Source organism: Hanstruepera ponticola, from assembly GCF_012931685.1.
In the GTDB taxonomy this organism is placed as follows: domain Bacteria; phylum Bacteroidota; class Bacteroidia; order Flavobacteriales; family Flavobacteriaceae; genus Hanstruepera; species Hanstruepera ponticola.
Genome location: NZ_JABANC010000007.1, coordinates 1 through 57,671, shown reverse-complemented (window position 1 = coordinate 57,671; position 57,671 = coordinate 1). Strand labels below are relative to the sequence as shown.

Annotated in this window: 52 protein-coding genes and 1 pseudogene (1 of these 53 running past the window's edge); 33 read left to right on the top strand and 20 right to left on the bottom strand. The window is 33.2% G+C overall.

Annotated features, from left to right (window positions below):
- Window positions 1–282, top strand: the end of a protein-coding gene (gene ctlX, locus HGK31_RS13530) for a citrulline utilization hydrolase CtlX (protein ID WP_191860749.1). The gene continues 651 nt to the left of window position 1, outside the view; the window shows 282 of its 933 coding nt (coding positions 652–933); its start codon lies off the left edge, out of view; the stop codon is at window positions 280–282.
- Here the strand turns inward: ctlX and HGK31_RS13525 are convergent.
- A complete protein-coding gene (locus tag HGK31_RS13525) occupies window positions 279–2,348 on the bottom strand; it encodes a tetratricopeptide repeat-containing sensor histidine kinase (RefSeq protein ID WP_191860747.1) in 2,070 nt (689 codons plus the stop codon). The genes ctlX and HGK31_RS13525 overlap by 4 nt on opposite strands.
- 386 nt (window positions 2,349–2,734) lie before the next feature.
- Between HGK31_RS13525 and HGK31_RS13520 the strand changes: the two genes are divergently transcribed.
- A complete protein-coding gene (locus tag HGK31_RS13520; protein WP_104736383.1) occupies window positions 2,735–2,938 on the top strand; it encodes a hypothetical protein in 204 nt (67 codons plus the stop codon).
- A 119-nt stretch (window positions 2,939–3,057) separates the two neighbouring features.
- On the top strand, window positions 3,058–4,836 hold the full coding sequence (argS, locus tag HGK31_RS13515) for an arginine--tRNA ligase (protein ID WP_191860745.1): 1,779 nt from the start codon (window positions 3,058–3,060) through the stop codon (window positions 4,834–4,836).
- A gap of 222 nt (window positions 4,837–5,058) precedes the next feature.
- Here argS and HGK31_RS13510 read toward each other — a convergent pair whose 3' ends face one another.
- Window positions 5,059–5,955 carry a TIR domain-containing protein gene (locus tag HGK31_RS13510; protein ID WP_191860743.1) on the bottom strand — a complete coding sequence of 299 codons (897 nt, stop codon included), beginning with the start codon at window positions 5,953–5,955 and terminating at the stop codon, window positions 5,059–5,061.
- 204 nt (window positions 5,956–6,159) lie between these two features.
- Here HGK31_RS13510 and HGK31_RS13505 point away from each other — a divergent pair, with 204 nt between their 5' ends.
- Window positions 6,160–6,636 carry a hypothetical protein gene (locus tag HGK31_RS13505; protein WP_191860741.1) on the top strand — a complete coding sequence of 159 codons (477 nt, stop codon included), beginning with the start codon at window positions 6,160–6,162 and terminating at the stop codon, window positions 6,634–6,636.
- 4 nt (window positions 6,637–6,640) lie between these two features.
- Here the strand turns inward: HGK31_RS13505 and HGK31_RS13500 are convergent, their stop codons facing one another.
- The 3 genes from HGK31_RS13500 to HGK31_RS13490 are packed head-to-tail and all read right to left on the bottom strand — an operon-like array spanning window position 6,641 to window position 10,395.
- Window positions 6,641–8,929 carry a TonB-dependent receptor plug domain-containing protein gene (locus HGK31_RS13500; RefSeq protein ID WP_191860739.1) on the bottom strand — a complete coding sequence of 763 codons (2,289 nt, stop codon included), beginning with the start codon at window positions 8,927–8,929 and terminating at the stop codon, window positions 6,641–6,643.
- Window positions 8,922–9,824: a FecR family protein gene (locus HGK31_RS13495; protein ID WP_191860737.1), complete on the bottom strand. Its 903-nt coding sequence runs from the start codon at window positions 9,822–9,824 to the stop codon at window positions 8,922–8,924. The genes HGK31_RS13500 and HGK31_RS13495 overlap by 8 nt, the downstream gene beginning before the upstream one ends.
- A 55-nt stretch (window positions 9,825–9,879) precedes the next feature.
- The gene (locus HGK31_RS13490; protein ID WP_191860735.1) at window positions 9,880–10,395 is read right to left on the bottom strand and encodes an RNA polymerase sigma factor; all 516 of its coding nucleotides are present in this window, start codon (window positions 10,393–10,395) and stop codon (window positions 9,880–9,882) included.
- A gap of 101 nt (window positions 10,396–10,496) precedes the next feature.
- Between HGK31_RS13490 and HGK31_RS13485 the strand changes: the two genes are divergently transcribed.
- The 3 genes from HGK31_RS13485 to HGK31_RS13475 all read left to right on the top strand — a co-directional run bounded on the left by HGK31_RS13485 (window position 10,497) and on the right by HGK31_RS13475 (window position 15,194).
- On the top strand, window positions 10,497–12,812 hold the full coding sequence (locus HGK31_RS13485; RefSeq protein ID WP_191860733.1) for a LamG domain-containing protein: 2,316 nt from the start codon (window positions 10,497–10,499) through the stop codon (window positions 12,810–12,812).
- 126 nt (window positions 12,813–12,938) lie between these two features.
- Window positions 12,939–14,267: a signal recognition particle protein gene (ffh, locus tag HGK31_RS13480; protein WP_104736390.1), complete on the top strand. Its 1,329-nt coding sequence runs from the start codon at window positions 12,939–12,941 to the stop codon at window positions 14,265–14,267.
- A 45-nt stretch (window positions 14,268–14,312) separates the two neighbouring features.
- Window positions 14,313–15,194 carry a bifunctional 5,10-methylenetetrahydrofolate dehydrogenase/5,10-methenyltetrahydrofolate cyclohydrolase gene (locus tag HGK31_RS13475; RefSeq protein ID WP_191860731.1) on the top strand — a complete coding sequence of 294 codons (882 nt, stop codon included), beginning with the start codon at window positions 14,313–14,315 and terminating at the stop codon, window positions 15,192–15,194.
- A gap of 2 nt (window positions 15,195–15,196) precedes the next feature.
- Here the strand turns inward: HGK31_RS13475 and HGK31_RS13470 are convergent, their stop codons facing one another.
- From HGK31_RS13470 to HGK31_RS13430, 9 genes are all read right to left on the bottom strand, one after another.
- Window positions 15,197–15,619, bottom strand: a complete 423-nt coding sequence (locus tag HGK31_RS13470) for a VOC family protein (protein ID WP_191860729.1) — start codon at window positions 15,617–15,619, stop codon at window positions 15,197–15,199.
- Between the two features lie 13 nt (window positions 15,620–15,632).
- Window positions 15,633–16,202 (bottom strand): hypothetical protein, encoded by a 570-nt coding sequence (locus tag HGK31_RS13465; protein ID WP_191860727.1) that lies wholly within the window; start codon window positions 16,200–16,202, stop codon window positions 15,633–15,635.
- A gap of 80 nt (window positions 16,203–16,282) precedes the next feature.
- Complete coding sequence (rluF, locus tag HGK31_RS13460) at window positions 16,283–17,038, bottom strand: 23S rRNA pseudouridine(2604) synthase RluF (protein WP_191860725.1); 756 nt, start codon at window positions 17,036–17,038, stop codon at window positions 16,283–16,285.
- 121 nt (window positions 17,039–17,159) lie between these two features.
- Window positions 17,160–17,729 carry a hypothetical protein gene (locus tag HGK31_RS13455; protein ID WP_191860723.1) on the bottom strand — a complete coding sequence of 190 codons (570 nt, stop codon included), beginning with the start codon at window positions 17,727–17,729 and terminating at the stop codon, window positions 17,160–17,162.
- Between the two features lie 22 nt (window positions 17,730–17,751).
- Entirely contained in the window at window positions 17,752–18,549 is a 798-nt protein-coding gene (locus tag HGK31_RS13450) for an alpha/beta fold hydrolase (RefSeq protein ID WP_223115350.1), read from the bottom strand.
- A 23-nt stretch (window positions 18,550–18,572) separates the two neighbouring features.
- Window positions 18,573–18,938: a cupin domain-containing protein gene (locus HGK31_RS13445; RefSeq protein ID WP_191860719.1), complete on the bottom strand. Its 366-nt coding sequence runs from the start codon at window positions 18,936–18,938 to the stop codon at window positions 18,573–18,575.
- Between the two features lies 1 nt (window position 18,939).
- The gene (locus HGK31_RS13440; protein WP_104736398.1) at window positions 18,940–19,914 is read right to left on the bottom strand and encodes a YitT family protein; all 975 of its coding nucleotides are present in this window, start codon (window positions 19,912–19,914) and stop codon (window positions 18,940–18,942) included.
- A gap of 22 nt (window positions 19,915–19,936) precedes the next feature.
- Window positions 19,937–20,488 (bottom strand): hypothetical protein, encoded by a 552-nt coding sequence (locus HGK31_RS13435; RefSeq protein ID WP_191860717.1) that lies wholly within the window; start codon window positions 20,486–20,488, stop codon window positions 19,937–19,939.
- A 31-nt stretch (window positions 20,489–20,519) separates the two neighbouring features.
- Window positions 20,520–22,055 (bottom strand): helicase HerA-like domain-containing protein, encoded by a 1,536-nt coding sequence (locus HGK31_RS13430; protein WP_191860715.1) that lies wholly within the window; start codon window positions 22,053–22,055, stop codon window positions 20,520–20,522.
- A 115-nt stretch (window positions 22,056–22,170) separates the two neighbouring features.
- On the opposite strand from HGK31_RS13430, the gene HGK31_RS13425 reads away from it, so the two are divergent.
- From HGK31_RS13425 to HGK31_RS13410, 4 genes are all read left to right on the top strand, one after another.
- Window positions 22,171–22,803 carry a 7-carboxy-7-deazaguanine synthase QueE gene (locus tag HGK31_RS13425; RefSeq protein WP_191860713.1) on the top strand — a complete coding sequence of 211 codons (633 nt, stop codon included), beginning with the start codon at window positions 22,171–22,173 and terminating at the stop codon, window positions 22,801–22,803.
- A 53-nt stretch (window positions 22,804–22,856) separates the two neighbouring features.
- Window positions 22,857–25,730: a sensor histidine kinase gene (locus tag HGK31_RS13420; RefSeq protein ID WP_191860711.1), complete on the top strand. Its 2,874-nt coding sequence runs from the start codon at window positions 22,857–22,859 to the stop codon at window positions 25,728–25,730.
- Window position 25,731: 1 nt separating this feature from the next.
- Window positions 25,732–26,376 (top strand): response regulator, encoded by a 645-nt coding sequence (locus HGK31_RS13415; protein WP_191860709.1) that lies wholly within the window; start codon window positions 25,732–25,734, stop codon window positions 26,374–26,376.
- Between the two features lie 93 nt (window positions 26,377–26,469).
- Window positions 26,470–29,355 (top strand): tail fiber domain-containing protein, encoded by a 2,886-nt coding sequence (locus tag HGK31_RS13410; protein WP_191860707.1) that lies wholly within the window; start codon window positions 26,470–26,472, stop codon window positions 29,353–29,355.
- A 71-nt stretch (window positions 29,356–29,426) separates the two neighbouring features.
- Here the strand turns inward: HGK31_RS13410 and HGK31_RS13405 are convergent, their stop codons facing one another.
- On the bottom strand, window positions 29,427–29,972 hold the full coding sequence (locus HGK31_RS13405) for a DUF2911 domain-containing protein (RefSeq protein ID WP_191860705.1): 546 nt from the start codon (window positions 29,970–29,972) through the stop codon (window positions 29,427–29,429).
- A 259-nt stretch (window positions 29,973–30,231) separates the two neighbouring features.
- Here HGK31_RS13405 and asnB point away from each other — a divergent pair, with 259 nt between their 5' ends.
- The 21 genes from asnB (at window position 30,232) to secDF (ending at window position 51,688) form a co-directional block, all read left to right on the top strand.
- A complete protein-coding gene (gene asnB / locus HGK31_RS13400; protein WP_191860703.1) occupies window positions 30,232–31,893 on the top strand; it encodes an asparagine synthase B in 1,662 nt (553 codons plus the stop codon).
- A gap of 74 nt (window positions 31,894–31,967) precedes the next feature.
- A complete protein-coding gene (locus HGK31_RS13395; protein WP_191860702.1) occupies window positions 31,968–32,729 on the top strand; it encodes a hypothetical protein in 762 nt (253 codons plus the stop codon).
- A 95-nt stretch (window positions 32,730–32,824) separates the two neighbouring features.
- Window positions 32,825–33,568, top strand: a complete 744-nt coding sequence (locus HGK31_RS13390) for a DUF6090 family protein (protein WP_191860700.1) — start codon at window positions 32,825–32,827, stop codon at window positions 33,566–33,568.
- Window positions 33,569–33,623: 55 nt separating this feature from the next.
- The gene (locus HGK31_RS13385) at window positions 33,624–34,352 is read left to right on the top strand and encodes a DUF6090 family protein (protein ID WP_191860698.1); all 729 of its coding nucleotides are present in this window, start codon (window positions 33,624–33,626) and stop codon (window positions 34,350–34,352) included.
- A gap of 4 nt (window positions 34,353–34,356) precedes the next feature.
- Window positions 34,357–35,112 (top strand): DUF6090 family protein, encoded by a 756-nt coding sequence (locus HGK31_RS13380; protein WP_191860696.1) that lies wholly within the window; start codon window positions 34,357–34,359, stop codon window positions 35,110–35,112.
- A 28-nt stretch (window positions 35,113–35,140) separates the two neighbouring features.
- A complete protein-coding gene (locus HGK31_RS13375) occupies window positions 35,141–35,848 on the top strand; it encodes a DUF6090 family protein (RefSeq protein ID WP_162920003.1) in 708 nt (235 codons plus the stop codon).
- The gene (locus HGK31_RS13370) at window positions 35,845–36,624 is read left to right on the top strand and encodes a DUF6090 family protein (protein WP_191860784.1); all 780 of its coding nucleotides are present in this window, start codon (window positions 35,845–35,847) and stop codon (window positions 36,622–36,624) included. The genes HGK31_RS13375 and HGK31_RS13370 overlap by 4 nt, the downstream gene beginning before the upstream one ends.
- A gap of 2 nt (window positions 36,625–36,626) precedes the next feature.
- Window positions 36,627–37,385, top strand: a complete 759-nt coding sequence (locus HGK31_RS13365) for a DUF6090 family protein (RefSeq protein WP_191860694.1) — start codon at window positions 36,627–36,629, stop codon at window positions 37,383–37,385.
- A complete protein-coding gene (locus HGK31_RS13360; RefSeq protein WP_191860782.1) occupies window positions 37,378–38,166 on the top strand; it encodes a DUF6090 family protein in 789 nt (262 codons plus the stop codon). Before HGK31_RS13365 ends, HGK31_RS13360 begins: the two co-directional genes overlap by 8 nt.
- 28 nt (window positions 38,167–38,194) lie before the next feature.
- Window positions 38,195–38,893, top strand: coding sequence for a DUF6090 family protein (locus tag HGK31_RS13355; protein ID WP_191860692.1), 699 nt, complete (start codon window positions 38,195–38,197; stop codon window positions 38,891–38,893).
- Window positions 38,894–38,924: 31 nt separating this feature from the next.
- The gene (locus tag HGK31_RS13350) at window positions 38,925–39,629 is read left to right on the top strand and encodes a DUF6090 family protein (RefSeq protein ID WP_191860690.1); all 705 of its coding nucleotides are present in this window, start codon (window positions 38,925–38,927) and stop codon (window positions 39,627–39,629) included.
- 31 nt (window positions 39,630–39,660) lie between these two features.
- Window positions 39,661–40,356, top strand: coding sequence for a DUF6090 family protein (locus HGK31_RS13345; RefSeq protein WP_191860780.1), 696 nt, complete (start codon window positions 39,661–39,663; stop codon window positions 40,354–40,356).
- Between the two features lie 105 nt (window positions 40,357–40,461).
- Entirely contained in the window at window positions 40,462–41,025 is a 564-nt protein-coding gene (locus tag HGK31_RS13340) for a helix-turn-helix domain-containing protein (protein ID WP_191860688.1), read from the top strand.
- Between the two features lie 24 nt (window positions 41,026–41,049).
- Window positions 41,050–41,730 carry a CPBP family intramembrane glutamic endopeptidase gene (locus tag HGK31_RS13335; protein WP_191860686.1) on the top strand — a complete coding sequence of 227 codons (681 nt, stop codon included), beginning with the start codon at window positions 41,050–41,052 and terminating at the stop codon, window positions 41,728–41,730.
- 299 nt (window positions 41,731–42,029) lie between these two features.
- Window positions 42,030–43,979, top strand: coding sequence for a DNA topoisomerase (ATP-hydrolyzing) subunit B (gyrB, locus tag HGK31_RS13330; protein ID WP_191860684.1), 1,950 nt, complete (start codon window positions 42,030–42,032; stop codon window positions 43,977–43,979).
- A 19-nt stretch (window positions 43,980–43,998) separates the two neighbouring features.
- Entirely contained in the window at window positions 43,999–44,946 is a 948-nt protein-coding gene (locus HGK31_RS13325; protein WP_191860682.1) for a DUF6588 family protein, read from the top strand.
- 90 nt (window positions 44,947–45,036) lie between these two features.
- Window positions 45,037–46,053 carry a DUF6588 family protein gene (locus tag HGK31_RS13320; RefSeq protein WP_317169746.1) on the top strand — a complete coding sequence of 339 codons (1,017 nt, stop codon included), beginning with the start codon at window positions 45,037–45,039 and terminating at the stop codon, window positions 46,051–46,053.
- An 86-nt stretch (window positions 46,054–46,139) separates the two neighbouring features.
- Entirely contained in the window at window positions 46,140–47,066 is a 927-nt protein-coding gene (gene mdh, locus HGK31_RS13315; RefSeq protein ID WP_191860680.1) for a malate dehydrogenase, read from the top strand.
- A gap of 77 nt (window positions 47,067–47,143) precedes the next feature.
- Complete coding sequence (locus HGK31_RS13310; RefSeq protein WP_191860677.1) at window positions 47,144–47,806, top strand: hypothetical protein; 663 nt, start codon at window positions 47,144–47,146, stop codon at window positions 47,804–47,806.
- Between the two features lie 84 nt (window positions 47,807–47,890).
- The gene (locus HGK31_RS13305; protein ID WP_191860675.1) at window positions 47,891–48,490 is read left to right on the top strand and encodes a hypothetical protein; all 600 of its coding nucleotides are present in this window, start codon (window positions 47,891–47,893) and stop codon (window positions 48,488–48,490) included.
- Between the two features lie 210 nt (window positions 48,491–48,700).
- Window positions 48,701–51,688 (top strand): protein translocase subunit SecDF, encoded by a 2,988-nt coding sequence (gene secDF / locus HGK31_RS13300; RefSeq protein WP_191860674.1) that lies wholly within the window; start codon window positions 48,701–48,703, stop codon window positions 51,686–51,688.
- 81 nt (window positions 51,689–51,769) lie between these two features.
- Here secDF and HGK31_RS13295 read toward each other — a convergent pair whose 3' ends face one another.
- The 5 genes from HGK31_RS13295 to folE form a co-directional block, all read right to left on the bottom strand.
- Window positions 51,770–52,267 (bottom strand): DUF192 domain-containing protein, encoded by a 498-nt coding sequence (locus HGK31_RS13295; protein ID WP_191860672.1) that lies wholly within the window; start codon window positions 52,265–52,267, stop codon window positions 51,770–51,772.
- Window positions 52,268–52,273: 6 nt separating this feature from the next.
- Window positions 52,274–53,200: a prolipoprotein diacylglyceryl transferase gene (gene lgt / locus HGK31_RS13290; RefSeq protein WP_191860670.1), complete on the bottom strand. Its 927-nt coding sequence runs from the start codon at window positions 53,198–53,200 to the stop codon at window positions 52,274–52,276.
- A 71-nt stretch (window positions 53,201–53,271) separates the two neighbouring features.
- Entirely contained in the window at window positions 53,272–53,511 is a 240-nt protein-coding gene (yidD, locus tag HGK31_RS13285) for a membrane protein insertion efficiency factor YidD (protein WP_104736427.1), read from the bottom strand.
- 41 nt (window positions 53,512–53,552) lie between these two features.
- A complete protein-coding gene (gene cysS, locus HGK31_RS13280; RefSeq protein ID WP_191860668.1) occupies window positions 53,553–55,034 on the bottom strand; it encodes a cysteine--tRNA ligase in 1,482 nt (493 codons plus the stop codon).
- A 20-nt stretch (window positions 55,035–55,054) separates the two neighbouring features.
- A complete protein-coding gene (gene folE, locus HGK31_RS13275; RefSeq protein ID WP_191860666.1) occupies window positions 55,055–55,732 on the bottom strand; it encodes a GTP cyclohydrolase I FolE in 678 nt (225 codons plus the stop codon).
- 179 nt (window positions 55,733–55,911) lie between these two features.
- Between folE and HGK31_RS13270 the strand changes: the two are divergent.
- Window positions 55,912–57,671 (top strand): annotated as a pseudogene (locus tag HGK31_RS13270) (hypothetical protein); the annotation flags it as partial.

The following is a 57,671-nucleotide window of genomic DNA, read 5'->3' as shown; positions in this document are numbered from 1 at the left end:
AAGCAAGTTGTTAAGAGTCTTAAAGAAGATGGTAAAACAATCATAAGTATAACTGAATCACAAATGCATCAGTTTGCTGGAAACATGTTGCAGGTTAGAGGACATTTAAATCAACGTTATTTGGTAATGAGCCAAGCTGCTCATAATAGTTTAACTAAAGCTCAAATTACAGAAATTGAAAAATTCTGTCCTATTATATCTAGTTCGTTAGAAACTATTGAAACATGTGGTGGTGGTAGTGCTCGTTGTATGATGGCAGAAGTGTTTTTGCCAAAAAATTAAGTGTTTTGCGGATTGGATTTAGGTAGTTCTACGTAGAACGTGCTGCCTCTATTAAGGTCGCTTTCAACCCAAATCTTACCGTGATTTAAATCAACAAGTTCTTTACAGATGCTTAAACCTAAACCAGTTCCTTTCTCGTTGCCAGTTCCCACAGTGGTAAACGTACTGTTTTTAAACAGTTTCTTTTGATTTTCAGGAGAAATGCCCACGCCAGTATCTGAAATACTAATAATGGATTTACCGCTGCTTATGTGGTTTGATATGGTGATGGTGTCGCCTTCCTTACTAAATTTAATAGCATTTGTCAATAAGTTTTGGATGACTATCTCCACCATACTTCTATCGGCATACACAAAATCACGCAGTGTTTTGTTTCTCAACAAAATACCTTTTTTGTCCATTTTTTGTTCCAGTAACTGCACTTTTTCTTCAAAAACCTCTTGAATATCAAACAAAGAAGGGTTTGATTCCAACGATTGCATTTGAGATTTTGACCAATTAAGTAAATTGAATAACAACATGGAGGCATTATTGGCATTCTCACTTAACTCGGGAATCAGATTGTTGAATTCACTTTGAGAAAGTTGTCCATCTTTTAATAAATCAATAAACCCTTTAATAGATGTCAAGGAGTCTTTTAAATCATGTGAAACAATTGAGAACAATTTATCTTTCACTTTATTGATGTCTTCTAAGTGCTTCGTTTGCTCTAAAATGGCTTCATTTTGTAATTCAATCTTTTTGTTTTTATCTTCTAAATCTTGAGTGTACAGCAGGTTATTATTTCTTTTTAAATAGGTTAATATAAAAAAGATAAGCACTATTGAAAGTGCTGCAATAAGCCCATATACAACAAGCTTTAAATCCTTAATCCTCTTTTCGTTTAAGAGGGTTTCTTTATTGTGTTCATCAATAAGTGCCGTGTTATTTGATGTAGCCGTTGACGTAATATTTTTTAGTGTAGATTCGTCAATGTCAGAATAACTAGGTTTAATAATCTTTTCTTTATCTAATTTGCTTTTTAACTCATAATAATCCCGTTGCCACTTAAATGCACGTTCAAAATTTCGGCTGGTTGAATCCAACTGCCTTCTTAATTCATAGTTTTTTAAGAGTTCTGATTTGTTGTTAATGGCCTTGGCAATATTTCCAGCTTCGTTTAATCTAATATCGGCAAGTTTGGTTCTTTTTTGCTGAATATTCAATTTTCCTAAATTGTTCAATGAGATTAAAAGACCAAGTTGATTATCGGTCTTTCTATTAAGTTGTAATCCTTCAATAAGATATTCTGATGCTTCATCGTAATCTTTAAATTGGAGATACTCACCTCCTAATCTTGGTAAAATTTCGCCTCTTAAGGAGTCATTATCAGTGCCAATTAGGTTTAGTACTTTTTCGTAAAAATCAATAGCTTTTCTATTTTCTTTTTCTTCAGAATATAGTTCTGCTAGCGTTTTGTAGGTACTTATAATTCCTGCTTGGTTTTGTAATTCTTCCTCTATTTCAAGACGCTTCAGGTTAAACTCAATTGATTTTAATCTATCATTGGTTTTTTCATAAGCTGTAGCCAGGCTTTTATAGGCGGAACTCAATTCACGCTTTAAATTACGTTTTTCCAATTCCTCAATAGCTGATAGCGCATGCTGAAGTCCTTTTTTATAATTTCCACGCTCAATTTCAATGAGTCCGATGCTATTATTTACCTTGGCAACACTTAAAGTATCTTGTTGTGCTAAAAACAATTCTTTAGACTTAGAATAATTGGCAATGGCATTGATATAATCATTCTTTTTGGCGTAGATTTTTGCTTTGTAGTATGTTATTTCGGCTATGCCTTTTTCATAATTCAAATCATTGGAAAGCTTTTCGCTTTGCGCAATGTATTGCAATGCTTTATTGTAATCCCCTTGATTATAAAGCACTTTAACAAGACGTAATGAGGTTTTTACTTTGGAGGTGTCAGCCTTTTGGAAAGCTAGCTGTATGGTAAGACTGTCCTGTTCCATGGTTTGTGAAAAACCAGTAAAAACAGAAAGGAAAATAATTAAAGTAATTAATTTCTTCATACAGTAAATACACAACAACAATTGGTATATCTTTTTTCTGAAACAGAAAACAATGATATCATTGAAGCTTGTGATATGTTAGTTAGTTTAAGAAAGCTCATTAATTTGGGGATTAATAGCATTACTAAACAAAAATTAACAAAACCCTTGCAAAAAGCTAATTTTTAGGTTTTAATGCCAAAAAATTAGTTGAAATGGATGCCTGTTTTTTTGTAAAAAAAGTACTACTCGATTAACGGCATAAATCTTGGAAAAACGACACTTTTGTCGATGAAATGCACAATGACTCTAATGTCTAAATTAGATATCCTGATTCGTCATAAAACAGCGCGAATTTGAATATTGTTTTTTTTCAGTATATTCATTAGAATTTAAACCAAAAACATATGAATAAAACAGTTAAAATGATCTTACTAGTAGTTGGAATTATATTGGTTATTTACGGTATTTATACCCTTATTGCACCAGAAGCTTCAGTAGGAATAGGTGATTTAAGTATTGAGGCTCAAGATAATGATAATTCATATATCACTATTGCTTTAGGAATCGCATCTGTAGCATTAAGTTTTTTGGGTGGTAAAAAATCATAAACATTAAATTTTGGCGTAAAAAAAGCCTGTTTACAACTCAAACAGGCTTTTTTATTATCACATATTTACAAGTGTCACTTTAATAAAAGTTTTATCTTTGCAGTCTTAAAAAATCAGACATGAATCTTCAGGAAACGCTTTTAAAATCAGTAAAGCAAGCTGTAAAGCAAATTTATAATAGTGATTTATCAACTGTTGAATTCCAAGCCACGCGTAAGGAGTTTCCAGGTGATATTACGGTTGTTATTTTTTCTATGTTACGCGTGGTAAAAGGCAATCCTGTTCAAATAGGAGAGAACATTGGTCAGTATTTAATGGAACATGTTGATGAGGTCAAGGGATTTAATGTGGTTAAAGGATTTTTGAATATTGAGATTCAGGATAGTTATTTTCTTCAGAGTTTTAATGACATTTTTAATGATGAAGCATTTGGTGCCATCAAGCCAAAACCGAATGATAAAGCGGTTATGGTTGAATATTCTTCGCCAAATACAAACAAGCCGTTGCATTTAGGGCATATACGTAATAACTTGCTGGGTTATAGTGTTTCTGAAATTTTAAAAGCCTCTGGCAAAAAGGTTTATAAAACTCAAATTATCAACGATCGTGGTATTCATATTTGTAAGAGTATGTTGGCATGGCAGCGTTTTGGTAATGGCGAAACTCCTGAAAGCACTGGTGTAAAAGGCGATAAGTTGGTTGGGAATTACTATGTAAAGTTTGACCAAGAGTACAAAAAGGAAATAACCCATTTGATTTCTGAAGGTAAAACTGAAGAAGAAGCTAAAAAGGTAGCGCCAATTTTAGTGGAAGCCCAAGATATGCTGCGTCAATGGGAGGCAGGAGATTCCGAAGTGGTTAAGCTTTGGGAAACCATGAACGGTTGGGTTTATGACGGATTTGATATTACGTATAAAAATCTGGGCGTTGACTTTGATAAACTATATTACGAAAGTGAAACCTATTTATTAGGTAAAGAGTTTGTTGAAGAAGGTCTAAAAACGGGTGTTTTTTATAAAAAAGAAGATGGTTCAGTCTGGTGTGATTTGACCGATGATGGCTTGGACGAAAAAATTGTACTACGTGCTGACGGAACTGCTGTTTATATGACCCAAGATATTGGAACCGCCATTCAACGTGTAAAAGACTATCCTGACGTTGGTGGAATGGTTTATACGGTTGGGAATGAACAGGAATACCATTTTAAGGTTTTGTTCCTAATCATTAAAAAACTAGGTTTTGAATGGGCAGAAAATTTATACCATTTAAGTTATGGTATGGTCGATTTGCCAAGTGGTAAAATGAAAAGTCGTGAAGGCACTGTAGTTGATGCTGATGATTTGATGGATGAAATGGCGCAAACTGCCGAAGACATCTCAAAAGAGTTAGGCAAATTAGATGGTTATTCTGAAGCTGATAAGCAAGCACTTTACCATATTATTGGATTGGGAGCCTTAAAATATTATATTCTAAAAGTTGACCCTAGAAAACGTATTTTGTTTGATCCCAAGGAATCTGTAGATTTTCAAGGAAACACAGGGCCTTTTATTCAATATACCTATGCCAGAATACAGGCTATTTTACGTAAAGCAGATTTTGATTACAGCAATCACGTAGCACCTGTAAACTTACATGATAAAGAACGTGAGCTGATTAAGCAAGTCCAATTATTCCCAGAAACGGTACAACTGGCAGCTAGCAATTTTAGTCCGGCTTTGATTGCTAATTATACGTATGATTTAGTAAAGGAGTTTAATTCATTTTACCAAAACGTCTCTATTTTAGGGGCTGATGACCAAGCAGAAAAAGTATTTAGAGTACAACTATCACACGTAGTTGGCAGAACAATCAAACAAGCATTCGCGTTATTAGGAATTCAGGTGCCTGATAGAATGTAGATTGGGATTACGCTTATCGTCTCTGTGTATGTATTCGTGCGGATTTTAACCGAGCGCTTTGCGATCGGATGAGCCGATTACGGCGAAAAATTCGCTGGAGTAAAACAGCAAGGCTCTGACTTGCAAGTTTTCCGATTGTTCTTAATGTTTCTTAAAAGTAGGAATTATTCTTTTAGTTAACTAACATAGAATAAATTATACACGTTGTTGGCATTAGTTTTATTAAAAAATATTCTCAAGAAATTTCTTTAAGTTTCTTTCAACTTTAGTTTTTCCAGCAATAGTATTTTCGTAAAATAATGTTCTAAATCCAGATATGTCAAAAGGAAGTTTATCTCTTTTTATATCACTTAATAAAATTGTTGGTTTCTCAATTGCATGAGCATAACCTACTTCATAAAATACATTTGGATTGTCAGGTGTAATTTCTGCAATAATTACGGACGCATTTTTTATTGATTTTACTATGTCTTTTATAATTGGTGTTGCTGTGTAAAATTCGTCAGCTCTCTCAACTTCAAGTCCATAACTTTCGCAAACTGGTTTAATTACCTCAGTATATAATTGATTATAATCTTCGGTAAATTGCATTACTATAAATGCCTTTGGTTTTAAAAGATTTACTTTAAAGTTTTTAACAATTATTTCTTTTCTTGATGAAAAGGCAATTTGAAGTTGTCCTTTTCTGACATTTTCTATTGCAGATGCAATTAAAATGCCATTAACAAATAGAGAAATTATTGAACCAGTAACTGTAATTTTTAATTTGTAGAATTTAGAGGTGTCAAAAGTTTCTTGTTCACCAACTCCCTTAAGTAATTCCCATTTATTTGTTTTTCTGTTAAATTGAACTATTCCATATAAATAACCTGATGTATTTAGTCCAACATTCAAGTCAGGTCCAGTATCACTGTTTAAAATTAGTTGGCAAATTCCATAAATATCTTTGGATTGAACTTCAAATTCAATCGTTCCATTTTCAAATTCAATATCAGTGCTAACAATTGAATTTACAATTCTATCTTCGTTTAATTCATCCTTTATGGTTTTTGGAATGTACTTTATTTCTGTCTCAGTTATTTCCGAAAAACCTGATGTGACAAGCCAATTTTTTTTCATATTCTTTTCTTTAAATTAATGCCAACGTAGTGATATAAATCGTTTTAATGTTTTATATCTCATGATAAGCGAAGTTAGTTTTTTAAGTTTATAAAGTCAATACGTAGTTGTACGTAATTTTGCTTGAATGTGTGGTTAATCACTTGATAAAATTCAGAAATTATTTTTAGATTAGTACCGTAATTTATAAATAAAAATAGCGTGATGAAAAATAAATGGGTTATCCATAAAGTATGTATCCTAGCAATACTCTTTATAATTGCAGGTTGTTCCAGTTCAAGTGATGATAGTGGCTCTGGAGGTGGAAATGGAGGCGGAAATGGAGGCGGCAACAATGTGTCTGTTCAGGTGCAACAAGTAAAAGCACTTATGTTACAAGGCACTTGGCGTGTGGCATTTTATTTTGATACTGATCATGAAGAAACCAATAACTATACAACATTTGGTTTTAGTTTTACGTCACAAGGCACGGTAGCTGCTACTGATGGTATTGATACTCATAATGGTACTTATTTGGTGTCAAATAACAGTAACAATGATGGTGTGAATTTTAATTTATCATTTGATTCTCCACCAGCTTATGAGGAATTGTCTGATGACTGGCATGTAGAATCTTATACGGAGTCACGAATTGAGTTGACAAATGATGGTACAGACGAACTAATTTTCGAAAAAATATAGTTGCTTAAAAACTTACCCGAAAGGTAAAGTTGGGTGTTATACCCAAAGATTGCGTATTGATTTCGGTAACCGTGTTTTGGTTGTTTAGCTGATAATAGTTGTTAATGGTATTTTTAGTATTAAAGAGATTCCAAATAGAGGCACCTAAATGTGCTTGCCATTTTTTGGTAAGCTTAAATTTATATGTCGCTGAACAATCGGTTCTAAAATAACTTGAAAGATTACTGCTGTTTGGTTCATTATAGTTTATGTTTCCAATGGCTATAGGGTTTTCAGTATTGTAACCTGTTGTAGGTCTTCCGGAATGCCAATTCATACCTAAAGCCAATTTTAAATTATTAATACTGTAGGTTCCGGCAAAAGTAATTTGGTGTCTTATGTCAATGTTATTGGGAAAGTCAATGCCATTATTAAGATCATTAAAAGTGTAATCATTTTTACTTACCGAATAGCTTAACCAAGTACTCCAGTTATCAAATTGCTGGTTAATTAAAAAATCTAACCCTGATATTGTATAGGAGCCACTCGTGTTGGTATATTGATATTGGTTTTGAAACCCTTGACTTCTAGAGGTAATACCTTCAACCTGTTTGATGTATCCTTCCAAACTAACTAGCAGTGATTTCTTTTTATAATGTGTTCCCAATGATAACTGCTGACTTTGAATAATTGGTATATCGTCATTGTTGGACAGTATCCAGCGCCTTTTTTCAACACCTAGAAAATCATCTTGTAAATCAATTATTTGAGAAGCCGTCTGACTTTTCAGTTCGGCTAATAGTTCTAACCTAAAGTTTTTTGAAATCTTTTGATTGATTGCCAATCTAGGCTCCATAAAAAAGTCAGAAAACTGTTCAATATAATTAGCGCGAAGCCCTAATCTGGCATAGGTTTTTCCTGAATTAGACTTAAAACTAACTTCGTTAAATAGACCGTGTGCCCGAAGTACTTCCTTCACGTAACGCCTATATTCAGGATTAGAAACGTCTTCTAGGTTGCTCATGCCAATTTCAGCATATTGATAGCCTCCTAAATAATTTAAATTACCATTTATTTGATAATTGGCTTGAAATTCAAACCTATTGTCTCTGACATCATTTTCTTGGATGAGCCGTTGATTATTACTTACATCGTTGTTTTTTGAGTTTAAATCATAATTAGATAATGAGGTCGTTATTGTGGTTTGTAATTTGGGTTGCCAATTTCGTTTGTATTCAAATCCCAAAGCCATACTTTCTTGTATCAGTTTACTGGTTGAAGATTGACTGAAGCTGTTAGCAATTGAAGTTTCGCGATAATCCAAGGAATTAAATATTTTCAGACCACTTATAGTTATTTGATCTTTTGGGGTGGGTTTTAATATCACTTTAGCTGAAACATCATAAAAATAAAAGCGTTCGTCTTGGGTAATACGATTACTGTTTTGTTGAGTTAAATCTGAATCTTGAAAAATCCTATCAAAATACTGGTTGTAAGTAGGTGTATTAAAAACATCGGTAAGCGACCGTTTTGCTGAAACTTGAACACCAATTTTTTTAGTAATAGGTACTTTAATATAACCATCTGCGGCAATTAGATTACTACCAAATCCACCTTGAACTTTATCATGAATACTATCAGAACTATGCATATTAATTATTCCTGAAACACCGTCGCCAAATTGGGCGCTTGTACCATTTTTAGAAATGGATACAGCATTGATTAATGAGGGATTGAATGCAGAAATCAAACCAAAAAAATGACCTGATTGATACATTTTTATGCCATCCCACATAATAAGATTTTGATCATTTGTTCCACCTCGAATATTAAGGTTAGATACACGCTCATCAACACTAGTTATTCCCGGAAGTGCTTGAATAGTTTGCAAAACATCAGGTTCAATCAAGCCAGGTAATATGCCAAATTCGTCAAGATTTATTTCAGAGGTGCCATCAGTTTTTATGGAAATTCCTTCAGTTAAGAATTTGGTGATAAGCACTTCGTCTAAAAATTGAGTGTCAGTAATAGAATTTCTTATAACATAGTTGTTAGTGTCTATTTGCTGAAATACCAAATGGGTTTCTTTTTGTAAGAATGTGATGAGGGTTTCAAGAGATAGGTCTTCATCAGGAAGCCTAACAGTTTTACCAATCACATGCTCATCGGCATAGGAAAAACGAACTTGATATTGTTCTGATAACATTTCGAGAACATCAGAAAGCGGCTCCTTATTAGTTTGATTTTGAGCACGAACTAAAAGAAAATTACATAAAAATAAACAGGTAATAATTATTGTTTTAATACTACTCACGGTTTAGTACAATCACACTGTTTTTAATGTTAAAGTTAAGGTTTAAAGGTAGCGTAATAGTCTTTAGAGCTAATTCCTGATTGTCGTGAACAAAACTTCCTGTGTATAATCGTTCAGAATCAATAGCATCAGAATTAAATGAAACCTTGTATTGCCGTTCAAATTCACGTAACACATACTTGTAAGGAATACTCTTAAAATAACTTTCGTTACCCAGCCAACTTGGTTTTTTGTTTTTTTCTTTTTCTTGAGCAATATATTTCCCATCAATGATTAAAAACTGGTCTCCAGGTTTTAACACTTTGGTTTTTGTATTAGCAATGACTTTTACAGAGCCTTCATAGCAAGTGACTTCAAAATAGTCATGTCTGTTTTTTACATTGAATTCAGTACCAAGAACCGTTATGTTTCCTGAACTTGTTAAAACGGTGAATTCTGATCCTTTTTCAACATCAAAAAAGGCTTCGCCATCCAAGTGTACATCTCTTTTGGAACTCCAATTCTTTTTATTGAAAGTAAGTGACGATTTAGCATTCAGTGTTACTAATGTTTGATCTGGTAAGGTGATTTCAGTCTTTTCTGCTAATAGGGTTTCCGTTGTGGTGTCAAGTGTTGTTGTATAATAATACATGCTGAAAATGACTGCAATAACAGCGGCAATTCTTAAAAATGGTTTAAACCAAGCCGTATTGTTTTTTGTATTGTTACTTGTTGAAATTTTCTCTTGAATTTTAGAGTATACTGATTCATTATCTAATTCGGGAGCCGAGAAGTCCTTTAGAGCATGTGATAATTTTTTCAAATCAGGATAGTCATCCAATGCTTTGAAAGCGCTTTCTTCTTCAGCATTCAAGTCGTGATTCAACCATTTTTTTATTAAATATTCTCTATCCATAATCAGTATTTCATATATATAACAGACTTGACTCTTTTTCTCCTACCTCAAAGTATTAAATTCCCTCAATTTCTTTTCGTAATTGTTTTAATGCACCATAAATACGTTTCTCAACAGCTTTTTGTGAAATATTCAAAACTTCAGCGATTTCTTTATGCTTCTTGCCTTCAATACGGTTCATTAAGAATGCCACACGTTGTGCTTCGGTTAAGTTAGAAATAGCCTTTTGTAATTTTAGTTTATATTCTTGTTCCTGCATTAGGAATTCCGGATCTTCATGGGTAGATGATTTGGGCTTGGTTTCCTGAAATTTTAACACGACTTTTTGATGGGCAATATCATTCAATGTTAAATTGTTGGCAACCGTAAATAAAAATGATTTTGCCTTTGAAGGTTTAACATCTTTGCACTTTTGCCAAAGCTTTACAAAAGCTTCTTGGACTTTGTCTTGCGGATTAATATGACTACCAAATTTGTAATATAGGAAATCATGTAGGTCTTTAGAATAGTCACTAAATGCCTTTGAAAATAAAGCTTCATCGCAAATATGGTTGTTTAAGTCTTTGGGCATTTTTAGGTTTTATGTTCGTAAATGTATAAAAAAAGAAATACAGAGGTAGGACATTTTTAAACGGAACTGTTATATTGTAAATAACCAATAAAATTCATGTTATGAAATTTAAATTTTCACTTTTGTTACTACTTATGATGTTGTTTGTTGGCGTATCATGTCAAGAAGAAGCCAATGAAGAAACCCCTCCAAATCAAGAAGAAACCATCACGCCAAATTCAACACTTGCTACTTTAATGCGTAATACCGCTTCCAATGATGGTACAGTTGATAATATTATGGATGGTAGCGACTGTTTTACAGTTAATTTGCCTGTAACTATAGTGGCTAATGGAATAACAATTACAATAGAGTCTATTGACGATTTTAGTATTATCGAAGCTATATTTAACGAGAACCCGAATGACGAGGATGATATAGATTTCTTGTTTCCAATAACTATTATTTTAAATGATTATACAGAAATTAATATAGAATCTGTTGAAGAGTTAGATGCTTTTATTGAAAGTTGTGTTGCCAATGAAGATGTCATTGAGTGTGTGGATTTTGTGTATCCCATAGTGTTTTCAATTTATAACACTAATTTCCAGGTTATTGAAACAGTTGAAATAAACAATGATTACGAGTTATATATATTTTTAGATAATTTAGAGAACGGCAACCAAGGTGTATTGGCAAGTTTAAATTTTCCAGTTACCCTTGTTTATGTAAATGGGAATACCGTTGAAGTCAATAGTAATCAAGAACTAGAGGATGCTATTGAAGCAGCTGATGCAAACTGTTCTATTGATGACTGTGAAGCAAATTATGCGGAATTAACAGGATGGCTTGTGGAATGTGGTTTGGACGGTTATACCTATGATGCAAATGGTGATGCTGTTGATGAAAATCATCTGGTTTTCAACTTAGACGGAACAGTGGTTGTAAATGGAACTCCTACAGTAACAGAAACAGGAAATTGGACTGTTGATGAGTTTAATGAAAATGCATTAACTATCGATGGTTTAGTAACTTTTGATTTGCTAAATGGAGAGTGGATACTTCAAAGTTGTGATGAAAACAGAATTGTATATTTTCAAGGTGAAGGAGCCAATACAATTACTTTAGAGTTGGAACAAGATTGTGATAATACGGACTTACCATTTGATTGTTTCGGAAATACAACAGTAACAGCATGTGATTTTGATAATGATGGATTTGCAATATTTGAATTAGAAACATTAGTGTTGGGCAACATCATTTGTGATGCAAATTTTTCAGCTTCATTTCATTTAAGTTTGACAAATGCTCAAGCCAATGTGAATGCCATTGCACAACCAAACACATTTACTAACACAACAAACCCACAAACTATTTATTTAAGAATTGAAGCAGATAATGGAGCTTTTCAAGTTTTTGAAATCACGTTAGTTGTTGAACAATGTAATGTGCCATGTTCAGAGCAAGAACTTGATGCTCATTTAGTAGAGTGTATATGGAACGTGGTTGATTTTGATGGAAGTGGTAATTTAGCTGTTTATGATTTAGATTTTAATTCAGACGGCACGGTAGTTATAACTGGAAACGGTTTAACTATTGTTTCTATGTGGTCCACTTCACAATCGGGTTCAGGAACTATATTAGAGTTTAACAGTGTTGCAGGCCCAGATATTCAGGCTATTTCGGGTAGTTGGCTATTAGTTGAATGCCCAGATATAATGGCATTCGAAGCGATAAATAGTAATAGTACGATGGTCATGGAACAAGATTGTTCAAATTGTGATAACCCGGGAACATTAATGAATGATTTAATTATCTATATGCCATTTGGAGGTGAAGTTAAAGATCTAATTAGTGGCGAAATTGTTGAAGGATTCACATTTCTAACAGAAGATCGTGCTGGAAATGCCACTTGTGCTGTTTCGTTAGATGGAAATACAAATTTCTCTATACCAGTTACAACACAAAATCAATTAGTACAAGGTGATAGTTTTTCAATAAGTGTTTGGTTTAAGATGCAAAATACAGACGCAGGAAATTTAGAAGTGTTTTTTAGAAAGCCAGGTAATGCTACCGTTGGATTTCAATTGGGAGTTTACGATTTAAATACGCCTTTGTTTTTTGATAATTTAAACACATCACTTTGGGATAATGATTGGAATCAAGAGGTAGATGTTGTTTGGGATAATACAGACTGGCATCACTTGGTTGTTACAGTAGATTCCAATAATACTGTTAGATTATATAGAGACGGCGTCTTAAGAAATATTGATGAGAACTCCGATTTGAGCATTGGACCTGATCCTACATCTCAATATCTTTTAGGTGAAGGTTTTCAAGGCCGTTTGGATGATTTACGCGTTTACAGACGTACATTAAGCAATAATGAAGTAGGCGATTTATACAATTTAGAAGCAGAATGTTATACTTGCTTGTAATGCTAATTTTTGGTTAATTAGTTTAGGTGAAAGGCTACTGGAAACAGTAGCTTTTTTTGTTTGATTAAACTTTATAAATACACTACAAATCCTTAAATTTGCAATTCTTAAAATTACAAGAATCCTATGTTTAATAATTTAAGTGAAAAGTTAGATAAAGCGTTACATGTCTTAAAAGGTCATGGTAGTATTACTGAAGTTAATGTTGCTGAAACTTTAAAGGAAGTTCGAAGAGCGCTTTTAGATGCCGATGTTAATTTTAAAATTGCCAAGGAATTTACAAATCGTGTAAAGGAAAAAGCACTTGGTCAAAACGTATTGACAACGTTACAACCTGGTCAGTTAATGGTTAAAATCGTAAAGGACGAGTTAACCGAACTTATGGGTGGTGATGCCGAAGGAATCAACCTATCAGGAACACCAAGTATTATATTAATGTCTGGTTTGCAGGGTTCTGGTAAAACAACTTTCTCTGGTAAACTGGCCAATTACTTAAAAAACAAAAAAACAAAAAAACCATTATTAGTTGCTTGTGATGTGTATCGTCCTGCTGCTATTGACCAGTTGCATGTTGTTGGTGAACAGATAAATGTTGAGGTTTTTAGTGATAAAGGCAATCAAGATCCTGTTGCCATTGCGCAAGCTGGTATTGCTCATGCCAAAGCCAATGGTCACAATGTGGTAATTATAGATACTGCTGGTCGTCTAGCTGTTGATGAGGCTATGATGACCGAGATATCCAATATTCATAAGGCTATTCAGCCACAGGAAACCTTGTTTGTGGTTGATTCCATGACTGGTCAAGATGCTGTTAACACAGCTAAAGCTTTTAATGATGTACTGAACTTTGATGGTGTTATCCTTACCAAGTTAGATGGTGATACACGTGGTGGTGCTGCCATTTCTATTAAGTCGGTTGTTAATAAGCCTATCAAATTTATTGGTACAGGTGAGAAGATGGAAGCTATTGATGTGTTTTATCCGTCACGTATGGCAGACCGTATTTTGGGAATGGGTGATGTGGTTTCGTTAGTAGAAAGAGCTCAAGAGCAATATGATGAAGAAGAGGCTAGGAAACTTCAAAAGAAAATAGCTAAAAATCAGTTCGGATTTGATGACTTCTTAAAGCAGATCCAACAGATTAAGAAAATGGGTAACATGAAAGATTTAATAGGCATGATACCTGGAGCTGGAAAAATGATGAAAAACATTGATATAGATGATGACGCTTTTAAAGGTATTGAGGCTATTATTCATTCTATGACGCCAAAAGAACGCGCTAATCCTGCTATTATAAATTCAAGTAGAAAAAAACGAATAGGTAAAGGTTCGGGAACTTCGGTTCAAGAAGTGAATCAATTACTAAAACAATTTGATCAAATGAGCAAGATGATGAAAATGATGCAAGGTGGTGGCGGTAAACGTATGATGCAAGCTATGAAAAACATGAGGTAACTCATGTTTTTTTATTTATAAAAACTATTAATCAAATTTCAACAGATGACCATTTTAGACGGAAGAAAAGTAAGTAACGACATCAAAAACGAAATAGCCGAAGAGGTTAAAAAAATGAAAGCCAAAGGAGAGAAAGTTCCGCATTTGGCAGCAGTTATTGTCGGTAATGATGGCGCTAGTTTGACGTATGTAGGCAGTAAGGTCAGGGCTTGTGAGCGCGTTGGTTTTGAGTCGACCATGGTTCGTATGTCAAATACAACTAGTGAAATTGAATTATTAGATAAAATTGAAGAATTAAATGAAAACCCAGATATTGATGGATTTATTATTCAATTGCCTTTGCCACGTCAGATTAATACTCAAAAAGTTTTAATGGCTGTTCATCCAGATAAGGATGTGGATGGTTTTCATCCTATGAATTTCGGTAAAATGGCACTTGACATGTCCACGTTTATTCCAGCAACACCATTTGGTATTTTGGAGTTGTTAGATAGATACAATGTAGATACAAAGGGAAAGCATACAGTTGTAATAGGGAGAAGTCATATTGTAGGAAGACCAATGAGTATTTTAATGGGTAGAAAAGGGTTTCCCGGAAATTCAACTGTAACACTTACACATAGTCACACAAAGAATATAACTCAAATTACTTCTCAAGCTGACATTATTATATCGGCACTTGGAGTCCCTAATTTCTTGAAGGCTGAAATGGTAAAAGATGATGCTGTAATTATTGATGTTGGAATTACAAGAGTTCAAGATGAAACTTCACCAAAAGGTTATGTTATTACAGGAGATGTGGACTTTGAAAATGTTAGCAAAAAAGCTAGTTTTATTACGCCAGTTCCTGGCGGTGTAGGACCAATGACAATTGCTATGTTGTTAAAAAATACGTTGTTGGCTAGGGAAATTCACAATAATAAATAAGATTATTTAGCAAACAACTGATCTATGTCTTTAAAAGCTTTAAACTCTAAAGCATTTCCTGCTGGATCTAGGAAAAACATCGTAGCCTGTTCGCCTGTTTGACCTTCAAAACGAACATAAGGCTCAATGATGAATTGGATGCCTTTATTTTTTAAATCTTCAGCAAATTCACGAAACGTATCCCAAGGTAATACAACACCGTAATGAGGGATAGGTACATTTTTACCATCAACAGTATTGGTTTGAAGTTCTTCTTTTGATTTTGGTTTGTAATGAATTACCAATTGATGACCAAATAAATTGAAATCAACCCAATGGTCACTACTTCTGCCTTCTTCGCAGTTTAATATATCGCGATAAAAAATTCTAGACTCATTTAAATTATGAACAGGAATAGCGATGTGAAATGGTGAGAGCTTTGACATATTCAAATATAGACTAATTCTCGTCTCGAACGCAATCTATCTTCCAAGTTGGAAAAACTACGGATTCTGATTTGTCAACCCATTCACCAACCCATTTATAACCCGTTTTACTAATATCATAAAAAGTTAATCTAAAAAAGCCTTCAGTGCCATTTGGTGCTGCCTGTTCTCTGTATAAAACGATATTACCATTTTCTTGTTTATTGCCTTCCCATGTTGGGAATTTTGTTGAGGGAGTCTTGGAGCTATACCAGTGTACATACCATCTGCTGCTGTCAGCAATATATTGCCGTATACTCCCAGAATGTGAGCCATCTGATTTAAGTGTTTCATCTTGAACGGCCATGCCATTCATAATATATTTCCATGTCCAAGTCATGGCTTCGGGATCAGTCCAAGAGCCATCTTGATTACGTTTTGTAGAGGTACAATTGCAGCTACCAATCATTGGCGCATAATCAGTTATTTGATTGGGAGCTTCAGGGTTCGGCTGCCCAAATGGAAAGTCTTTACTACTTGTGAATTCATATTGAGAAAATGAGCAGAAAGATGACAGAAAAAAAACAATTAATAGTGCTTTCATGGTTGTTAGTTTTCTTAAAGTTACCAATCAGAATGATAAAGCTGCTGTTAATTAATAATAAATTAACATCTTAAGTAGTCTTATTTTGAGCGTCTTGAATGAGATTTTGGAACAAATGTTTTAGTAGATTCTTCCAATAATGTATTAAGTTCTTTTAATTCACTATCTGTAAATTCTCTATATTTTCCAACAGGAACATCCAGTAAAATATTCATGATGCGTACACGTTTTAGTGTTTGCACTTCATAGTTTAAATATTCACACATACGTCTAATTTGTCTGTTTAAACCTTGTGTGAGAATAATTTTAAATGTGTGTGAATCTAACTTTTCAACATAGCATTTTTTGGTAACGGTATCCATGATAGGAACGCCATTTGCCATACGTTCTATAAAAGTTTGAGAAATAGGCTTGTCAACAGTTACAATGTATTCTTTTTCATGATTATTACTGGCACGTAAAATCTTGTTGACTATATCACCGTCATCGGTTAAAAAAATCAAGCCTTCACTGGGTTTATCTAATCGACCAATGGGAAAAATACGTTTCGGATAATTTATAAAATCTATGATATTATCTTTTTCAACGCGTGTGTCTGTAGTGCAAACAATGCCAATAGGTTTATTGAAAGCTAGATATACAAATTTATTTTTGTTGTTCTTCACTTCTTTACCATCCACGCATACCACATCATCAGGACTTACTTTGGTTCCCATTTCTGGCACTTCACCATTAATTGTAACGCGACCTGCATCTATAAGTTTGTCCGCTGCACGACGTGAGCAATAGCCAGCTTCACTTAAATATTTGTTGAGTCTGATTAAATTTTCGTTCATAAAAAGAATTTGTGAAGAATCATTAATGGTTTTAGAAATCAAAAATACCGAAATATTATAAAGGGAACTTGAATTTATTCAAAAACAATTAATTAATTAATGCATCGTTTGACATGCTTTTTTAATCATTACCAAAGTTTAAGATGAAAAAAGTATTTAAATCTGGATTGATACCAACTATTGAAATAAAATAGGAATAGATGAATGATAACTTATGCTTTCTTGTGTTGCTAAATAAATTTGAGTCCAAAAAATAAAAATCACAATTTTCTAGATTAAAATTTTCAAGATCAATTAAAGATTGATTAAAAAAATTATATAAATCATCAGCTTCATGCAAATCTTTTCTATTGTACATAAGGTCTATAATTGAGTTCATTTTTTTCTCAAACATTTCATAACTGAGTTTTTTAAAATCATTACTTGTTATCGTTGATTTTATTACAGGGCCATAAGCATCGATTACTTTAGTTTTATATGTATGTTTTGATGAAAACAAGCCTTCATTTATCACACGTTCGCTTTGATGTTTTTTTAATTTACTATAATCTCCGATTAAGAGTAGATCGAAATTAAAAATATCATCTAATTCTATTTTTTTATGATTTATTTTAAAAATATTATATGAGTAAAAGGAACAATTTGTACTACTGTTGTATGCGTATTTAATATGTTCTAAATGATTATTCACAGTCAGTCAGTTGATTAAAAATTTAACTCTCTATAAACTCATAGATGTGGTTTGAAATGCTTTCGTCATTCATAGAATGACCTAATCCAGAGGTTGTAATAAGTTTACTGTTTTTAAGGCTTTTGTTGATAAGGATGGCATCATGATATGGGATGACATCATCTTTTTCGTCATGAATAATTAATCCTTCTAGATTTAGCAATTCTAATTGTTTGGCAGTTGAAAAAGAAATAGTTTCAACATTAAACCTTTTTTTTATTAACGCAGTTATGGCATTTTTTGTACGCTTGCTGTAGCCCATCATTTTAAAATAGCGTTTTAATACATCTGTAAATTCTGATGGAGAACCAATTAAAATAAGTTTTTTTAAATTAGAATTTTCAGAATTGCTTTGTGAAAAAGCTGAAGCCATGCCTCCAACAGAATGTCCAATAATGATGTCTGGTTTAAATTTTTTTGCAACACCTTGTATGAATTCAGCATAAAGCAAAGCATTAAAGCGACTACTTCCTGATCTCCCATGCGCTGGAGCATCAAGAGCAATAATATTATAGTTAAGTTTTTTTAATGGCTCAATCAAATATTGCCATCTAGCCGAATTACTTTCCCAACCATGAGCTAACAGTATGGTTCTGCCTTTTCCCAACCAACGATAGGTCATCACGGGTGTACCATTCACCAAGAGTTCCTCCCTAAATGAGGTCCCTAAAAAATCAGATTGTTCTTCATTTATTCGGCCTTTTAAAGGTCTCGTAAATAAAAATAAAGCTAATCTTGCTCCTAATTTTTTGGAGAATAAACTAACGATGTTAATAAACAAGCCTATTAATTTTTGAATGACAATCACGATGGTTCTCTATTTACTAAATCTATAGAAAATGCGGGTTTACAGATGGCTAAATATTCACAAGGTTCATTAAAAGGGTTGGAGTATTGAACTCTAGTGTTTTTGGTGATTTTTATGGATTGACCAGCTTCTAAAACGATAGTTTCGCCTTCAATAATAAACTGCTTTTTCCCTTTTATAATAAATGTAAATTCATCAAATTCTGGTGTTTGAAATGGTTCGCTCCAACCTGGAGGCGCAATCATATGTGCAATGCTAATATCTGAATTACCAGTGCTCGCCAAGCCAAAATGTTCTTTTATAATTTTTCCATCTGTAGTTGAAACAATAAAAGGAGATGTTTGTACGCTATATTTTTTCATATTACTTAAGAGGGCGTTTTTTTATCATACCGCCTTTAATGTCTTTTACTAACCCTTTTATAATAAAGGCTTCTTTATCAATTTTATCTATTTCAGTTTCTAATTTTGCTAACTCTAAACGCGTGGTAACTGTATAAATAATATCTCGTTTGGTGCTAACGCCATTTTTTCCATAACCACCTTTTCCTTCATATATTGTGCACGCACGTCTTAATTTATCAATTAGCATGATTTTTATGTCTTCATGATGAGCAGAAATTATAGTTACGCCAACATATTCTTCTACACCATCAACAACAAAGTCCACTGTTCTGGCAGCTGCTAAATAGGTTAGCATAGCGTAAAGTCCAGTTTCTATGGATAGTACGTAAATTCCAAATGAAAAAATAATTAGATTAATTAAAAGCAAAACATCTCCAATGGTTAATGAAAGTTTTCTGCTTAAAAAAATAGCCAAAACTTCGGTGCCATCAATTACGCTGCCTCCTCTCATGGCCATACCAATACCTAGTCCAAGAAAGAATCCGCCAAATACGGCAATAAGCAACTTGTCATCTGTTATGGTTGGGTAATCAATATAGTGTACTACAAACGCTAAAAGCATAATGGCTACAATGCTTTTAATGGCGAATTTTACATTGAACATTTTGGCACCCAAAATGATGAAAGGGATATTAACTAGAATAAGAAAATAACTTAATGGAATTTCCGTGACTATTTCAAGAAGTAAGCTAATTCCGGTGGCACCACCATCAATAAAACGATTGGGTAAAAGAAATCCTTTTAAACCAAATCCAGCTGAAAACACGCCAATGATAATAAATATAGATTCCTTGACAGCATGGCTTAATTCTACCTGTAAACTTCTTATAAGCGGAACAAGTTGCTTATTAGAAATATCTTTTGAAGCATTTTGCGCTTCAAGCTTTTTCTTGGCAACAAAAGTGAGTAATTTAGAAACTATTGATGATTTCATTAAGGTCTTTTAAGGTCTCGTTTTACCATCCAATCATAAAATATTTAATCTTTGCTTTCTCTGGAATTTGAATGGCTTCAATTTCAGCGTTTAAATTGAATTGTAATTCGGCTGGTAATTCTTTTTTATCAATTGTAAAAAAGGCGTCTATTTCATTAACAAAAACAACGACATTTTTAAAGGTGTTTTGAATACTTGATATTTTATAGTTGTTTTTTATATCTCCAAATGTGCTATTCGTTGATAAGCCTTTTGCTGTTTTATAACGTGAATCTATAATTTTAATAGTTGCTATTGTTGCAGTTGAGTCAGAAACTTTACTAGGTGTTAATACTAACAATGGTTTCCCTGAAGTATCAAATACTTCAATGTCTCGACCATCATCAATAAACTGATTGTTGTTCTTTACAAAACCCAAGGAATCATTTTTGTAAATAGTTTTTAGATCTTTTACTTGGGTTGAATCATTAAGAAGACCAATGCTTTTTTTACTTATTAAAAATGGATCCTCTTGTTTACTGCATCCAACAAATACTAATAGGGTTAATATAAGAGGTATTAAAATTTTATTCATGTCTGTTATTTCAGTTTAAATTTAGATTTTATTATTTCATGACTTTTGTAAGTATACCAAAAACACTTCTAATAAAAGTAGCGCTTGTCAATACTTTAACAATTGGGTTCATACGTGTACTTTTTCTGGTGCTTCCATTTTTTCTTTTGGATTCAGCTTTTTTAAGTGCTTCTTTTTCCTTTCTTGCTTTTTCTTTAGCTGCTTCGGCTTCGGCTTGTTCTATTTTTTTGTTAAGCATTTCATAAGCACTTTCTCGGTCAATTTCTTCGTTGTATTTTTTAACTAAATCAGAATCAGATAATAGATTTCTCAATTCTGTATCCGTTAAAATGTCCATACGACTCATGGGTGCGCGCATCATAGTTGCTGCCAATGGTGTCGGTCTCCCTTTTTCATTTAATGCAGAAACCAATGCTTCACCAGTTCCCAATGAGGTTAAAACGTCGGCTGTATCGTAATATGCTGTATCAGGATAATTTTGAGCAGTCAATTTTATGGCTTTTCTATCTTTAGCCGTAAAAGCGCGTAACGCATGTTGCACTTTCAATCCCAATTGACTTAAAACCGCTTCAGGTACATCCGTTGGGTTTTGAGTAACAAAATACAACCCAACACCTTTACTACGGATGAGTTTAACGATGCTTTCAATTTGATTTAACAATGCTTTTGAGGCTTCATTAAATATTAAATGAGCCTCATCAATAAACATAATGAGTTCAGGTCTTCCCGAATCGCCTTGTTCAGGAAATGTAGAATATATTTCAGCCAATAGGCTCAACATAAAGGTTGAGAACAGTTTTGGCTTATCTTGAATATCGGTTAACCGAATAATATTTATATAGCCTCTGCCATTTTCGTCAATACGTAACAAATCGTCTACTTCAAATGATTTTTCGCCAAAAAACAGCTCACCTCCCTGTTGTTCTATCTCAACTATTTTGCGCAAAATGGCACCAGTTGACGCCGTAGAAATTCTTCCATAGGCTTTTTCGAATTCCTTTTTTCCATCACTAGTAGCATATTGTAGTATTTTCTTAAAATCCTTTAAATCCAACAAGGGTAATTTGTTGTCATCGCAGTATTTAAATATTACAGAAATAATGCCGGCTTGTGTTTCAGTAACATCTAAAATTCGAGAGATTAATACGGGTCCAAATTCACTAATTGTCGCACGTAAGCGCACACCATTTTGTTCTGAAAGTGTTAAAATTTCAACCGGAAAAGCTTTAGGATTAAAGGGAAGGCCAATGGCTTCATGACGTTCATCGATTTTTGGATGTCCTGGACTTGGTTGCGCCAATCCACTTAAGTCCCCTTTTATATCCATCAATAAAACAGGTACGCCTTTTTCTGAAAGGTTTTCTGCTAAAACTTGTAGAGTTTTTGTTTTTCCTGTACCTGTCGCTCCAGCAATTAAACCATGTCTATTCATGGTTTTTAGTGGAACATTCACAAAGGCATTCTTAACGGTTGTCCCATCTAACATAGCAGAGCCTAAAGTTATATATTCACCTTTGTTGGTATTCCCTTCCGTTATATGTTTAAAGAATTCTTCCTGTCTACTCATTTTCAAAAATTTCCATAAAAATACTAATCTTATGCCTATATACAGAAACTATTCTAAACAAAATCTTACGAATTCAGAGCATTAGCTTTCAACTTAATAACTATCTTTGCAAGCTATGACACGAAGTGAAAGACAAGAGCTAATAGATAAAGGACTTTTATTGCCTTTAATGGAAGAATTTTACACCATTCAAGGTGAGGGCTATCATAAAGGAACTGCCGCATATTTTGTAAGAATAGGTGGGTGCGACGTGGGTTGTCATTGGTGCGATGTTAAAGAAAGCTGGTTGGCGGAATTACATCCACCTACTGAAACTGAAAAGATAGTTGAAAATGCCATTAAGTATAGTGATACCATAGTAGTCACAGGTGGCGAACCGTTAACATGGGATATGGGGCCGTTAACACAACAGCTAAAGTCTAAAGGCGTTCAAACACATATTGAAACTTCAGGTGCTTATAAGTTAACTGGACAATGGGATTGGATTTGTTTGTCACCAAAAAAGCTCAAATTGCCTACCGAAGAGATTTATCAAAAAGCACATGAATTAAAATGCATTATTTATAATAAAAGTGATTTTAAATTTGCCGAAGAACAAGCCGCGAAAGCAAATAAAGACTGTATTTTATACTTACAACCCGAATGGAGTAAACGCGAAAAGGTAATTCCTGAAATTGTAGATTATGTTATGAAACATCCGAAATGGAAAGTTTCTCTTCAGACTCATAAGTATTTGAATATTCCTTAATTTTTGAGAAGTATTTGAGCAATTAGAAATAAACAATTAAATTTAGTTCTTATATGCGAAAATACGTTTTCTTCTTTCTGTTTATTTTACCCTTATTAACTGTTGGGCAGAAATACAGCTTCAAGCAATTTACTACTCAAGATGGATTAGCACATAATTCTATTAATGAAATTATTCAAGGAAAAGACAATAGAATTTGGTTGGCTACTCCCGGAGGATTGTCTAGTTTTAACGGAAAGCATTTTAATAACTACAATGTAAATAATGGCTTGTCTTCTAATTATATTAATACTGTTTTTGAAGATTCCAAAGGTAGGATTTGGATTGGAACTCGCGCTAAAGGAGCTTCAATTATTTATGAAAATAGTATAACAAATTTAACCAATTTACATCCAGATAGAGTTCTAGATATCGCTGCATTTCTGGAATCAAAAGATGGTACAATTTACATGTTTAGTAAAGATGGGTTTCTGACTTATAAAGAAGGTGTATTGTCTAAATTGGAAGTGGAGAACAAATCCAATACCAAAATTATACATTTTAATGTCACTTGGTTTGATGAGAATACAATCTATATAGCTACGCTTAATTATGGCATAGCAAAACTTACACTAAACCCTGCTAAAATTGAATTTATTGATAATAATACGCACGACTTAAATAATATTTGTTATTCCGTACTAAAAGATGGTAATGCATTATGGGTTGGGACTTATGGAGAAATGGTCAGTTTAGAGTCTGATAAAGTTACTATTAAAGAAAAATTTAATAACACGAACTATGACCAAAATAGAGTTTATGGCATATATCCTTTAAACAACCAAGAATTGCTATTGGCTTTTGAGGGTAATGGATTTGGAATTTATAATAAATTAAATAAATCCTGTAAAATTATAAATCAAGAAAATGGGTTGCCAACACCTTACATTTATAAAGTAATCAAAGATAATGAAGATAACATTTGGTTAGCAACAGATGGACATGGTTTAATAAAATATAGAGACTTCTCATTTAAATTATACAATACCGAAGTCGGATTTAATTCAGATGAAATTATAGGAGTTTTGCCATTTGATGATGAAATTATGGTTGCGACCGACCAAAGTCTCATATCTCTAAAGGATGAAAAAGTTAATACTATTGTAGATAAACCAATTTACGGTATTTCAAAAGCAGCTGATGATAAGATGTTGTTTTCAACATTTGATAGCATATTCCGCTTAAATAATGAAAATATCCCAAACTTAATTAAGGATGGGCATTTCAGACATTTTTATAACGATTCAATTCAATCAATTTTTTATAGAAGAGAACATTATGAATTTTTGAAGGAAAACGATTTTAAGATTATAAACCATAACAATAGGAATAAGTATTTTTTGGGTATAAGAGCGCTAAAAAATCGCTATATTTTTGCACATAGAAATGCGCTGCTTCAGTTTTATAAGGGGCAATTAAAGGAAATTGATATTGAAGATTTTGAAGATTCATATTTTTTTGGAATAGATTCTTATGGAGAGAATAATATAGTTTTAGGAGATCTTAATAAAGAACAACTTTCATTCTTATCTTTTACTAATGATTCTATTTCTATTACTAATTTCCCATTTAGTCGTTTTGGAAAATTAGATAATTTGAATACCCTTAAAGTTAATAAGGATTATTTATGGTTAGGAACCCAAAAATTTCTTAAAAAGATTGATTTAAATTATTTATTACAAAAAGATTCGGTGGTTTCTAAAAATTACTTTTTTAATAAAGATTTTTTTAACGCTTCATTTAAAGGCGATAGTAACCATAATTTAGAATTCACAGATAATGGACTATTAGTAGCAGCATCTTCAGATGGTTTACTATTATTTGATGAAGAAAAATACAAGTACAACATAACTGCGCCAAACATTAACCTTAATAAGGTGTCAGTGTTCTCTGAAACACTAAACGATAGCTTATATCGTAAGAATAATGTTCTAGAACTTCCTTATACAAGTAATTACCTTACATTTAATATGGAAGCAATTACATTTTCTAATCCAGAAAATGTAACGTATAAATATAGACTAAAAGGTTTAAGAGATAGTGATCTTTGGTCTGGTGATACAAATGATGATACAGTAGTATACTCATATCTTCCTCCTGGAGATTATGTTTTTGAATTTACTGCAAGCAATGGGAATAGCATATGGCAGGAAAATATGTATTCATACCCTTTTAAAATAAAAGCTCCCTTTTGGAGGTTGCCTTGGTTTTGGATTGGTTTTGTATTATTAAACTCATTACTCGCATTAATAATTATAGTTTGGAGGAATAAAGTCCAAAAAGAACAATTAAAAAGATTTTCAAGAGATTTAATTAAGGCTCAAGAAGAAGAACGTACACGTGTTTCTAAAGATCTACACGATAGTGTTGGGCAGCAATTAACCTTAATAAAAAAGAAAGCTCAAAATAATAAACAAGAAGAACTTTCTTCATTAACCAATCAAGCTTTAGAAGAAGTAAGAAGTATATCCAGAGCCTTGTACCCATCTAACCTAAAACAACTTGGGCTTACTGAAAGTATAGAGCAATTGTTATACGATCTTGACGAACAAACAGAGCTCTTTGTTTCAGTAGATATAGATACTATAAACAAATTATTTAACGAAGAGCAAAGCTTAAATATTTATCGTTTTATTCAAGAAGCAGTTAATAATGTAATTAAACACGCTCAAGCAAAATCACTAGAAGTTGTTATTGAACATAAAAACCAAATTGTTAAACTTTCTGTCATAGACAATGGAAAAGGGTTTGATAATATTGCTGCGTTAAGACAAAAAAGTTTAGGACTAAAAACCATGACAGAACGAATACGTATATTAGGAGGAGAATTCCACATTATAAGTACTTTAAATAATGGGACAACAATAGAAGTTACAATACCAGTGTAAAATGAGTGATAAGATATCTTTACTAGTGGCAGATGATCATCCTATACTTTTAAAAGGATTGGTGGATGAGTTGGAAACATTTAACTATAATGTAGTTGCGGCAGTAAATAATGGTGCAATGGCTTTAAGTGAAATAACTTCACTTAAACCTGAAGTAGCTATACTAGATATTCAAATGCCTTTACTTACAGGTTTTGAGGTCATTCAAAAAAGTAAAGACAAAAACCTAAATACAAAATTTATTATTCTCACCTCTCACAAAGAGAAAGGCTTTATTTTAAAAGCACAAAAATTAAATATTCATGGCTATATATTAAAAGATGAACCATCGGTAGAGCTTCATAAATGTATTCAAGCAGTAGCAAGTGGAGAAACCTATTTTAGTTCAGAATTTAAGCGTGTCAATCAAAATGAAGTATCACCGGAATTAGAAAAAATGAAGTTCTTATCTCCTTCAGAAAGAACCATTGTGCGCTTAGTTGCACAAGGGAAATCTTCAAAAGATATTGCAGATGTTATTTCTATTTCTTCACGTACAGTAGAGAAGCATAGATCTAACATTATTAAAAAGTTAGATTTGACAAATGAGATGGATGCACTTTCTAATTGGGCACAGGAGCATAAGGATTTTATTCTTTCCATATAGTACTACGTAGGCCTACGTAGTTTTTACATAAACTACGTATTTTATTCGCTATTAATATAAAATATCTTGCAGTAATAGTTAAAATCATACGTTATGAAAGCTAGATATATCGTTGCCCTGTTTAGTTTAATATTTCAAATAACCATTGCACAAGTGGGTATTGGTACTACAAGCCCTTCGGCAAGTTTAGACATTCAGTCATCAAACCAGGCTACTCCCGAAAATACAGATGGGTTGTTAATCCCTAAAATAGATGAGTTTCCAGGAAGTAACCCTGGAGCCAATCAAGACGGCATGCTGGTATATGCAACTGGTAATGGTGCGCCTGCCAAAGGGTTTTATTATTGGGATAACGCCACAACATCTTGGGTGTTTTTAATCGAAAAAAATTATGGAGACACCAATTACTTAGGCACTAACCCAACAGGCTTGGAAGCTCTTGATGAAGGCAATGGTATAGGCTGGCGGTTAATAGATAAAAACCCTGCAAACTATGGAAATATAGGTTTAAATGCAGTAGATCATAGTCATTCAAATAGTGCAAGTGGTACTCGTGGAGCAACGGGTGAAAATTCTACTGCAATTGGATTGAATACTGAAGCATCTGGAATTAATGCATTAGCAATCGGGAATGGTACTATCGCTTCAGGCGATTATTCAATGGCAATTGGAGCTGGCTCAACTGCTTCGGCTATTCACTCTTCGGCAATGGGCCTAAGTACAACAGCTTCAGGAAATACTTCCACTGCAATGGGACGGAATACAATTGCTTCTGGTGACAATTCCACAGCAATGGGATATTATGTAAATGCTGATGCATATAGATCAACTGCCGTTGGAGTTCTGAATATTGGAACTGGTGATAATCATTCATGGATTCCTACAGATCCAATTTTTGAAGTTGGTAACGGCCAAACTTTTCCCGTAAGATCCAATGCGTTAACAATTCTTAAAAATGGGACCATAACAGCACCATCCTTTGATATTTCTGAAATTACAAATAATAAAGCCTTAATAACAAAAGAATATGCAGATGCCAATTACCTTGGTGCCAACCCAACAGGTTTAGCAGCTATAGATGAAGGGAATGGAGTTGGTTGGCGATTAATTGGTAGAAACCCTGCAAACTATGGAAATATAGGTTTAAATGCAGTAGATCATAGTCATTCAAATAGTGCAAGTGGTACTCGTGGAGCAACGGGTGAAAATTCTACTGCAATTGGATTAAATACTGAAGCATCTGGAATTAATGCATTTGCAATCGGGAATGGTACAATTGCTTCAGGTGATTATTCAATAGCATTGGGAGCTGGTACCAATGCATCGGTTATTCACTCTACGGCAATGGGCCTAAGTACAACAGCTTCTGGTATTACATCTACCGCATTGGGACGCAGCACAATTGCTTCTGGTGAAAATTCTACTGCAATGGGATTAAATACAGAAGCATCTGGTGTTAATTCAGTAGCAATGGGAAACCAAACAGAAGCTACTGCTAGTTTTTCAACTGCTATAGGACGTTATAATGTTGGTGGAGGTAACACTACAGCTTGGGTATCTACAGACCCCTTGTTTGAAATTGGAAATGGAGTTTTTGGGAGTTCTAATGCGCTTACAGTTCTTAAAAATGGGACCATAACAGCACCATCCTTTGATATTTCTGAAATTACAAATAATAAAGCCTTAATAACAAAAGAATATGCTGATGCAAATTATATTGATGCAACATTTAGCGGCGACTATAACGACTTAACCAATCAACCAACAATAACAAACCCAACGGGCTTGGAGCGTATAGTTGATGATGGTGGTGGTACGGCTGGTTTTCGATTAATTGGACGTGATCTTACACGTCATGGTAGTCTTGGATTTGAAGCAGTTGATCTTTCTATTTCTAGTGAAGTGGTTACGCAAGCGACAGGAAATCCATATCGTGTTGGAAATGGTCCTATGGGAAATTATGCATTCACTTCCGGATTTAATTCCTCTGCAAAAGGTTATTATGCTTCAGCTCACGGTTATGGTACAAGATCGGAAAGTGTAGGTGCGTTTTCTATTGGTCTATTTAATGTTGGAGCCCCAGGAAATCCTACAGTTCATGTTGGAACTGATCCTATTTTTGAAGTAGGTAATGGATTAAGTAATACTTCAAGATCTAATGCCTTAACTATTTTAAAAAATGGTAATGTGGGTATTGGTACAACTACACCATCTTACCCATTGCATGTTACCTCATTTATTAATGGGCTTAATAGTGCACCAGCATACTACCTTAATGCTAGTGTTGGTTATGGTGCAAATGGTTCAGGATGGACGTACAGTATTGCGGCTTCAAGAGCTATGTTCTCATCTCTTGGTTTTGCAACGGGTTCTGATGAACGTATTAAAAACATCGTTGGTATTAGTGATAGCAAAGAGGATTTAAAAAGCCTAATGAATATAGAAATTACAGATTATAGCTTTAAAGATTATAAAATGAAAGGCGATATGGTGTCTAAAAAAGTTATAGCACAACAAGTAAAAGAAGTATTGCCAAATGCTGTAAATCTATCAACAGAGTTTATCCCTAACGTATACCAACTTGCTACAGTAAAACAATTGAATAATGGAAATATGTCATTGCAATTTTCAAAGTCAATTTCGCTCTCAAAAGGAGATACCATTAAACTTGTTACTAAAGATAATATAGAGGTTTTGGCTGAAGTATTAAAAGTTTCAGAGAAGTCTTTAGTTATTAAAAAAACTACTAATGATTTTGGTAATCAAATATTTGTATTTGGTAGTCAAGTAGAAGATTTTCATAGTGTGGATTATGACGCCATTAGTATGTTGAACGTAAGTGCAACACAAGAACAACAAAAACGTATTGAGCAACAACAAAAAGAAATTGAGGCTTTAAAGTTAAAATTGCAAAATTTTGAAACCTTATCGAGTAGGATTGAAAAAATAGAAGCACAACTAGCACCAACCAACCAATAACTATAATTTTTAATAGTTAAAAACGCCTTGAGAAATCAAGGCGTTTTTAGTAGGAATGTAATTTCAGTAGATTATTTTGTAAACGGTACAGCAACTCTAGTAGTTCCCCATCCTAAATGCATATGAACGCCATTGTCTACACCTTCAAATGCTATAGAGAACGCTTCAAGCACATCCTTTCCAGTTGTTACTGGAACTTTTAATCGTGCTACATCATTAGCTTGGTTGTAATAATAACTTCCCCAAACATTTAAGTCTTTACTAATTATAGCTGTCCATTCTTTCTCACCAGGAATAACAAAAAAAGTATATGTTCCAGCTGATACTTTGGTATCACCTAAATTCATGTCTGTGTATAAGGTTAATTCAGGAGCTTCATTGGCACCAGTGCGCCAAACCTCGCCATTAGGTGCTAGTTTACTGATTTCACGATCCTTTAATTGTGGCCTACTATACACTATTTTTATGAGTTTATCGGATACTTTGTAGCTCGATGGGAAAGAGGCTGCATCCATAGGACTTTTGTTTAATCCTTCAAAATCTTGCGCAGAAGCATTCATGGCTAATAACATGACGAATGCCATGGTAATTGTTGAAATAATTGATGTTTTTTTCATTTGGAATAGTTTGAATTTCCATTGAATTGGAAATGGGTTAATTAATAATTTTTAAAGTTATAGAATAGTTATCCAACAGTCGAAAGATTTTGATAAAGTTTACATTTTAAAGTGAAATATTCTTTGTGTTGTAATTTAATTATAATTATATACAAATAATGGATATTTAGTTTTTAATTATAATTAAAATATAAAAATAAGTTTATAATTAGTATATTTAGAATCATATTTGTTTCATAATTATAATAATAGAAGAATTATGTGCGGAATTGTATGTGCTTTTGATTTAAAACAAAATACAGAGGAATTAAGACCTCAAATATTAGAGATGGCAAAAACTATTCGTCATAGAGGACCTGATTGGAGTGGAATATTTGATAATGACAAAGCTATTTTAGCTCATGAACGATTGGCTATTGTCGACCCGACTTCAGGTAAACAACCCTTATTGAGTGAAGATAAAAAACTCATACTGGCGGCTAATGGCGAAATATATAATCATAGAGAATTGAGAAAGCAATTTCCTGATTACAAGTTTCAAACCGAAAGTGACTGTGAAGTGATTTTGGCACTATATAAGAAAAAAGGAGTTGATTTTGTTGATGACATGAACGGCATTTTTGGTTTTGCTATTTACGATGTTGATAAGGATGAATATTTTGTGGCGCGAGACCATATGGGAATTATTCCTTTATATATAGGTTGGGACAAGCATGGTACCTTTTATGTTGCTTCGGAACTTAAGGCTTTAGAAGGGGTTTGTTCAAAAATTGAATTATTTCCTCCGGGTCATTATCTATCAAGTAAAGATGGACAGTTTGTACAATGGTACAAACGTGATTGGGAAGATTATGAAGCTGTTAAAGACAATAGAACAGAAATTGCTAAAATTAGACAAGCATTAGAAGATGCTGTTCATAGACAACTTATGAGTGATGTGCCTTATGGTGTACTGTTGTCAGGAGGTTTAGACTCGTCAATAACATCAGCAATTGCCAAAAAGTATGCTGAACGGCGTATTGAAGCAGATGACAAAGAGCAAGCTTGGTGGCCGCAATTGCATAGTTTTTCCGTAGGATTGGAAGGGTCACCGGATTTGGCTGCTGCTCGTAAAGTAGCTAATCACATAGGAACAGTTCATCACGAAATTAAATTCACCATACAAGAAGGGTTAGACGCTATTCGAGATGTGATTTACAATTTAGAAACTTATGATATTACAACCATTCGCGCCAGTACACCCATGTATTTAATGGCTCGTGTTATTAAATCTATGGGAATAAAAATGGTTTTGTCTGGTGAAGGTGCAGACGAATTATTTGGTGGTTATTTATACTTTCATAAAGCACCAAATGCTCAAGAATTTCATGAAGAAACAGTGAGGAAATTAAGCAAACTTCATATGTACGATTGCTTACGTGCTAATAAGAGTTTAGCAGCTTGGGGAATTGAAGGTCGTGTGCCGTTTTTAGATAAAGAATTTATGGATGTAGCTATGCGAATCAACCCGGAAGATAAAATGATAAATGGTGAACGCATGGAAAAATGGGTAATTCGTAAAGCGTTTGAAGATATGTTACCAGAAAGTGTAGCTTGGAGACAAAAAGAACAATTTAGTGATGGTGTGGGCTATAGTTGGATTGATACCTTAAAAGAAGTGGTAGAAAGGGATGTTTCAGATGATCAAATGGCTAATGCACATTTCCGATTCCCAATACAAACTCCGCAAAACAAAGAAGAGTTTTATTATCGCTCCATTTTTGAAGACCATTTTCCAAGTGATGCTGCAGCTAAATGCGTACCACAGGAACCTAGTGTGGCATGCAGTACAAAAATAGCTTTAGAGTGGGATGAAGCATTCAAGAACATGAACGACCCATCTGGAAGAGCAGTCGCGAAAGTACACGATGATGCCTATTAGAATAAAAACCAACAAGTGAGTTGGTTTTTTTATTTTTTAATGAAGTATCTTTACTCTAAAGATTACAAATATCTATGACTCATTTTAAAAATTTGTTAATTGGAATCCTTTTAATCACAATTCTGTTTCCCAATAATCAATCATTTGCACAAGAGACTGATGTTGTTGAAACTGTTAGTATTCCTGAACCTCTTATGTTTGATTTAGTACGCGGATTAGGAGCAAAAAAAGGTGAGTTAGAAATAAATGCACTTGCAGATTTTCCAATAAATAATATATCATCAAGAGAAGTCGAGTGGGCACCTGAAGTTGAATATGCTTTATTTGATGGTTTTGCGGTAGAATTAGAGTTGCCTTTTGAAAATTTTGAGTTGGAAGCGGTAAAAATAGCCATACAATGGACCATTGGACAATCAAAAAATAATAAATATATACATGGTATTCAGATAATTGGAGAGACCATGCTACATGATAATATAACTGAATTTAGTTTTCTTTATGTGCCGGCCTATAGGTTTAATGAAACGTGGAGTACACTTGGTCTTTTTGGTGTAATGTTGGAAGCAGGATCTGATGCTCCAGCTAAAAAAGAAACTATTTTATTGAATGCATCGGTATTTGCAGATTTAAATGAACATATAGTTCTAGGTTTGGAGTTTAATAACACAGACCCAACGCTGCAAGGACGTGATAATAATGAGATGTCACTATTGGTGCTGCCTCAAATGCATTATGAATTTGATAGTGGACTGGCATTTCAGTTTGGTCTAGGTCCTAGATTTGAAGATTCAGAAACAGAAGCTTCAGCAGTATTAAGAGTGATTAAAACTTTTTGAGTTTTATTTATTGATAAATAATTGAAGTCCAGTTTTTAAGCTGGCTTTTTTTATTTTATAAATTACTTATCTTTAGACATAAAACAGCCAACTATATGATTAAATTCTTCAGAAAAATACGCCAACACCTATTGGCAGAAAACAAGTTTTCTAAATACTTACTGTATGCTTTAGGCGAAATCATTCTTGTGGTTATTGGTATTCTCATTGCGCTCCAAATCAACAATTGGAATGAAGGTAGAAAAACCTTAAAAGAAGAAAAAGCAACCATAGCTAGTCTTAAGTTGGAATTCCAGAAGAACTTAATCGATCTAGAGTCTAATATGAGTAATGTGGAAGCGTTTATCAATGCAGGAAATGTTTTATTAGACCATATTGGTCCAGACTACATGGAAGGCGATTTAGGGAAAGTTGATAGCCTTATTGGAATGACCTTCAGGATGGCAGTTTGGGATCCTAGTCTATACACTTTGAGTAACATAAAGAATTCTGGAAAACTTTCTAAGCTTTCCAATAATAATTTAAAGGAACGATTGATTGAGTGGGAAAGTTTTTACAGCAATTTGTTAAGCTGGTACGATTTTTATATTTCGGGAGGAAAAAAATATTTTGAGTATTTGGAAGAACATGCTATTGTGAAAAACTTAACTTCAGGAGATCCATTGGGCTACGGCATTTCAAATTTTGAAGGTTCTAATGAAGAACTTCTTAAATTAAAATCCTATGAGAATGTTTTGGTAAATAGGGTTTTTCAGAATAGATTTATTTTGAGATTCTATAACGATGCCAAGCAATTGCATCTTGAAATAATAAGTGAATGCGAAACCTATGAGGATTAATCTGTGAGTTTTTGTTTCTATAGTTAAAATGTATAATCATGTAAAATGTATAATCATGATTAAATTCTTCCGTCATATTCGTAAATCACTCCTTATGGAAAATAAAACATCCAAATATTTTAAATACGCCATAGGTGAGATTTTTCTAGTGGTTATTGGTATTCTCATTGCTTTGCAGATTAACAATTGGAATGAAAACCGAAAAAGCAACCAGTTTCAAACCAAAATTTTAAAAGAAATTAAAACTTCTATACAACTAGATTTAGAACGAAATCAATCCATATTGGAAGAGCGAATATTACCGAAAAGAAAGGGAATAGAGAACTTGATAAAAAATATGCACAGTAATGAAAAAGCACATGATAGTATTATTAGAAAGAATTTTAATGATGCGAGTACAGGTATACTTTTTACATATGATAAAGGTGCATACGAATCTTTAAAAGCAATAGGTTTAGATAAAATAACTAATGATTCATTAAGAAATAGATTGATACGTTTTTATGAAAATAGGTTGCCACGTGGTAAAGAACTTATTAAAGAATATAACGAAACGTACACTCAAAGGGTGAAATTACGTGAAAAGGTTCTTGAACTTAGTTATGTAAATGGAAAAACTTGGTATGTAAGAGCTCGCTTAAATACAAAGGACTTAAAATCTAATAAAGACTTACTAAAATTACTGGATATTGAAGGTGATATTTATTGGAATAACTATAGAGTAATAGTACCAATTATTAAAGAAGCCGAAGATATCATTTCACTTATTGATAAAACAATATAAAACAATGATTAAATTCTTTAGACATATCCGCAAATCACTTCTAGAACAAAATAAAACGGGTAAGTATTTCAAATACGCCATTGGTGAAATTATCCTCGTTGTTATTGGAATTCTAATAGCATTACAAGTTAGTAATTGGAATAATAACAATCAGCTAAAGAAAATTCAAATAAAATATCTGCAAGAAATTGCAAATAATTTACAAACTGACCTAGGAGATGTTAGGTTTAATATAGAGTTTAATAAGATAAGACTGAAGGCCTGTCAAGTCGTTTTGCAAAGCCTAAATGAGCAAGATGCGTATTCAGACTCGTTAGATGTTTATTACGGAAGTCTGCTATATACCACAAGATCTGTTGTGAATTATAGTGCCTATGAAACTCTAAAATCTCGCGGACTTGAAATTATTTCAAATGATGATTTGCGGCAGACAATTACGAAGCTTTATTCATTTCATTATCAAAATGTCATTGATTTTGAAATCCAAGACGACCATGCATTACAATATCAAATTGTTATGCCAGCTGTGTTAAAGAGAATTTCTGTGAAGAAAGATTTAAGCAAAGACCTCAAAGCAGGTGAGCAGTTAGGCAGACCAATAAATTTTGAAGCCCTTAAAAAAGACGAAGAATTTAAAAATGCGTTAGTGATGAATGAAGATTTGAGAGTATATATGTTAAATAACTACAGAAATTTGGAAGCGAAAGTATTAGAGTGTTTAGACCAAATAAATATAGAATTAATGAATTTAAATGATTAATTTTTTTCGAAAAATACGCTTAAACCTTATGAGTGAAAACAAAACTGGTAAATACATCAAATACGCTATTGGTGAAATTGTTCTGGTTGTTATAGGTATTTTGATTGCCTTGCAAATAAATAATTGGAACGAAAGTCGAAAAAAAATACAACTAGAAATAAGTATCTTAAAGGATATAAAAAGTGACCTTAAAGATAATATTAGTAATTTAACAGAAGGCATTAAGCATACAAAATCCAGCCTATCTAATAATACAAAAATCATAGAATTTTACGAAAACAAAACGCCCTTTAATGACAGTTTGCTGGTTTATTTTTCTAATTTCTCGGGTTATTGGGACCCGGATTTCACCTATGCTGGATTTGAAAACCTTAAAAGTATTGGCGTCAATCTAATATCTAGTACACCATTAAGAAGAGAAATTATCAATCTCATTGAAGTTGAAATGGACATTTTGGATAATTCAGACATGTCAAGTATGAATCAAATTAATACAACATTATTTCTACCACTTGCAAAAAAGTATCTACGTAGAAATATAACACTCAACCAGGAATATTTGCCGTATGTTCCTACTGATTACGAAACCATGATGCAAGATGAAGAATTTTATAATGTTTGTACAGAAATAGGCTACAGGCAGTTAAGGTCATATAAAAGATTTGAAAACTTTAATAAAAAGGCCAATAACCTAATTTCTAAAATAGATCAAGAAATAGAAAAACTCGAAAAATGATTAAATTCTTTCGCCACATACGGCAGTCATTACTAATGGAAAATAAAACCAGTAAATATATTAAGTATGCTATTGGAGAAATTGTTCTGGTTGTCATCGGCATTTTATTGGCACTTCAAATAAATAATTGGAACTCAAAAAGGCTTATGAAATCGAGCAATAAGGTCTTTTTGGAGAAAATTATTAACGATTTAGAAATGAATAAAAATCGTATGAAGATTTTAGCTTTTGAATCTGCTGAACTACCAAAAAATTATATACCATTAGAAAAGGCACTCTCTAACTGTGACTCATTATTTAAATTAACGTATCGAGGTTTGCAAGAATCTGATTTGGAATTTATTTTAAATAACAATCTGGGTGCTGGCGGAGCCTATTTAAATTTACATAATAGTACATATGAGGAATTAATTAATACAGGAAAGCTCTATACTATCGGGTCTGATTCACTAATAAATGCTATTAAAAAATATTATAAACGCTGTGAAAGAGAGGAATTGTACAACAAAGGAAATTCAGAAACTATGCGCGAGGGATTTCGTATTATGCGAGATGGATATTATAAAATGATACTTGACTATAATAAAGACAGTCTAAATTTTAAAATTAATAACTACACTTGGTTTTTTGATAAAAATTCAGAAAAATACCAAAACATACAAATTGGTTTGGCTTTAATTGAAGGTGGTCAACAGGCTAATTTCAAAAAGATGGAACAAATTATTAACTATTCTGATAGCTTAATTTTTGCTATTAATAAAGAATTGAAAGACTAACCATGATTAAAGTTTTCAGAAAAATCCGATTTAAACTTATGGAAACAGGAAAAACAGGTAAGTATTTCAAATACGCTATAGGAGAGATTATACTCGTGGTTATAGGTATTTTAATTGCACTTCAAGTAAATAATTGGAACGAAAAAAGAAAGTTAGATAACTATGAAAAACAACTACTCATTCAGCTTAAAAATGATCTAGAGCGAAATTCTGGAGATTTAAAATTCAATATTAGAATGCAAGAAAATTTGATAGAATCTTCGAATGTAATAGTAAATCATATAAATAAAAAATTGCCATATTCAGATACTCTAAAAGTTCATTTTGCTAATACTGCTGTTTGGACAAAATTTATTGTTAATGCTGGTGCGTATAAAACTATTGAATCTAAAGGATTAGACTTAATATCTGATTTGGAATTGAGAGATTTGATATTTAGAATATATGAAGGCAACCTCAATTGGTTGCGCCAAATGGAACAAACTGCTATTGACCAAATTGAAGATTTTAGAATTAACAAAGCTTCAAATTATTTTAGTGTGTGGTATCCTATTCAAATTACAGATGGAAAATATGTTAGCGGAACAGCACAAGTAGCAGATTATGAAAGCATATTGAATGATAACGCCTACAAGTATTATATTAATGCCATAAAGAATCACACTGAAGTTTTGCATCATATTTCAAAAGGATATTTAGATGATAATTTACAGGGTATAGAGCAGATCAATACTGTTTTAAATTTAGAATCAAATGATTAAATTTTTTCGTGATATCAGAAAATCATTACTCATGGAAAATAAAACATCCAAGTATTTTAAATACGCCATTGGTGAAATTGTCCTTGTCGTTATTGGAATTCTAATAGCGCTTCAAATTAATAACTGGAATGAATTACGCAAAGAACGACTTAAAGAAATAAATTATCTTCAAAACTTAAAATCTGATTTAGAAAGCGAACTTAAGAATAATAAGAAATTTGCAGATTATAGATTCAAAAAAGCTGAAGCTAGTTCTCTATTGTTAAACTCAATGGCGCCAAATTCTATTGAAGCTGTTCAAGATTACACCGATACTTATGAGCTTGTTTTTATATGGAATACGTTTGTTCCTAATAATAATACATTTAAAGAACTATTAAGTTCAGGAAATTTGAGCTTGATAAAAAACGACTCTATAAAAAATGGGTTGTTAGAATTAGAAAAGCTATATGCAGGTATTGAAACGGGAGAACATCATATGAGGAGGGAATATGAGGTGTATTTATATGATACGCATGTTAATAATGTGAGCGCACTTAATTTTTTTGATTTAAAACAACCGGCTTATGGATTACCCAGACGACTAAGTAGCGACGAAATTCCAATACCCAATCACGCGAAACTTATTGAAGATGCACAGTGGCAGCATAACAATGAAATTTTTAATAATGGATTAAGGCTTGCTTTTATGAATAACAGTTTTCTGGCTGGTTTGCATCAAGATTTAGTGCATTTTATTGAAAACCTAATACAATTAATTGATACAGAAATAAATGATTAAGTTTTTTAGAAAAATCAGATACGACCTAATGAATCAAAACAAGACTGCAAAGTACTTTAAATATGCCATTGGCGAAATCATCCTTGTGGTTATTGGTATTTTAATTGCACTTCAAATAAATAACTGGAATCAACGAAGTAAAGAACAAAAACTAGAACAAAACTATGTAGAGTTACTTACGCAAGACTTACAGTCTGATGCTGAGAATCTTACAGATTTGGTAATGGTTTCAAACAAAATTGTGAATTCAAAACACATATTGCTCGACTATTTTGATGGTAAAACGGGAAAACCAGATTCACTATCTATTCACTTTTTGAGGGGCATATTTAGTAGTATCCAAAATTTTGTTCCTAACAAGGGAGCCATAGAAGAAGTGAAAAATGCTGGTGGACTTTCGCTCATCAAAGATGAAATGTTAAGGAGTCAAATACTAAAGCTTTACAATGCCTATGACAGTATGGAAGAAAACACAGGCAAAAATTATGTTGAAAATAGGAATATTATGCGAGATTTAGTTTATGAAAAAACTAATGGCAGATTATTTATTACCCATGAAATCATAGATCAAAATCTACTCAATGACATAATCAAAGATAATGAAATACAAAACAGGCTCGTAAATAACTTTGCCTTAAGTAATAATCAAGAGCTAAAAGAACTACTACAATTAAATATTGAAACAATAGAAATTTGTACTGATTACATACAGCAGTTAAATGATTAAATTCTTCCGTCATATACGCCAATCTCTAGTTATGGAAAATAAAACAGGTAGATATCTTAAATATGCTTTAGGCGAAATTGTTCTTGTTGTTATTGGTATATTGATAGCACTTCAAGTTAACACTTGGTATGAAGCTTCCAAAAAAAATAAGCTTAAACAAGTCTACGTTCAAAATTTAATAAATGATCTCACTAAAGATACCATTCAATTAAATGCTAGACTCAAAGAGAATGAAGAGGGCTTTGTAAAGCATTCAGATTCTTTGTTGGCAGTTATTAAAGAACCAACAACAAAAGCCAAAGATGTTAAAAATATGGCTCAAATTTCGGGGTTAATAGGTTTGAGAACAATGAATACGTATAATACTAATACGCTTAACATTTTAACTTCTACTGGCAATATTGATTTGTTTGAGGATTTTATTATTCAAGAAATTATGGAGCTTAATCGGCTTCAAGCATTTGAGATTGGGGTTTCTAACGGTAATAGAAATTCCTATTTTAGCCTCTATAGTAGTTATAAGGAAAATTATGTTTTGGGTGAGGATATAAATCAAGCACTAGCTGAACAGCTATGGGGAAATGTTGATCCAGTTAAACTTGCACCACATTACATAAACGCCTTATTGGTAAATAACCATGCGATTAATCGTTATCTTGGTTTAACTAAAGAAGTTTTAGCAAAGACAGAGGAGCTTTTAGATATCTTGAATGCTCAAAAAGATAAGCATGATTAAATTCTTTCGTCATATACGCCAATCTCTAATTATGAAAAATCAAACAGGTAAATACATTAAATACGCTATAGGTGAAATTATTCTTGTAGTAATAGGTATTCTGATTGCGCTTCAAATTAATAATTGGAATGAAAACAGAAAAAACACTTTCAAAGAAACACAATTTTTAAAAAATTTTTATTCAGATCTTAAAGCAAATAAAGTAGAGCTTGATCGTGTCATAAAGAAAACTGAATTTACGTCTAAATATGCCGATTCTATATTGCAACATAAAACAGGAGAATTAGATGTATTGAGTTTAAAGAGTTTTGTTAATTGTATGATGAATGCTACAGGGTTTACTGTTTATCAATCGCAAGAAGGTACCATACAAGATATATTAGGCTCTGGTAAATTAGATGTTATAACTAATGATAGTTTACGCTTGGCAATAGGGTCATGGCAAGCGCATTTAAAGAATATTAGAGAATGGGAAACTATAGATAAAAAAACCTTTAATATATATTATGATTACTTACATGAACATGCTAATCTCTATAAAATTGGCGATAAACGTGAACTTCCAATCGATGACCTTCTTAAAAATCAATTCATGAACGATAAAGTATTTCTTAATCGATTAAGAGATCGCGAACGAATTCCAAAAATCCTTAATCGGCTTTATAACAAAGAAATCTTAAGATTAGATATTTTAATGAGTCAAATTGACGCTGAATTAAAAAAATAAGCCTGAAAATCCCATAAACATTATAAATGACAGATAGGTGACATTTAAATGGCGTGTAAAAAACCAAAATAACACTGTAAGTTTGTACCATCAAAATGATACAAAATGAAACATCCATCACTTAAAGAAAATTTACTTTACCAACGTAAGTTAAAAGGCTTAACTCAAGATGAATTGGCCGAAAAAACAACTGTTGGTGTTCGTACCATTCAACGAATTGAGAAAGGCGAAGTACAGCCGCATTTACAGACTGTAAAATTACTTGCAGTAGGATTAGATATTGAAGTTGACGACTTAATTGTTCTAGATAATCCTAAAGAAGAAGCCATACAACGCAAATGGATGTTGCTACTTCATGGTTCACCCTTTTTAGGATTAATAATTCCATTTGCAAGCATTTTATTTCCACTTTTTATTTGGATTCATAAAGCCGAAGATAACAAGGTGTATGATGCTCACGGCAGAGCTGTTGTAAATTTTCATAGCACTATTACTTTGTTGTTTGTTTTATCATTACTGTCATTTTTCATTATTCCAGGGTATAATTTTTTCATTTCTGGAGCAATAGTGCTTTTTGGCATTGTGACAGCTATATATAATATCTCGAGGTCACTACAAACAGGAACTTTTAAGTATCCACTTTCGATACCTTTTTTAAAAACAAAATAGTTTAACCTTTTTTATTTAATTACAATGTTAGGATTATTAGTCATAATAATAGTCTCATGGGTGCTCCTACACTTTATTGAGAAAAAGAATATTAATGTTTTAGGAATTGTTCCAAGCTTTAAAAGGTTAGGTCAATTTGCTCTAGGATTTTTAGTTATTTCAATTATTGTATTGCTAAACATTTTTTTTGAAACTCAAATTTTAAAAGTTGAATGGAAGTTAAGCACAATAGATTATTCATTGATGTTTGAAGCTTTTGGTTATCATGTAAAGTCTGCACTTACCGAAGATTTAGTATTTAGAGGTGCTATACTGTATATTTTAATCCAAAGAATTGGAGCTGTAAAAGCTATCTGGTTATCGGCTATTGTATTTGGCGTGTATCATTGGTTTTCCTATGGTATTATTGAAGGAAGGCTAATTCTTTTGGCGTATGTTCTAGTTATAACGGGTTTTACAGGATATGTATGGGCATATACGTTTTATAAGACAAAATCTATAATGATGGGTTTAGGGTTTCATTTGGGTGTAAACTTAATAAATGCATGTTTTTTCGAGTCACAACCATATGGAGAATTAATTTTCACAGAAGTTTCTAGAATTAATATTTCTGAATGGAATAACTTTTTGTTTCTAATTTTTAAAGGTTTGTTTCCGTCTATTTTCACTTTAATTTTTATAAAACTCTATCTGAAATCAAGCTAAAACTGTAGCATTTACTTATTAATTAAATCACCTATTGAAGTGTGAAAAATGAGTTCTAACGCATTATTGTAATTGTCGCTTTTGTAAGATTGACATAAAACAGATGAAATCTATTTTAAGCCACTTTTTAAGCAATTTAAGCCACTTTTAAGTAATTAACAAATGTTGATAAAAACAAATCAAACCATCAGAAAAGCTTTTTAAAAGCCTCTTTTATTCGTATATTTGTAAGTATTCGGAATGATGCAAAAGCGTCATTTTTTTATTATAAATAACATAAGATTTAAACACATAAATTCATGAGCGAAAAAAAGGAAGAATTTAATAAGCACAATTACTCGGCTGACAGTATTCAGGCTTTAGAAGGTATGGAGCATGTGCGTATGCGTCCATCCATGTATATTGGTGATGTTGGAACTAGAGGTTTACACCATTTAGTTTATGAAGTAGTAGATAACTCTATTGATGAGGCTTTAGCTGGGCATTGTGATAATATTACCGTTACCATAAACGAAGACAACTCGATTACAACAGAAGATGATGGTCGTGGTATTCCTGTAGATTTACATAAAAAAGAAGGTGTTTCAGCTCTTGAAGTTGTAATGACTAAAATTGGAGCAGGTGGTAAGTTTGATAAAGATTCTTATAAAGTTTCTGGTGGATTACACGGTGTTGGTGTTAGTTGTGTAAATGCACTTTCGGAACACTTAAAAGCTACCGTATATCGTAATGGAAAAATTTGGGAGCAAGAATATGAGCGCGGTAAAACACTATATCCAGTAAAAGAAGTTGGAGATACTGATAAAAGAGGAACAACTGTTACCTTTAAACCTGATTCAACCATTTTTACTCAAACTTTAGAATATAGTTATGATACCTTGGCAAGTCGTTTGCGTGAGTTAGCTTATTTAAATAAAGGGATTACAATTCATTTAATTGATAAACGTCATAAAAACGACGATGGTGAATTTGAAGGCGAAACATTCCACTCAAAAGAAGGGTTGAAAGAATTTATTAAGTTTTTAGATGGTAACCGCGAACCATTAATGCAAGATGTAATTGCTTTTGAAGGCGAAAAGAATGGTGTGCCTGTAGAGGTTGCTATGGTTTACAATACTTCTTATGCTGAAAATTTACACTCTTATGTTAATAACATTAATACGCATGAAGGTGGAACACATTTGTCAGGTTTTCGTCGTGGTTTAACACATACCCTTAAAAAATATGCTGATGAATCTGGTATGTTGGATAAATTGAAATTTGATATAGCAGGTGATGATTTTCGTGAAGGTCTTACAGCAATTATATCGGTAAAAGTTCAAGAGCCTCAATTTGAAGGGCAAACAAAAACCAAACTCGGAAATAGGGAAGTTTCAGCTTCTGTTAGTCAGGCAGTGTCTGAAATGTTAACCGATTATCTAGAAGAACATCCTGACGATGCCAAAACCATAGTGCAAAAAGTTATTCTTGCGGCACAAGCGAGACACGCGGCTCAAAAAGCACGTGAAATGGTTCAGCGTAAAACGGTGATGAGTATTGGTGGCTTACCTGGGAAATTGAGTGATTGTTCTGAACAAGATCCAGCAAAATGTGAAGTGTTCTTGGTTGAGGGTGATTCGGCAGGCGGAACAGCCAAAGCAGGTCGTGATAGAAACTTTCAAGCTATTCTACCATTACGTGGAAAAATCTTGAACGTGGAAAAAGCGATGACGCATAAGGTCTTTGAAAACGAAGAAATAAAAAATATATATACAGCTCTTGGAGTTACTATAGGGACTGAAGAAGATAGTAAAGCACTTAACTTATCTAAGCTGCGTTATCATAAAGTGGTTATTATGTGTGATGCCGATATTGATGGTAGTCACATTGCAACACTAATCTTAACTTTCTTCTTTAGGTATATGAGAGAACTTATTGAAGCAGGACACATTTATATTGCAACACCACCTTTATATTTGGTTAAGAAAGGTAGTAAAAAACGCTATGCTTGGTCGGATAAAGAGCGCGATGAAATTGCTGAAGAATTTGGTGGTAGTGTTGGTATTCAACGTTATAAGGGTCTTGGTGAGATGAATGCTATTCAACTTTGGGATACAACCATGGATCCAGACTTTAGAACATTGCGTCAAGTTCAAATTGATAATGGAGGAGAAGCAGATAGAATATTCTCAATGCTAATGGGTGACGAAGTGCCACCACGTAGAGAGTTTATTGAGAAAAATGCTATTTATGCTAACATTGATGCGTAAACTCACAATTTTATTTTGTTTGTTTTCCACTCTTATACATGCGCAATTAGAGGAAGTAGGCGAAGTAGCTGATGATTTAATTATTCTTACAGAACAATATATTTCACCAGCTGCTGAAGCTTCAGTTTATCAGGCATCAGGTGGTTGGTATTCAAACTTTACACCCAAAAATTTGTTTGATGTTGAGGTGTCATTACAATACAACATGTTGTTTGTCCCCAATAAGTATAAAACGTTTTTAGTAAATGAAGCTGAACTACAAAATATAGGTATACAAGGTTCAGCAACTACTGCAGAAATCCCAACAGCTCTAGGTGGCGATGATGTGGTTGTTTTGGAAGGACAAATTGGTGATGAAACGTTTGAATTTGATTCGCCAGAAGGAATTGGTCAAGAAACAGTTAAACACGGTCAAATTCAGGCTACTATAGGTTTGTGGAAACAAACCAATTTTATTGTCAGATACTCACCTAATATCAATATTAATGATACGGACTATAGCTCTTTTGGCATTGGTGTTGCACATCATTTAAATCAGTGGATAAAGCCTTTAAAAGAAAGTACTTATCATTTTGGAATTTTAGCCACATACACCAATTATTCCGTTGAAGATGAATTTAATGAAGCCGATTTGATTTTAGCAACTATAAGCGGAATTAAGGTTGAGGGTGACTCTTTTGGTTTTAATTTGGTAGCTTCAAAATCAGTTAAGCAGTTTGATTTTTCAGCGGCTTTAGGATTTTCTCATACAAAATTTGACTATCAAGTTACAGGTGCTAATGTGGTTGAGAGTTTGGATATATTAGGTTTTTTAAATGAATCTTTAGGCCAAGTGGATAATACTAATACTAATGTTAAGTTCGATATTAATGTAAATTACAGGATTAAAGATTTTTCATTCAACACCATGTTAACGTTTGGAGAATTTGCTAACTTGAATATGGCCGTTAACTATAATATCAACTGATTTTTTTATCTGAATAAGAATATAAAAGCCACTTAAAAAAACTTTTTAAGTGGCTTTTTCGTACATATTATTAAACCTACTTAAATAAATATGATGAAAAAACATGCTTTAATTTTTGTATCTTTTTGTTTAGTTTTTGTTTCTCAAGCCCAAAACAATATTGATGATTTGTTAGCTGCTGGAATTGATGATGCCAAGCGATTTAGTACTGACTATCTTGCACCAGCAAGTGAAGGATTGGCCTATAGTATCAACAATGGATGGTTTAATCACGGTAAAGGTCAGAAACAGTTTGGACTAGAAATAAGTTTAATTGCAAATACATCTTTCATTTCTGATAGTAAAAAATCATTTGAAATGGTTGCAGCTGACTATGAAAACATCCGTTTTTCAGACAATAGCACATCTAAAACAGTGGCATCTTCTCTAGGTCATAATGAACCTGATGTTACAGTGATTATAACATATGATGATCCAATTTTTGGAAATCAAGAAGTAGCGCTTACTTTGCCAACAGGAATAGGTTCAGAAGGTGTTGATATTATCCCTTCGGCTTTTTTACAAGTCGGATTTTCACCTTTTAGAGGAACACAACTTAAAGGACGTTATTTTCCAAGTATTGAAACTGAAGACGTGAAAACAAACTTATATGGTTTAGGTTTACAACAAGATTTTACCACTTGGTTACCCAAAGAGCGATTATTTCCTGTAGCAATTTCTGGGCTAGTAGCTTACACGCACTTAAATGGTAGCTATGATTTTACTGATGAAGGTATTGTTGAAGGCAATAATCAGCAAGTGAAAACTAAAATCAACTCCTTTTTGTTTGAAGTCATTGCTTCCACAAAGTTTAAGGTACTCAATGCTTATGCAGGTTTTGGTTACTTAACAGCAAATTCTGAAACAGATTTGCTAGGAACTTATATTGTAACCGATGGGTTACTTTTTTCAGAAGAAATTAGAGATCCTTTCTCAATAGATGAAAAAGTTTCAGGAGTTCGAACAACCATAGGAGCCAATGTAAAACTTGGTTTTTTTGCAGTAAATTTAGATTATACTATCGCAGAGTTCAATAGTGCCTCACTAGGATTGAATTTTTCATTTTAGTTTTCATTAAATCTTCAAACAATTGTGGTTTAAAAATGTTAAATTTGCTGAAATTTAAATAATTCTTAAACTAAAAAATTACATACATGAAAGTTACAGTAGTTGGAGCAGGAGCAGTGGGAGCCAGTTGCGCAGAATACATTGCTATTAAAGATTTTGCAAGCGAAGTTGTTTTATTAGATATCAAAGAGGGTTTTGCTGAAGGTAAAGCAATGGACTTAATGCAGACGGCTTCATTAAATGGTTTTGACACAAAAATTACGGGAATAACTAATGACTATTCAGTAACGGCTAATAGTGATATTTGTGTAATTACTTCTGGTATTCCAAGAAAACCTGGTATGACTCGTGAAGAGTTGATAGGTATCAATGCTGGAATTGTAAAATCTGTTTCTTCAAGTTTAATAGAGCATTCTCCAAACACCATTATTATTGTGGTTAGTAATCCTATGGATACCATGACATATTTGGTTCATAAAACTACAGGTTTACCAAAGACAAGAATTATTGGAATGGGAGGAGCTTTAGACTCTGCACGTTTCAAATACAGACTAGCTGAAGCATTAGGAGCGCCAATAAGTGATGTAGATGGCATGGTAATTGGAGGTCATAGTGATGTTGGGATGGTTCCTTTAACACGTTTAGCAACTAGAAATAGTGTATTAGTTTCTGAATTTTTATCAGAAGACAGATTAAATCAAGTAAAGGAAGATACTAAAGTAGGTGGCGCAACCCTAACTAAATTATTGGGAACATCAGCTTGGTATGCACCTGGAGCAGCTGTTAGTGGATTGGTTCAAGCTATCGCTTGTGATCAGAAAAAAATGTTTCCGTGTTCAGCTTTATTAGAAGGCGAGTATGGATTAAATGATATTTGTATTGGTGCTCCGGTAATTCTGGGTAAAAACGGTATTGAAAAAATAGTGGAGATTAATTTAACTGATGCTGAAAAAGAACACATGCAAACAAGTGCGGAAGGCGTTAGAAAAACAAATGGTCTTCTTGAACTATAGTATGAATAAAGTAAAAAAGTTGTAATACTAGCACTAAAACAACTTAATTAATAATTAAATTTTAAAAAATAAATCAAATGAAAAAATTACTTTTTGTTTTAGTATGTGTCTTTAGCTTATCAACATTTGCTCAAGAATCAATTTCTGAAGGTGTAGCGAAGTCTAAACAAACCATGTCTAGTGATAATGAACAAATGCAAGCACAATTGGCAATGGTTGGTGAGGTACTGACCACAACATACTTTAAAAATAATAAAACACGTTCGGAAACTTTTAACCTCATGCAAGGTAACACCACTACTATCATGGATGGTGATAGTAAAGAAATGATTATCATGATGGACAACCAAATGGTTGGGAAAAAGTATATGACACAAAGCATGGATCCTAATGATGAAGACATGAAAGATGTTACTATTGAAAAAGGTGACGAAACCAAAACCATTTTAGGATATGAATGTCAAGAATACAACTTGACAGTCTCAAAAGATGGTACAGACATTAAAATGGATATGTTTGTAACAGATAAAATTTCAGCTATATCTAATCAGGCGGCTAAAATGGGTGACAAAGTTCCTGGTTTTCCATTATATATGGAAATGACCATGTCTCAAATGGGAATGAATATTAACATAACTCATGAGGTTACAGAAATTAATAAAGAAACTGTTTCTGATGATAAATTTGACATGACACCTCTTGAAGGTTATGAAAAAACTGACAAATTGATGGGCATGTAGTCGTTAAACTACTGTTAAACCTATTAAATAGACATTATATATAAAGACTGTAGAAATACAGTCTTTATTTTTTATATTTGGCGCATGAATGTGAAACCACATATCTATATTTTTATCCTTATACTAACCTTTTTAGGTGTTGCTAGCCAACAGCAAGAAAGTGTTGTAAATCAGGAATTGGTTTTACATTTTGCAGATGTCAAAATTACTTCACAAGAAGCTCAAAATACTATTTCAACTGTCAAGGATGAGCTTGAACTATTGGGTATTGATAATATTCAGGTCAAAAGTGAAAATCAAGGCAAACTTATTATTACCTATTATAGTAACCTTGACGTTGCTAGTTTAAAGAGAATATTATCTGAAAAGAAGCATCTCAAACTTCAATACCCACAAGATAATCAACAGGTGCCTTCAGGTAATAATCAAATTGGGTATGATTTTGATATTTATGAGATTAATAATTTACATGACCTAGATTCTGGTTTTGATAACTGTATTCTTGTAGAAAAGTCGCAAAACGAACGATATATAGATCCTAATACTTTTCTGACTGCTACAATAATGAATGTCAGAAAAGATAATACCTTAAAAGAAACACTTCACATTTGGAAGTATATTGAAACATCAATTAGTAATCTTTCATATGCTTTCCCAGAGGTTCGGGCTGGTCCTTTTGCCTAAAGGAATTCTTAACACTAAATAAAAGTTCCATTATATTTTCAAATCTTAATAATGTAATCATTTAATTGGTTGTTACAATTTAAGATAGCTTGCATCAGTTAAGTGCAAAGCTTTTAAATCATTTTTATCATTAAAAATTAATTGTCAAATTATGTAGTAAATTCTATATTTGCTCGGTTTTAAAAAATTTGACCACTAAAATATACAACAATGCAAAATAAAGGATTAGTAAAGCTGTTTGCAGTTTTGTTTGGATTGGTAAGTATTTATCAATTATCATTTACATTTAAAGCAAATAGTATTGAAGAAACTGCTCAAGTAGTTTCAAATGGCGATGAGGTAAAAGAGCGCCAATATTTAGATTCTTTGGCCAACGAAGAAGTTTTTGATCTAGGTGTCGCTAACTACACGTACAACGAGGTTAAGGAAAATGCCATGAACCTAGGTTTAGACCTAAAAGGTGGTGTGAGTGTTATTCTTCAAGTTTCAGTCAAAGATATCTTGAAAGGTCTTGCAAATTATAGTAAAGACCCTGTTTTTAATAAAGCATTAGATGATGCTTCAGAATTACAAAAAAATAGTCAAAATGATTTTGTTGAAGACTTTTTCATTGCTTTTGATGCAATTAAAGGTGATACAAAGTTAGCTTCTCCTGACATTTTCTATACAAGAGCACTTGATGGTGAAATAGAAGGATCAATGACAGATGATGAAGTCAAGCCTATAATTAGAAGAAAGATAGATGAGTCAATTGTATCAGCTTTTGAAGTATTACGTAAGCGTATTGATGAATTTGGGGTTACTTCACCTAGTATTCAGCGTTTGGGTAGTTCTGGGCGTATTTTGGTTGAATTACCAGGTGTAAAAGATAAAGAACGTGCTCTAAAATTATTGCAAAGTACGGCACAATTAGAGTTTTGGGATGTTTACAAGCGCGACTTATTTGGACAGTTTTTAGTTGAAGCTAATAATTTATTGAAAGACTTAGAGACTCCAGAAGAAGAAACTTCGGCAGAAGAAATTGATCAGCAAGAAGCTGAAGATACTGCGGAAGATGATGCGATTGCAGATTTATTAGGATCCGATCCTGATTCTACTGCAGTTGAAACGGTTAATCCATTACGTGATTTATTATTTCAATCTCCAAATCCAGCTGTTTTGGCAGTTGTAAATATAAAAGATAAGGATAAGGTTACAGAATACTTAAACATGCCGCAAGTAAGAGCATTATTGCCAGCTGAACAGCGTAGTGTGAAATTTGTATTTGGAAAACCAGCTAAAGATAGCGAGGTTGTTGATTTGTATGCTTTAATTGGTAATAGAGATAATGTACCGCCTTTAAGTGGTGCAGTAGTTACGGATGCTAGACAGGAGTATGATGCTGTTGGGAACCCAACTGTGTCTATGCAAATGAATGCAAAAGGAGCAAAAATCTGGGAAGAAATGACTGGTCGTGCTTTTACACAAGGAACTCAAATTGCCATTGCTTTAGATAATGTGGTATATTCGGCACCAGGTGTAACAACAGGGCCAATTTCTGGTGGTAATTCTTCAATTTCTGGAAATTTCACACTTAATGAAGCAACCGATTTAGCTAATGTTTTACGTGCAGGTAAGTTACCTGCTTCGGCTGATATAATTCAAGGTGAAGTAGTTGGGCCTTCATTAGGTCAAGAAGCTATAGATAGCGGTAAAATGTCATTCTTAATAGCATTAGGACTGGTATTAGTTTGGATGTTCTTGTATTATGGAAAAGCTGGATTGTTTGCTGATATCGCTATGTTATTCAATATTGTGTTGATATTTGGTGTGCTTTCTGGATTAGGCGCTGTGTTAACCTTACCTGGAATTGCTGGTATTGTATTAACAATAGGTATGTCAGTTGATGCCAACGTGCTTATCTTTGAGCGTATTCGAGAAGAATTGGCAAAAGGTAAGGGTATGAAAGAATCCATTGCTGATGGATTTAGTAATGCATTATCATCTATTTTAGATGCCAACATTACAACTGGTTTAACAGCGTTAATATTATTCATTTTTGGTACAGGACCAATTAAAGGTTTTGCAACGACGTTATTAATTGGTATTGGTACGTCATTATTTACGGCAATCTTTATCACACGTTTATTAGTAGATTGGTATGCCGAAAGAGGCGGCACGTTAGACTTCAGTACGGCTATTACTAAAAATCTATTCAGAAACATCAATATCAATTTTCTTAAGAAAAGAAAAGCAGCCTATGTAATTTCAGGTGTTTTAATTCTTTTAAGTTTAGGATCATTATTTACTAATGGTTTAGATCAGGGCGTTGATTTTGTTGGAGGTCGTACCTATCAGGTGCGTTTTGCTCAAGATGTAAGTGCTAACGAAATTTCATCTGCTTTGTCTGATGCCTTTGGAAGTGCTGAAGCAAAAACATTTGGTAGTGCTAATCAATTAAAGATCACGACAAAATACAAAGTGAATGAAACTGATAATGCGGTTGATGAAGAAATAAGAAATGCCTTGTATAATGAATTGCAACCTTATTTTGAAGGGGTTTCTTATGAGGAATTTATAAGTGATGACCAAGATAAGACTGTTGGATTAATGAAATATTACAAGGTGAGTCCAACCATTGCCGATGATATTAAACAAGCATCTTTCTGGGCAATTTTAGGTTCATTAATTGTTGTATTCCTATATATCTTATTCCGTTTTAAAAGATGGCAATTCTCTTTAGGTGCAGTTGCTGCTGTGTTCCATGATGTATTAATTGTATTAGGTGTATTCTCCTTGACTTATAAATACATGCCTTTTAGTATGGAAATAGACCAAGCATTTATTGCAGCAATATTAACTGTAATTGGTTACTCTTTAAATGATACTGTGGTTGTGTTTGATAGAATTCGTGAATTCTTTAATGAACACACTTCCTGGCCTTTCAATAAAGTGATTAATTCATCATTGAGTAGTACCTTGAGTAGAACATTGAATACCTCTTTAACAACTTTAGTTGTGTTACTAGCCATATTTATTTTTGGTGGTGATTCTATCAGAGGATTTATGTTTGCATTAATAGTTGGTGTAATAGTAGGTACATATTCGTCTATGTTTATTGCAACACCTTTAATGTATGACTCTGTTAAAAAAGGAGATGCTACAGATGCTTTAAAAAACAAAGTAAAAGAAGAAGATTTGGAAGAGGCAAAAGCTTAATTCAGTCTTTAATAAATATCTAAAAAGCCTTTTTGATAATTTCAAAAAGGCTTTTTATTTTAATAGCAAGTTGTAATAAAATTAAAATTTAGTATAGCTTATTTTATCACCAACCTGTAGTTGCCATTTTTGTACTAAACCAGCATTAACCTCCAAAACATATTTTGCTGGAGCATTAGAGGGTAAGGAGTTTTCGTCTAAAGGACTGGCATTTTCTTGAAAACTAACAATAGTCTGTTGCTCATCCAAATAAATGATGTCTAGCGAAAACCGTGTGTTTTTCATATAAAAAGATCGTGGTCGTGAATCTGGGAAAACGAATAACATACCATGGTCATCTTTCATAGATTCTCGATACATAAGTCCTGTTTGAGTTTCAAATTCATTATCGGCAATTTCTATATCAATCTTTTTGATTATAGAATCATTTGAAGCTTTTAATAACTTCAACTCTCCTTCTTTTTTAAAAGTGACTTTCTTTTGTTTTACATGTTTTGTTTCTTCTTTACAAGATGTAGCGGGAAATAAAATTATAGATCCAACAGACAAACAAATCACTCTTAAATAGCGTTTAATCATAACTGTTTATGCAGATGTTTTAGGTTTGTAAACAAACATAAAGTATAAACCAATAAGTATAAATGGAATGCTCAACATTTGTCCTGTATTTAATCCAAGCATTGTAATATATTCTTCACCTTGAGGTTCTTTAACAAACTCAACAAAGAAGCGAATAGTCCATAGTAGTAATAGGAATAACCCAAATAAGAAACCAGCTTGATCAGACTTTTTAGTTTTATTGTAAACGTACCATAAGATTAAAAACACAAAAATATAACAAAAGGATTCATACAATTGTGCTGGGTGTCTGTAAGGCACTGCTTCTAGTAAATGCTGAAATTGCGGATTGTCAGTCACAGCTGCATAGGCTTCCTTGTAGTCAGCGATACCAGTTTCAGCTACTATTTGACGTTTGCTATAATAATCTTGTATAAATCGAACACCTAAAGACGAATCTGTAATTTTTCCAATAATTTCTGAATTGATGAAATTACCTATTCTAATAAAAATGGCACCAGACGCTACTGAAATAACAACACGGTCTAAAATCCACATCAAAGATTTGTATTTGTATTTTCTTCTGTACAGGTACATGCCAATAATTATACCTATTGCAGCGCCATGACTTGCTAAACCTTGAAAACCAGTAAATTCAAATCCATTCTTAAAGCTGAAAGGCAGAAAAATACTGAAAAAATCTTCTGATATTAATTCTGACTGATAAAAAAGCACATGACCTAAACGAGCACCTAGCATAGTGGCTAAAACCGTATAAATAAAAAGTGGATCAAGATATTCTAAACTTACTTTTTCTTTAGTGAATATGCGTTTCATGATATACCACCCAATGAGGAAGGCTACTATCCACATCATACTATAAAAATGTAGTTTGAAATTACCAGCAATATCAAATCCTGTTATAGGGTTCCAGTCAAATTTTAGTGAATGCATAGGTTCTTAATTAAAGTAGTAAATATATACAATTGAAAATGGATATAAAAGGAACGAAATATAATGAAAGGTTAATTTTTGTCGAGCTTATCAGGCACCGGATCATATCCCGAACCACCCCAGGGATGGCAACTAAATATCCTTCTTAAGGCAAGTTTGCCACCATGCCAAAACCCATGTTTTTCTAATGCCTCTTTAGCATAATGTGAACAAGTTGGTTGAAACCTACATGTAGCAGGTGTTAATGGCGATACCAAAACTTGATACAGTTTTATTAAAAGCAAAAAAGGTGCGATTAGAATTTTTTTCATAATCAATTGAAACTTTCATTAAGAAAGAATGTAGTTCAGTCTTAATTAGTCGAAAAAGTAGTGCCTTCTCTGCTATCATTTAGTTGAATGCCAGCTTCAGCCAATTCATCTCTAATTTTATCTGAAAGAGCAAAATCTTTATTGGCGCGGGCTTCTTGTCTTAATTGAATTAAAATTTCAACAGCTCCAGAGAGTTTTTCTGAACTTGTTTCGGATTTTGAAACATTTTCAAGACCCAAAATATCAAAAACAAAACTAGTCATGGTTTTCTTTAAGACAATTAAATCATTTTTTGTAATTGTAGCCGAGCCATCCTTTATTTGGTTGATATATTTTACGCCTTCAAATAAATTAGCAATTACTATTGGTGTATTGAAGTCATCATTCATGGCATCATAACATTTTTGTTGCCACGCGTTGATATCAAAACTAGAGTCATTACCAGCTTTAAGTGAATCTAGTAAATTAATAGCGTCTATCAATCTGAAAAAACCTTTTTCACTGGCAAGCAAGCCATCATTTGTAAAATCCAAAATACTTCTGTAATGTGCCTGAAGCATAAAAAAACGAGCCACACTCGGTGAATATGCTTTGGTGATATGTGGATTATCTCCAGAAAATATTTCATTTGGTAAAATGAAATTCCCAGTGGATTTAGCCATTTTTTTACCGTTCATTATCAGCATATTAGCATGCATCCAATAATTAACAGGAGCATGATTATTGGTTGCTTCAGCTTGTGCAATTTCACATTCGTGATGAGGAAATTTTAAATCCATACCACCACCGTGAATGTCAAATTGTTCTCCAAGATATTTGGTGCTCATAGCTGTACATTCTAAATGCCATCCTGGAAAACCATCGCTCCATGGCGACGGCCACCTCATAATGTGTTGAGGTTCGGCTTTTTTCCATAATGCAAAATCTTGAGGGTTCTTTTTATCACTCTGACCATCTAAAGCACGCGTATTATGAATAAGGTCTTCTACCTTACGTTTGCTTAGAATACCGTAAGGTTTTGATTCGTTATATTTTAAAACATCAAAATAAACCGATCCGTTTACTTCGTAAGCAAAACCATTGTTTATGATTTCTTTGATAATTTCAATTTGCTCAATGATATGACCAGTTGCTGTTGGTTCAATACTAGGAGGCAAGAAATTAAATTTGTTCAGTATATTATGAAAATCTACTGTGTAGCGTTGCACAACTTCCATAGGTTCAATTTCCTCTAATCGTGCTTTTTTTGCTATACGATCTTCACCTACGTCAGCATCATTTTCAAGATGCCCAGCATCAGTAATATTTCTTACGTAGCGTACTTTGTAACCCAAATGCTTTAAATATCTGAAAATCATATCAAAAGACATAAAGGTTCTAACATTTCCCAAATGAACATTGCTATATACAGTTGGTCCACATACATACATACCTACATAGCCCTCATTTAAGGGTTTAAATAGTTCTTTTTCACCACTTAATGTATTATAAATCTTTATTTGCTGCTGGTCAAATAATTTCATTGGGATTATTTAAAGTTTAATTAAAATGAAGTGTCAAGCTTTATGTAGTCAAGGAATTCTCGGCGAATGGCCTTTTTCTTAAATTTCCCTCCAAATTCTGAAGTTACAGTACTACTTTCAGTATCTCTAATACCTCGTGAATTAACGCACAAATGTTTGGCGTCAATAACACATGCCACATCTTCAGTGTTTAGAACTTCTTGGAGTTCTTTCACTATTTGAATGGTGAGTCTTTCTTGAACTTGAGGACGTTTTGCGTAATAATCCACAATACGGTTCATTTTAGATAGACCTACAACGGTGCCATTGGAAATATAAGCAACATGGGCTTTCCCAACAATAGGTAAAAGATGATGTTCGCAAGTGGAGTAAACAGTAATGTTTTTCTCGACCAACATTTCACCATATTTATATTTATTTTCAAAGGTTGATGCGCTTGGTTTTTTAGAAGGATCCAACCCACCAAAAAGTTCCTTAACAAACATTTTTGCAACTCTATTTGGTGTGCCTTTTAAACTATCGTCAGTCAGGTCTAGACCCAATGTTTCCATAATATGCCTGACATCATCTTTGATGATATCAATCTTTTCATCCTGATTTAATTCAAAGGCATCTTTGCGCATGGGCGTACTTGAAGAAGTGCCAATGTGGTCATTCCCCAAAGCATCAAAATCTTCTATATCGTTATTAAATTTCATGTAATAGAAATAAATAGGTTTTAATCTGCAAAGATAAGCAATTCCATTTTTTTCAAATACCTTATTAACAAACAATTAATTTCAACGATTAATTAGGGGTTTTTTTCTGTTTTTTTCTTATTTTCACACATTAATTATTCCCAATTATATTGAGTTGCCTACATCAGATACCTTTTATTATGAAAAAAATTACAATTTTTATAATTTTATTTTTAGTTATATCATTTACTCAAGCGCAAGTATGTCAGCCTAGTGTACCCTCAAGTGGTCAAGGTAGTCATGAACTAACTATAACGTCTAGTGATGCAGATTTTACTGTATGTCCTACAGAATGTGTTAGTTTAACGGCTAACTTTTTAGAAGTTGGTCAAACAAATTCTTATGCAGTTAGAGCTATGCCTTTTAACCCATCGGTTAGTTTTGGTGATACGTTTGCAGATGCCGATGTTAATGCTGATGATGAGTGGAGCCCATTAGTTGATTTAGAGTTTGATTTTGGATTTTATGGTGAATGTGACAATCAAGCAAGGTTATCTACCAATGCGGCGATAAGTTTTGATCCCACGCTGTTTACCAATGAAGGCCATTTTTGGACTCCAAATGCTCCTATACCTAGTAATACAGATCCAGCTTTACAGGATGGTAATATTTTTGGGCCAGTTCATGATATTTTTCCTGGAAGAATTGGAGTAGACCCGAACACATATTGGATTAAGCATGGCGTAAAAGGCGTAGCACCTTTTAGAGTCTTTACATTTACTTTTTTCAATGCACCACAATTTGGTGGTGGGTGTAACCCAGATCCAGATCCAGATGATGTTCCTTATATACCAATGAGATCATCACTTATGATGATGCTATACGAGGCAACCAATGTTGTTGAGATGTATGTGTATTATAAGCCTACTTGTCCAAATTGGGCTGGCGGAAGAGCTGCTTTAGGTATTCAGAATACAGCAGGAGATCAAGGAATAGCTGCGCCTGGTAGAAATACAGGAGTGTATGCCATTGGTAATCCAAATTTTACTGGTGGTGAAGCTTGGCAGTTTTATCCTAATGGAACACCAACTTATACACTTACTTGGTATGATAGTTCCGGAGCAGTTGTGGGATCTAGTAATACATTAAATGTTTGCCCAACAGCTACAGAAACGTATACAGCAGAATTAACTTATTCAAACCCTGGATGCGGTGGAGATAAAACAGTTACACGTTGTGTAACCATTACAGTAGATGACCCCCCAGCTGACCCTTCATTTACAACTACAGATACCTGCGATGGTGCTACAACAACCATTACTGGTGATGGTGGTGGAATATTTGCATTTAGTCCAGATCCAGGAGATGGTGCAGTAATTGATCCAGCTTCTGGAACGGTTACAGGTGGTACACCAGGTTCTACTTATACAATTATTTACATAGTTGACAATGTTTGTGGCACACCCTTTTCGTCAACACAAACAGCTACAGTCTTAACGGCAGCCGATGCGAGCTTCACAATGACAGCGACTTGTGATGGTGGAACAGCGACGATAACGGGTGATGCAGGCGGAACATTTACTTTTAACCCAGATCCAGGAGATGGTGCAGTAATTGATCCAGCATCAGGAACGGTAACAGGTGGTACATCAGGGTCAACCTACACAATCAATTACGAAATAGCAGGTACTTGTGGCGATGATACAGATCAAACAGTTACAGTTTTAACGGCAGCAGATCCGAGCTTCACAATGACAGCGACTTGTGATGGCGGAACAGCGACCATAACGGGTGATTCGGGTGGAACATTTACTTTTAACCCAGATCCAGGAGATGGTTCAGTAATTGATCCAGCATCAGGAACGGTAACAGGTGGTACATCAGGGTCAACCTACACAATCAATTACGAAATAGCAGGTGCTTGTGGCGATGATACAGATCAAACAGTTACAGTTTTAAC

Coding starts and splice junctions, on each gene's coding strand:
- HGK31_RS13495 (WP_191860737.1), bottom strand. CDS start 9,824: ATGGATAGAGAATATTTAATAAAAAAATGGTTGAATCACGACTTGAAT.
- HGK31_RS13360 (WP_191860782.1), top strand. CDS start 37,378: ATGATTAAATTTTTTCGTGATATCAGAAAATCATTACTCATGGAAAAT.
- HGK31_RS13365 (WP_191860694.1), top strand. CDS start 36,627: ATGATTAAAGTTTTCAGAAAAATCCGATTTAAACTTATGGAAACAGGA.
- HGK31_RS13410 (WP_191860707.1), top strand. CDS start 26,470: ATGAAAGCTAGATATATCGTTGCCCTGTTTAGTTTAATATTTCAAATA.
- HGK31_RS13350 (WP_191860690.1), top strand. CDS start 38,925: ATGGAAAATAAAACAGGTAGATATCTTAAATATGCTTTAGGCGAAATT.
- HGK31_RS13355 (WP_191860692.1), top strand. CDS start 38,195: ATGAATCAAAACAAGACTGCAAAGTACTTTAAATATGCCATTGGCGAA.
- HGK31_RS13505 (WP_191860741.1), top strand. CDS start 6,160: ATGAAAAATAAATGGGTTATCCATAAAGTATGTATCCTAGCAATACTC.
- HGK31_RS13375 (WP_162920003.1), top strand. CDS start 35,141: ATGAGTGAAAACAAAACTGGTAAATACATCAAATACGCTATTGGTGAA.
- HGK31_RS13385 (WP_191860698.1), top strand. CDS start 33,624: ATGATTAAATTCTTCCGTCATATTCGTAAATCACTCCTTATGGAAAAT.
- HGK31_RS13520 (WP_104736383.1), top strand. CDS start 2,735: ATGAATAAAACAGTTAAAATGATCTTACTAGTAGTTGGAATTATATTG.
- HGK31_RS13395 (WP_191860702.1), top strand. CDS start 31,968: ATGACTCATTTTAAAAATTTGTTAATTGGAATCCTTTTAATCACAATT.
- HGK31_RS13525 (WP_191860747.1), bottom strand. CDS start 2,348: ATGAAGAAATTAATTACTTTAATTATTTTCCTTTCTGTTTTTACTGGT.
- HGK31_RS13490 (WP_191860735.1), bottom strand. CDS start 10,395: ATGCCCAAAGACTTAAACAACCATATTTGCGATGAAGCTTTATTTTCA.
- HGK31_RS13470 (WP_191860729.1), bottom strand. CDS start 15,619: ATGTCAAAGCTCTCACCATTTCACATCGCTATTCCTGTTCATAATTTA.
- HGK31_RS13320 (WP_317169746.1), top strand. CDS start 45,037: ATGATGAAAAAACATGCTTTAATTTTTGTATCTTTTTGTTTAGTTTTT.
- HGK31_RS13390 (WP_191860700.1), top strand. CDS start 32,825: ATGATTAAATTCTTCAGAAAAATACGCCAACACCTATTGGCAGAAAAC.
- HGK31_RS13425 (WP_191860713.1), top strand. CDS start 22,171: ATGACACGAAGTGAAAGACAAGAGCTAATAGATAAAGGACTTTTATTG.
- HGK31_RS13370 (WP_191860784.1), top strand. CDS start 35,845: ATGATTAAATTCTTTCGCCACATACGGCAGTCATTACTAATGGAAAAT.
- HGK31_RS13445 (WP_191860719.1), bottom strand. CDS start 18,938: ATGAAAAAATATAGCGTACAAACATCTCCTTTTATTGTTTCAACTACA.
- yidD (WP_104736427.1), bottom strand. CDS start 53,511: ATGAAAAAAATTCTAATCGCACCTTTTTTGCTTTTAATAAAACTGTAT.
- rluF (WP_191860725.1), bottom strand. CDS start 17,038: ATGAACGAAAATTTAATCAGACTCAACAAATATTTAAGTGAAGCTGGC.
- HGK31_RS13335 (WP_191860686.1), top strand. CDS start 41,050: ATGTTAGGATTATTAGTCATAATAATAGTCTCATGGGTGCTCCTACAC.
- HGK31_RS13305 (WP_191860675.1), top strand. CDS start 47,891: ATGAATGTGAAACCACATATCTATATTTTTATCCTTATACTAACCTTT.
- gyrB (WP_191860684.1), top strand. CDS start 42,030: ATGAGCGAAAAAAAGGAAGAATTTAATAAGCACAATTACTCGGCTGAC.
- mdh (WP_191860680.1), top strand. CDS start 46,140: ATGAAAGTTACAGTAGTTGGAGCAGGAGCAGTGGGAGCCAGTTGCGCA.
- HGK31_RS13465 (WP_191860727.1), bottom strand. CDS start 16,202: ATGAAAGCACTATTAATTGTTTTTTTTCTGTCATCTTTCTGCTCATTT.
- secDF (WP_191860674.1), top strand. CDS start 48,701: ATGCAAAATAAAGGATTAGTAAAGCTGTTTGCAGTTTTGTTTGGATTG.
- HGK31_RS13345 (WP_191860780.1), top strand. CDS start 39,661: ATGAAAAATCAAACAGGTAAATACATTAAATACGCTATAGGTGAAATT.
- HGK31_RS13380 (WP_191860696.1), top strand. CDS start 34,357: ATGATTAAATTCTTTAGACATATCCGCAAATCACTTCTAGAACAAAAT.
- asnB (WP_191860703.1), top strand. CDS start 30,232: ATGTGCGGAATTGTATGTGCTTTTGATTTAAAACAAAATACAGAGGAA.
- HGK31_RS13415 (WP_191860709.1), top strand. CDS start 25,732: ATGAGTGATAAGATATCTTTACTAGTGGCAGATGATCATCCTATACTT.
- HGK31_RS13440 (WP_104736398.1), bottom strand. CDS start 19,914: ATGAAATCATCAATAGTTTCTAAATTACTCACTTTTGTTGCCAAGAAA.
- HGK31_RS13405 (WP_191860705.1), bottom strand. CDS start 29,972: ATGAAAAAAACATCAATTATTTCAACAATTACCATGGCATTCGTCATG.
- HGK31_RS13430 (WP_191860715.1), bottom strand. CDS start 22,055: ATGAGTAGACAGGAAGAATTCTTTAAACATATAACGGAAGGGAATACC.
- HGK31_RS13435 (WP_191860717.1), bottom strand. CDS start 20,488: ATGAATAAAATTTTAATACCTCTTATATTAACCCTATTAGTATTTGTT.
- HGK31_RS13295 (WP_191860672.1), bottom strand. CDS start 52,267: ATGATTAAACGCTATTTAAGAGTGATTTGTTTGTCTGTTGGATCTATA.
- HGK31_RS13340 (WP_191860688.1), top strand. CDS start 40,462: ATGAAACATCCATCACTTAAAGAAAATTTACTTTACCAACGTAAGTTA.
- argS (WP_191860745.1), top strand. CDS start 3,058: ATGAATCTTCAGGAAACGCTTTTAAAATCAGTAAAGCAAGCTGTAAAG.
- HGK31_RS13420 (WP_191860711.1), top strand. CDS start 22,857: ATGCGAAAATACGTTTTCTTCTTTCTGTTTATTTTACCCTTATTAACT.
- ffh (WP_104736390.1), top strand. CDS start 12,939: ATGTTTAATAATTTAAGTGAAAAGTTAGATAAAGCGTTACATGTCTTA.
- cysS (WP_191860668.1), bottom strand. CDS start 55,034: ATGAAATTATTTGACCAGCAGCAAATAAAGATTTATAATACATTAAGT.
- HGK31_RS13310 (WP_191860677.1), top strand. CDS start 47,144: ATGAAAAAATTACTTTTTGTTTTAGTATGTGTCTTTAGCTTATCAACA.
- HGK31_RS13485 (WP_191860733.1), top strand. CDS start 10,497: ATGAAATTTAAATTTTCACTTTTGTTACTACTTATGATGTTGTTTGTT.
- HGK31_RS13475 (WP_191860731.1), top strand. CDS start 14,313: ATGACCATTTTAGACGGAAGAAAAGTAAGTAACGACATCAAAAACGAA.
- lgt (WP_191860670.1), bottom strand. CDS start 53,200: ATGCATTCACTAAAATTTGACTGGAACCCTATAACAGGATTTGATATT.
- HGK31_RS13510 (WP_191860743.1), bottom strand. CDS start 5,955: ATGAAAAAAAATTGGCTTGTCACATCAGGTTTTTCGGAAATAACTGAG.
- folE (WP_191860666.1), bottom strand. CDS start 55,732: ATGAAATTTAATAACGATATAGAAGATTTTGATGCTTTGGGGAATGAC.